The sequence below is a fragment of the Mesobacillus selenatarsenatis SF-1 genome (genome assembly GCF_000813125.1).
Classification (GTDB): domain Bacteria; phylum Bacillota; class Bacilli; order Bacillales; family Cytobacillaceae; genus Mesobacillus; species Mesobacillus selenatarsenatis.
The window spans coordinates 1-57,671 of the sequence record NZ_BASE01000083.1 but is presented as its reverse complement, the minus strand read 5'-3'; the positions used below and the strand labels follow the sequence as shown (position 1 = coordinate 57,671).

Sequence of the window (57,671 nt, the reverse complement as noted above, 5' to 3'; positions counted from 1 at the left end):
AAGCATTGCCGACCATTTTCGGGTCACCAAACAATATTTCACACAGTGCGATTTGTGCAGAAGCAGAGAAGTTGGGACCTTATGTTACGGAAGCATTCTGGGATTATCGTGATTATGATCTAGAGCACACAAGATATGTCATCATGTGGAGCACGGATCCAGTATCTTCTAATCGTCAAGTACCACATGCAATCAGCATGTTCGGAAAAGTCCTGGATCAGGCAAAAGTCGCTGTCATCGATCCTCGTCTTTCCGCAACAGCTTCCAAGGCCGATGAGTGGCTGCCAGTCATTCCAGGCCAGGACGGAGCATTGGTATCTGCCATTGCCCACGTAATTTTAAAAGAAGGAATCTGGAACCGTGAATTTGTCGGTGATTTCAAGGACGGCGAAAATCTATTCGCAAAAGGATCAGCCGTTGATGAAGCTGCTTTTGAAGAAAACAAGACGTACGGAATCGTAAAATGGTGGAATCTTGAACTGAAGGATCGTACACCTGAGTGGGCTGCTGAAATTTCTGGTGTACCGGCAGAGCAGATTTACCGTGTTGCCAGGGATTTCGCTGAGGCAGCACCGAGAGCCATTTCATGGCTTGCACCAGGTTCTGCGATGCAGATTCGCGGCGGCTATACTTCCATGGGCGCACATGCGTTAAATGCCCTTGTAGGATCTATCGAGAATATCGGCGGTACGAACCGCGGTGAAAAAGTTCCATTGGAGTCAATTCCTGAACTAGATTCTTATTTAGATGAAATAGCCAAGAAGGGTAAGAAGCACGAAAAAATAGACCAGCGGGGCCGGATTCAGTTCCCTGCATTCGCGAAAGGTGAACTGCACAAGGGTGTAGTCACAAATAATGTAGCTGATGGAATCCTGAATGAGGATCCATACGACATCAAAATGGCAATTGGATATTGGAATAACTTCGTCTTCTCTTGTACCGGAGCACAGCGATGGGAAAAGGCGATGGAAAAAATCCCGTTCTATGTACACATTACGGTAAACCCGGCGGAAATGACCCAGTATGCAGACATTGTTTTACCTGCCTGCCACCAGCTTTTCGAAAGATGGGGAGTTATAAAGAGCAAGCAAAACATGAATGCTTACGGTTCAATTCAACAGCCAGTAATTGAACCACTATGGGATTGCAAGGTGGATGAGACAGAAATTGGGTGGCTGATCGCAGAAAGCTTTGCGAAAAAAGGTTTCTCCAATTTATACGATTATTATCGAAATGAATTTACCGATCCGGAAACAGGTAAGAAGGCAACAAATGAAAAAGAGTTCAATTTAGTTGCTACGAAGTTTTTATCGAAAAAACTCTGGGATCCATCTGAAGAGAAGAAGGGCGACCAAATCAGCAGCTGGCAGGAATTTGTCGACGTGGGCGTCTGGAACGCGAAACGGACACCATATAAGAAGCACTGGGAAGAGGGCTTCGAAACGGCATCAACAAAATTCGAATTTTACAGTGAAACGTTGAAAGGCCTGTTAGATGAGCACGCGAAAGGCCATAACACCAGCATCGACAAAGTAATGGAAGCGATGAAGTATGAGGCAAGAGGCGATCTTGCTTTCGTTCCACACTATGAAGAACCGATTCGTTATGGTGATGAAAAGGAATTCCCGCTTATCTTCACTGAACATCGTTCACGACTCAATCGTGAAGGCCGCTCCGCCAATACAACCTGGTACCAGGAATTCAAGGATGCCGATCCGGGGGATGAAAAATGGGATGACGTAATCAAAATCAATCCGATAGATTGCAAGAAATATGGAGTCAAGTCAGGCGACAGAGTTAAGGTGACATCAGTACAGGGCTCCATAGAAGTAACAGTAAAAGAGTGGGAAGGAACAAGACCAGGAGTTGCGGTTAAGTGCTACGGCCAGGGGCACTGGGCGTATGGAAGAATCGCAACGATGGATTACCAGAAAAAAATCGCCCGCGGAGGCAATAATAACGAAATCCTGCCGAGCGATTATGAACATTTAAGCGGTTCAACTGCCCGTCATGGCGGCATAGCCCGAATCAAAATCGAAAAAATATAATCTGCTGGAGGTGTGAAAAATGACTAAATACGGAATGGTAATAGATTTGCATAAATGTGTAGGCTGTTCTGGATGTTCGATCGCCTGCAAAAATGAGAATAACGTAGATACTGGAATGTTTTGGGCTCATTACTTCCATGAAACGAAAGGGAGCTTTCCGAACGTAAACTACAAATATGTCCCGACTCTCTGCAATCACTGTGAAGATGCAGCTTGTGTAAGGGTTTGTCCGACACAGGCGATGTACAAGGATGAGAACGGACTGACCCTCCATGATCCGGATAAATGCATTGGCTGTAAAAGCTGTATGCAAGCTTGTCCTTACGGAGTTATCAATTTCAATAAAAACAAACCGCATCGCCGCTGGGAAGAAACGGCAGCTGCCATCAAGGGCGGCACAGCAACCAGTAAAGAACTGCAAGAAAGAACTGGTCAGGAACTGCCTTACTACAATGCGGATCGTGCCTTCACTTATGAAGGCATCAGAAGCAAGGGAATCGTTGAGAAATGTACTTTCTGTGACCATAGAATCAAAGATAATTTGAGACCTTACTGTGTTGAGTCCTGCCCGGCTGATGCGCGGACATTTGGGGATTTGGATGATCCAAGCAGTGACATCAACAAGGTGCTGGCCCAGTACAGCAGCCAAGTCTTGAAACCGGAAAAGGGTACGAAGCCAAGAGTATTCTATGTTCGGGGATAAAAGCAAGGGAGTGGTTTAAATGGTCACGATGCAGACTGATTCTTTGATTTCAAAGCGGGCGGAGATATACCGATTGCTGTCGTTAATGTATAAAGAACCTGGTGAAGACCTAAGTCTTTTTGTTCATCTTCTCAAAGAGACATTAAAGGAAATGGATGATGAAGCACTTTTAAAAATAAGTGATGAGATGAACGGCATAGTCGCGGATGAAAATCAGAGTCTTACAGATTACGAGATTGAATACGCCAGACTGTTTGTTGGACCATTTAAACTCCTGGCACCTCCTTACTCCTCTATTTATCTAGAGGATAAGTGGGAAGTCATGGGGAGGTCCACCCAAACCATCGAATCGTTTTATCAGCGCGGCGGACTTTGTGTCCAGTCGATGCATTCAAAACCAGCAGATCATATTAGCATCCAGTTTGAGTTCATTTATTATTTGAATTACAAACTGATTGAAACAGGCGATTTGGAGTATCTAGAACTACAGAAAGAGTTCTTGTATAGAATCCTGACCCATTGGATTCCAAAATTCAATGCCGCTATCCAGGAACATGCGGAACTGGCAATCTATAAACATCTCGGCAATCTCACCGAAAGGTTCATCCAGCTGGATTATTCATCGTTGTAAAAAATGGATTGGAGGGACAGGGCAATGTTATTAGTGGATCATCTTATGACAAAATGGCTTGAAGCAAAACGGCTGAAGGTTGACTCACAGCGCTGCGTGCGCACAAGGAACCGCTTCTCGACTTGCAGCAAATGCACTGATGCTTGTCCTGTTTCTGCCATTTCCCTAGAGAATGGGTTCAGCGTGCTGGAGGATGCATGCACAGAATGTATGGAATGCACATCCGTATGTCCATCCGAAGCCCTATATGATGAGAAATACCTTTCCTATTTCACCGAAATGCCCAGCAGGGAAGTTATCTCTTTTTCTTGCGATCATGATCGAAGCAATGAATCACATATCAGGCTAGCGTGCCTTGCTCAGCTCGACTCGAGCCTGCTGATGCACGCATTCCAAAACAGCAGCCACGTGAATGTGCAGTTCCGCGAAGAAAGGTGCAGACAGTGCAGCAAATATAATGAAAACCTTATGACTTCGATTAAAGAAACCATTGATAATTTCAACAGCATGCGCACTCAAGAAGTCGAGGTTACTTTTAACGACAAAAGCCAAAGCGATAAAATGGAAAGAAGCTATACCCGCAGGGACCTGATCACTTTTTTCTCGAAAAAGATGACGAATAAGGTTGTTTCGCCGCTGATTCCAGAGGAGGAAGAAATTCGAAGTTTGAGGGTTTCTCTAAAAAAAGGCCCAATGGCCACGGTCTATCATCGGATTCTTGATAAAAACAAAAACAATTTGCATTCCTATCAAACTCCTGACAACCTGAAGACCATGCAGCTTGCATTCACTGAAACGTGCAATGGCTGTGGAGCATGTTTCCGGGTTTGTGCAACAGGTGCTTTGCAATTCACTGATGATGACGAAACCGTCAAGGCTGTGTTTCAGCCGATGCTCTGCAATGGCTGTGGGTCATGTATCGATCTGTGCAGGATAAAAGGACTGGAAAGAATCGACGACGATTTAGATTTAAAACAATTCCTTGCGAATCAGGAGCAGACCATATTTTATCGAAAATATAAGGACTGCGGCCAATGTGGCGAGCAGCATCTGAGTTCCTCGGCGTATTGCGATGAATGTGAAGGAAACATCACTGTATAAAGGATGTGAATGCTTTCGAATATCGGTATCCCTGGGTTGATTATCATACTGGTATTAGCTCTGATGATTTTTGGGCCGAAAAAATTGCCGGAAATCGGCAGGGCAGTTGGCAACACGTTAAAGGAATTCAAGAAAGCGACGAAAGAACTGGCAGCAGATGAAATAGAAGAAGTGAAAAAAGAAGCTAAAACCGATCATGCATAAACTCCGGCAGCGCCATGATTTGGGGCTGTTTTTTTTGTCTATTTTGTGTTGTTTTCATGCGAAGCCTCTTTTTACAAGGTAGCCACGATATAATTTATACGAACGTATCCAACACGATTGATGGAGGGTAAAAACATGGTAATCAGGGCTTATATGATTCCTATTTTATTTATACTTTTGATCAGCGGCTGCCAACAAGGAGTACAGCAGTCAAATATCACTCTTTATACTGATAAAGCAGAAGCTTCTCCATCCAAAGAAATCGATCCCCACCAAGAAAAAATCACTGTTGCGCTTGCTTCGGTCATCTCTCCTAAAGCTTCCCTATCAAAATATGATTATCTGCTAGAGTACATCGAATCCCAAATCGGCAAGAAGGTTGAGATTGTCCAGCGACAGACATATCAGGAAGTAGATAGCATGCTGAGGAGGGGTGAAGTGAATTTCGCCTTCATATGTTCCCTTTCTTATGTCATCGGACTGGAAAAAGGATATATTTTGGATGTAGCAGCGCCGGTTGTGAACGGAAGGGCTTTATATCAGTCGTACACAATCGTCAATCAGAACAGTCCCTATCAGAACTTGGATGATTTGAAGGGCAAGAAATTTGCTTATACAGACCCCTATTCTTATACAGGCAGATTGAGTATGTTAAGCCAATTGGATAAGAAGGCAGAAACCTCAGAACATTTTTTTGGTAAAACTTATTTTACCTATAGCCATGACTATTCGGTAAAAGCGGTTGAATTGGGGATTGTCGATGGTGCAACCGTGGATGGTGCCATGTTTGACCAGATGCTAGCGACAGAACCTGAATTGAGTGCGCACATCAGGGTCATTGGAACGGGAGATGAAGCTGGAACTCCGCCGGTTGTCGCCTCAAAAAAAGTCGACCCAAAGAAAGTTGAAATCTTTTCTGAGATATTATTCAATCTGAGAAATCACCCTGAGGGCAGGCAATTGTTGAAGGAACTGGGTGTGGATCGGTATGTGCCAATCAAACAGCAGGACTATCAAGTAATCAGACAGGATTTATATCTGTTGGGTGAAAGCCTATGAAAAAGCTGAAGCAAAGGTTAATCGATTTTTTATCGAGTGTTTCGATTGAGCTTAAAATCTATGGAATGGTCTTGATTGTCGTCCTGATGGTGACAGTCATCAGTCTGATTGTCGTACGGATATCAATATCCAATACACTGACAATGCAAATTGAAGACCGTGCCAAATCGATTAGCAGCGATATTGCCTCAAGAAGTGTGGACCCTCTGCTGACCCACAATATTTTCGCATTGCAGAGCCTTATTAATGACACAATGAATAGCTATGAGGATATTGAATATATCTTCGTTTTGAATAAAGACGGTGAAGTGGTTGTCCACTCTAAAGAAAAAGGTTTTATCAGCCAGGATCTAGTAAAAGCAAATCAAGTGAAGTCTGAAGGTTCCATGCTTGAGACCAGCAGTAAGAAGCTTTCTACTGACAAGGGTGTGATCCTGGATTCCGCCTCACCGATATTCCCTGACTTAGGCGGCACGGTTAGGGCGGGGTTGACTGAACAATCTCTTGAAGAGGCGTTAATGAAGGTAACAAACCAGATGATTTTCACGATGATCGGAGTCATGTTATTATCTGGGATCATTGTCTTTGGACTGACAAGAATACTGACGATCCCGATTTCGAACCTTGTCCATTTGACCAATAAGGTCTATTCGGGAAACCTCACAGAAAGGATTCGCACCTATCCGAAAGATGAGATCGGAAAATTGACTGCTTCATTCAACAAAATGCTAGATTCTCTGCAGAAATCGGAAAGGGATAAAGAAGTATATATCGAAAAAATAAAAAATCGAAACAAGGAACTTACCTTGTTGAACAGTTTGTCCCAGAACCTCAAAGAGCACGTCCAGCTAGAAGAAACGCTTCAGTCATTTGTTCAGCAATTGGTCCATGAACTTGATTTGAAAAGTGCCTTCATCGAAATCGATTGGAAGGAAACGAAGGAGAGATACTTTAATCATTCCTCTTCATGTGCGATCCGTTGCACCCATCTCAATTCAGATCTTTATACATGCTCAAGGTCGGAGAAGGAAGTATATGCCTTTCCGTTGAAAACCGGAAAAGGAAATGACATCGGAAAAATCATCATCTGCAGCACTTCAAGGCTGGATGAAACATTTCTTAAAATTCTTACCTCACTGGCTTCTCAGTTATCTGTATCCATAGAGAACCTTGAGCTATGGAAAGAGGTCAAGAAAAAAGAAGAAATCCGCCTTATGCTATTGGAAAAAATCATTCATGTACAAGAAGATGAACGGAAGAGAATCGCAAGGGAACTTCATGATGAAACGAGTCACTCCCTGTCTTCAATGTTAGTGGAGTTGAAGCTGCTAGAAGAAGGCGATGAAAGGCAAAAACAAAGAACGATTGAAACACTAAGGTCGCTCGTCCGGCAAACGATTGAAGAAGTCCATCATATGGCGTGGCAGCTCAGGCCGAGCATTCTTGATAAATTTGGGCTCAAGGTAGCAATTGAACGATATGTAGAGGAATTCAGGAAGTCTACGAATATCGATGCTGATCTCGTGATAAACGGGAGCTTTAAATCCTTGAATCCAGGACTGGAAACTGCGATATTCAGGCTTGTACAGGAATCGCTCACAAATATTACCAAATATGCAAAAGCAGAAAACGTCAGCATCATTGTTCTTTCATCAGGCCAGCAGGTTTCGGTGGTCATTGAAGATGATGGTGTGGGTTTTGATACCCAATCGGTGCTGGGAAATGATCCTTCAAAAGAACACCTTGGCCTGCTTGGGATGCATGAAAGAATTGCGCTATTGAATGGAACGCTTCATATTGAATCTGCAATTGGCGAGGGAACGACGATTTTAGCAAAAGTTCCTCTCTTAACGGATAGGAGTGAAGTCAATGTCAGCTAAATTATTCATAGTCGACGACCATCCTGTGTTTCGCGCCGGCTTAAAAACAATCCTGATGAGCGAAAGTGACTTCGAAATTATCGGTGAGGCTCAATCCGGCGAAGAAGCATTGCAAAAACTAAAGGAAATAGAGCCGGATATCATCGTTATGGATATCAGCATGCCGGGGAAAGACGGGATTGAAACAACGAAAGAAATCCGGAAATCAAACACTAAAGTAAAAATCCTGCTGTTGACGATGTTTTCTGATGAAGCCTATCTGAAGGAAGGGCTTGCAGCCGGTGCCCAGGGCTATGTTTTAAAAAGAGCGGTTGATACGGAACTGATTAACGCGATCAGAATCGTGTTAAACGGAGAGCATTATATTTATCCGACCCTGATTCCTTATCTCTATAAGCAGGCAGATGAGAAGGTTGAAGCGTCAGAAAATGATAAACCTCACCTAAGCCAGCGTGAGACAGAGGTATTGAAACTAATTGCCCTGGGCTATACGCAGAGGGAAATCAGTGAAGAATTGTTCGTATCCATCAAAACGGTGGAAACCTATAAAACGAGGATCATGGAGAAGATTGGGGCAACGAAAAGATCCGCGCTTGTTAAATATGCTATCAAGCATAATTTAATTTCGTATGATTAAGACAATAACTTGGCCGGCAGTGAAAAATCGCTGCCGGCTTTTACATGTCATAAAGTGTTCAAAAACAAAACTACAAAACTAGAAAAATAGTTGTAAGCTGAAAGTGGGAGGTGCAGTTTATGACTTGCAGAACAGGATGGGAATTAAAATCGTCTGACAGCATGAAGAGAATTATTGATGGGGTTAAAGAAGAGTTCCCGCTCGTGAGTGCTGAAGAGGAGCTTGAAAAAACGGCAGCGTTTTTCAAGGCACTCGGTGATGAGACACGAATTAAAATCATGGGCTTGTTGTGGTTTGAGGATCTATGCATGTGCGAAATTGTCGATGGCCTGTCGGGAGCATCCTCAACAATCAGCCACCATTTGAAGATCATGGAAAAAGGGAAGCTCATCAAATCAAGAAAAGAAGGTAAGTTCACTGTCTTCAGTCTGGATAAAGAAAGGCTGGCACCTCTGATTCCGTATATAAAGAAGGCGATCTAAATGTTTAATGAACTGGCCAATTGGTTGGTCGTCGATGTCATGAACATGGAGCTGTCCTCAAGACTTGGCGGGGCACTGCATTTTTTCATCTATGACACGACGAAAATCTTGTTTTTGCTCGCGGTGATGATTTTCGCAATTTCATTCATCAGAAGCTTTTTCCCGCCTGAAAAAGTAAAGGAATGGCTTGAAGGCAGAAGGAAAGGCGCTGCCAGTGTGATGGCCGCTTTTCTTGGAGTGCTGTCGCCGTTCTGCTCCTGTTCGACGGTACCTTTATTTATCGGATTTGTTGAAGCAGGAATCCCTTTAGGCATCACATTTACGTTCCTGATTTCATCGCCAATCGTCAATGAAATCTCGTTGGTTATGCTATTTTCCATTTTCGGCTGGAAAGTAGCATTGATTTATGTGCTTGCCGGAATGACGCTGGCAATCGTGGCGGGTTCCATCATTGGCAGGCTGAAGATGGAAAAGCATGTGGAGTCATATGTATATGAAATCGCCGCAGGCCAGGAACGAACTCAAATGCCCAGTGGAGATTCCAAAACGTTTGCCGAAAAATTCAAGGCGTTATTCACTCGGGAGGAGCTTAAGGAAAGAACAACTTTCGCTGCCCGGAATGTAGTTGAAACGGTACAGAAGATTTGGCTCTATCTCTTGATCGGGATTGGCATCGGGGCGTTCATCCATGGATACGCCCCGCAGGATTTGCTTGTCAAATATGCTGGAGAAGACAATTTCTTCGCGGTACCGATTGCGACGATTTTAGGCGTGCCGCTTTACTCAAATGCCGTCGGTTCCCTGCCTATTGTCGAAGCATTATTGAACAAAGGTGTAGGAGCAGGTACAGCGCTTGCCTTCATGATGGCAATCACCGCCCTGTCGCTGCCGGAAATGATTTTGCTCAGGAAGGTAATCAAACCTAAGCTGATTGCTGTATTCGTCGGCGTTGTCGCCACAGGAATCATCCTGATTGGTTATGGTTTCAATGCAATTCTATAATTATGAGGAGGAAATCAAGATGAACATCAAAATATTAGGTACAGGATGCAAAAAATGCCAGGAGCTTGAAAAAAACACTCGCATGGCGGTTGAAGAACTGCAGCTGGACGCACAGGTAGAAAAGGTAGAAGACATAAGGGAAATCATGAAATATAAAGTAATGAGTACGCCCGCGCTTGTCGTCGATGAGAAGGTGGTTTCCACAGGCAAGCTGCTCACAGTCAATGAATTGAAGAGTGCATTGGCTTAATATCCGATATTGAGTTCGATTCCTTTAAGATACATTCGATTCTATATGCCCGAAACAAGGTGGGGTCTCTGGATTCCTTTTTATCCGCACATTACCGGACTTAATGTGACGCTTAGACGGACTCTATATGCCCAAAACAGGGATCACCCAAAAAGGTCACATAGAAATTCTATATTCCCGAAAATCTAATAAAGGTAATATTGGCGCTCCGAGGAAACCTCGGGGCGCTTCGTGATGCAGGTACGATAAATAATAACCAAAACAATTGCTTAAAATAAGTCGGATTAAGCAGCTTTACAATTTCTTAATAATTTTTACATACTATCACCCTTGAACATATAAGCAAATTATTATATGATGATACCGTAATTGGAGGTGGAGAGTAATTGATTAAGCAAAGTATTGAAATGGATCAGGCTGCAGCTGTGTTGAAGCTGCTTGGTGACAAGACGCGTTTGACGATGATGAGAATTCTCGCTGATCACGATTGCTGTGTCTGTGAGTTTGTAGCAATATTTGATGCCAGCCAGCCGGCGATCAGCCAGCATATCCGCAAGCTGAAGGACGCAGGAATGGTAAAAGAGAGCAGGAGGGGACAGTGGGTGTTTTATTCACTGAACCGGCAGTACGAGCATTTTGAATTTGTTCAATTGCTCATGGATGCACTTCCAAGCCAGGAAGAAAAGTTAACAGAACTTGAAAAGCAAGGAAAACGGATTTCTTGTGAATAACGGAGGTGTGTGGATTTGTCATTACCGATTATAGCTTCACTGATTTTCCTCGTGACGCTGACATTGGTCATCTGGCAGCCTAAGGGTCTTGGGATTGGCTGGTCAGCTGTGGGGGGAGCCATTCTAGCATTGATCTTCGGTGTTGTTGACTTCCAGGATGTAATCGATGTTACTGGAATTGTCTGGAACGCAACACTCGCGTTTATCGCCATCATTATCATTTCACTTATTTTAGATGAGATTGGATTTTTTGAATGGTCTGCCTTGCACATGGCGAGGTCTGCCAAGGGGAACGGCGTCAAGATGTTTGTGTACGTGACCCTGCTTGGAGCTGCTGTTGCTGCATTGTTCGCAAACGACGGAGCCGCACTGATTTTGACACCAATCGTTCTGGCGATGGTGCGTAACCTGAAATTTGAAGAAAAAATGGTATTTCCTTTTATCATCGCGAGTGGGTTCATTGCCGATACGACTTCATTGCCGCTGGTTGTCAGCAACCTGGTGAACATCGTATCTGCCGACTACTTTGATATTGGGTTTGTCGAATATGCATCCCGCATGATCGTGCCGAACTTCTTCTCATTAGGTGCAAGTATTTTAGTCTTGTATTTATTTTTCCGAAAGAGCATTCCGAAAAATTACAAGATGTCGGATTTGAAAAAGCCGGCTGAAGCAATTAAGGATGCGAAGATGTTCCGCTTATCATGGATTGTTTTAGGAGTCCTGCTTGTAGGCTACTTTGGAAGTGAATTCTTGAACATTCCAGTATCTTTCATTGCTGGTATCGTCGCGATTTTCTTCTTGATGATGGCCAGAAGGAGCCCGGCTGTCCAAACATCCACCGTCGTAAAAGGAGCACCATGGGCGATTGTATTCTTCTCAATTGGAATGTATGTAGTCGTTTACGGACTTCGTAACGCTGGATTGACGAACATTCTTGCCGATGTCATTCAGGCTGCGGCTGACCAGGGCTTGTTTGTCGCAACGATCAGCATGGGCCTCATTGCCGCGATTCTTTCTTCTGTCATGAACAATATGCCAACCGTCATGATTGACGCCCTGGCAATAGCAGATACTAATACAACAGGAGTGGTCCGTGAAGCACTGATTTATGCGAATGTCATTGGATCCGACCTCGGACCGAAAATCACCCCAATAGGTTCACTGGCAACATTGCTGTGGCTGCACGTTCTTTCACAGAAAGGCGTCAAGATTTCATGGGGCACTTATTTTAAAACAGGAATCATCCTAACCATTCCTACTCTGTTCATCACTTTGGTAGGTCTATATATTTGGTTACTCATTATTTAAACAAGGGAGCGAATCTAAATGTCAAACAAAAAAACAATCTACTTCTTATGTACAGGAAACTCTTGCAGAAGCCAAATGGCTGAAGGCTGGGCAAAAAAATACCTTGGAGACGAGTGGGAAGTGAAGAGTGCAGGTCTTGAAGCGCACGGCTTGAATCCTAATGCTGTAAAGGCAATGAATGAAGTTGGAATCGATATCACAGGCCATACATCAGATGTCATCGATCCAGAAATCCTGAACAATGCAGATTTGGTCGTTACACTTTGCGGTCATGCAGATGAACACTGCCCAATGACACCTCCACATGTAAAGCGCGAGCACTGGGGCTTTGACGACCCGGCAAAAGCCGAAGGAACAGACGAAGAAAAGTGGGCAGTATTCCAACGCGTACGTGACCAAATCAGCGACCCTATAAAGACATTTGCAGAGACAGGAAAATAAACAGGAACTAACAGCCAAGGGGAAACTCTTGGCTGTTGCTCTAAGGGAGGAGAAGAGAGATGAAGACAATTAAAATCTTTGACCCGGCATTATGCTGTCCTACAGGCGTCTGCGGACCCAATGTGGATCCGGAATTAACTAGGGTAGCTTCCGCCATTTTTATCCTGGAGAAAAAAGGCTTTCCAATCAGCCGCTTTAATCTTGCCAATGATCCAGCTGCATTTGTTGAACATAAAGAAGTGAATCAGGTATTGCATGAAAAAGGACCGGAGGCACTGCCACTTGTAATGGTGGACGGAAAGGTCGAAAAAGTAAGCAGCTATCCTTCTAATGAAGAATTTGCAAGCTGGCTTGGCGTGGAGGTCAAAGACCTGACCACTGAGAAACCGCGCAAAACGCTGCTTTAGGAAGGAGAATCGCCATGTTTCAAACTTTCCATCCGAAATATGTAGTCAACACACCATATCTCTTTTTTACCGGAAAAGGCGGAGTCGGAAAGACATCCACTGCCTGTGCCACAGCGGTTGCGTTGGCTGATAGAGGTAAAAAAGTATTGATTGTGAGCACAGATCCGGCATCAAACCTGCAGGATGTATTTGATATTGAAATCGGCAATCAGCCAATCGAAGTTCCGTATGTTCCGAATCTATCAGCCTGCAATATCGATCCAGAGGAATCGGCAAGGCAATATCGGGAAAAAGTGATTTCTCCTTATCGAAATGCATTGCCGGAAAGTGTCGTCGCGACGATGGAAGAACAGCTTTCAGGTGCGTGTACCGTAGAAATCGCTGCTTTCGATGAGTTCTCCAATTTGCTCACCAACCAGGATTTGATTAGTCAGTATGACCATATCTTGTTTGATACGGCTCCGACTGGCCATACTCTCAGGCTTCTGCAGCTGCCGACCGCGTGGAGCAGCTTTTTAGAAGAAAGCACCCACGGAGCATCCTGTCTCGGTCCGTTATCTGGACTTGGAGAAAAGAAGCAGCTGTATACTTCCACGGTAAAAGCGTTGTCAGATCCAAATATGACGACACTGATTCTTGTTGCACGGCCGGAACCATCATCCATGCTGGAAGCGGAAAGGGCTTCTGCTGAGCTGAAGGAAATAGGCATGGAAAATCAGGTTGTCATCATCAATGGACTTTTGCAGAGTCACGTAGAAGATGATCCTATTTCAAAAGCATTCTATGACCGACAACGGAAAGCGCTAGCAGACTTGCCACAAAGGCTTAAGCAGGTCGGAATGTTCTCAGTACCTTTTGTTCCTTTTTCATTGACCGGTGTGGACAATCTTCGTAAGATGTTCAAGTCTGCGACGTATTCTGCTGAGAGAAGCGAAGTGGAATTGTCTGAAGCAAAATTGAATTCATTGCAAGAACTCATTGATGATTTTGCCGAAAAGGATATGAGGATCATTTTTACGATGGGGAAGGGTGGAGTCGGCAAGACGACGATGGCATCCGCAATCGCTGTTGGACTGGCTGAAAAAGGCTTGAAGGTCCATTTGACGACAACCGACCCAGCCGCTCACCTTGAGTATACATTCCAGCAGAAGGATGCCTACAGAAACCTGACCATTAGCCGATTGGATCCCAAAAAGGAAGTCGAGGCATACAAAGAAACAGTCTTGTCTCAAAATAAGGATCAGTTAGACGAGGATGCCCTTGCTTACCTTGAGGAAGATCTGAATTCTCCTTGTACAGAAGAAATTGCCGTATTCCAGGCATTTGCCGATATCGTGGAGAAATCGAAGGATGAGATTGTTGTCATCGATACAGCTCCAACTGGGCATACATTATTGCTGCTGAACTCTGCTGAGTCATATCATAAAGAAATATCCCGCTCGAAGGGTACGGTCTCTGAAAGTGTCCAGAACTTATTGCCAAAATTGCGCAATCCTGAGGAAACAAGCGTGGTCATCGTTACTCTTCCAGAAGCCACGCCTGTTCTTGAAGCGACGCGGTTACGTGATGATTTAAAACGGGCGTCGATTGAGCCGGTATGGTGGGTGATCAATCAAAGCCTGTACGCGCAGCAAACGACTGATCCGATTTTGCAAAGTCGGGCGGATGCTGAAAAAGTATGGATCAAGAGAGTCAGTGAAGAGATCGCCGAGAGGACAAGCATTGTTCCATGGCAGCCTGAAGAAAAAATTGGGTACGATAAAATGAAAGACTTAATCAATCATTGAAAGGTGGTTTCATAGATGAGTGTATACCAGGAACTAATACCAAAGCGAATCTACATTGGCGGAGCAGACGCCATTCCTGAATTGTTGAAGAAGGAAAAAATTGATGTCGTGTATGATTTGCGTGCAGAAAACACCGATGGCGATTATGATTATAATCGAAAGCACCAACCAATTGTCGACAATGCTGAGAACCAGGATGAGTCTGTCAACCAGGCGATCGATGAGGTAATCAACGCATACAAATCAGGCAAGAATGTTTATTTCCACTGTTCTGGCGGGAAGAACAGGACAGGCACCGTTGCGATTGGAACATTGCTGAAACTTGGCGAAGCCAACAGCATTGAGGAAGCAGAAGCAAAATCAAAGGGAATTCGCAGCATCATCAATGTGAATCCCGAAATGAAAGCTGCGCTCGGAAGATTATTCCCTGGCGCTTAGGATAGGAGGAAGTATTTTTGAAAATTACCGATCAAGCTCGTGACAGCCTAAAGCAGCTGCTGCAGGAGCAAAATGCAACCGGCATTCGTGTTTTTTTGCCGGCATCAGTTGAGGTAGCCCCAAATTAGGCCTGGCTCTGGATGAGCCGGAATCAGATGATGAAGTTATTGAATCAAATGGAATCAGAGTAGCAATCGACCCATCGATCGAAATCGAAGCAAAGGAATCGACGCTCGATTTTGATGCGAATGCGAACGGATTCGTTTTATCTGGGAATGAAAGAGATTGCTGTTAGAAGACAGAGCCGGTGTATGAACTCATGCACCGGCTTTTTTTATAAACTATTTGACCTTGTGGTGCGCTACATAGTTTAAGATGTTTTTATAAGGGGGCCGAAATGTACAAGGTAAGCGAATTTTCCAAAATGACGGGGCTCAGCAAGGAGACGCTCAGGTATTATGCGGAGATCAAGCTGCTCGAGCCTGTATTCATCGACCCGAATAATAAGTACCGCTATTATGACAATGGTTCCTATTTGGTTGCGCTGTTATTGGTGCATCTGAGACGGTTCAATTTTACCATCCAGGAAATGCTGACCGTGGTGAACGATGAATCGTTTGAAAATCTCGAACAAATATTATTGAAAAAGAGACAGGGACTTGTGAATCAGGTACAGGAACTGAATAACCTCATTGAAGAAATGGATGATTTCTTCGAATTTGGGATGGAGGGTAAAGAAGATGATTAAGTGGCACGAAGAGCGAGTTATTCCGGTCAATATCGAGACAATCTGGACATTATTTGAGCTGGAGAACATCCAGAGAATCATGCCGAACGTGGTAGAGAACAAGGTAATCGAAAAGAAAGAAGGAGTCGTCGGCACGAAATACGAGCAGAAATATAAAGAAGGCAAGCGAATCGAAACCTATATCGTGGAAGACCTGGAGTACGAAAACACTTCTGATAAAAAACACAACAAAATCGGTTTTACCCTAGCCAAGGCATTTCAGGTCGAAGCGGCGTTCACGCTGGTCAAGGTCGGGGAGAATGAAACCAGGTTCATTTATCAAGGACAGAACACTGGGCTTAACTTCCTGGGCAAGACATTGCTGAAATTGGGCGGGGAAAAGAATAACAAAAAAGTCGTCACCGATTTTATGGATACAGTGGAAAGTGAATCGCTGAAGGAAGCGGAGAAATGATTAGAAGGCTGCCCTTAATAAATAGGCAGCCTTATTTTTAGATAATATGTTTGAATTCCACCGGTGAAGATAGATTGATTAAAGTCGATGGATGTCCATATGCCATTGATTCATCGATGAACTCCTCTAGGTTTTCCACTGAATCTGCAAGGATTTTTACTAGATAACTATATTGCCCAGCTAGCCTGTGGCATTCGACGACCATTGGATGCTGAATGCAGAATTCACGGAACTCCTTGCACCGCTTCGAATCGAACAGAATAAAAGCCAGTACTTGCTTGTCCACTTTTTTGGGATTGAGAATAGCACGATATCCAAGAATCGTTCCATTTTCCTCGAGTCGTTTTACTCGCTCCTTCACCGCTGGGACGGATAACCCCACTCGCCTGCCAAGTTCAGTCATCGAAATCCTGCCGTCTTCCTGAAGATGGTGAAGAATATTTTTATCCACCTGGTCCATACTGACACCCCGCTCATAATTTTAAAGGATGAAACTTCCTCGTTGTCCTTCTCTCATTGTTTCTAAGATTATCAGCTCGTATATTCAGCCGATTAAATAACTGATATTAATTTTTTAGGAAAGTCGTCTGAAATGCAGTAAATTTTAAAGGAAATGATTAGAAATAACGAAGAAACTTTATGTAAATTATATCCTTTTCTCATTAAAATTACCTTATAAATGATAAGGGGCTGATGGATATGAGATTAACGAAAAATGATCCGCTGATTGTGATTGATGTACAGAAGGCTTTTTTTAACCCGGCCTGGGGGAACAGGAACAACCCGAATGCGGAAGGAAACATTGATAAACTGATCCGTCATTGGCGGAAAATGGGGCGGCCGATTATCTTCGTGCAGCATATCTCTGAAAATAAGAATTCCTTCTTTTTTTGTGAAAAGAAAGAAGACATTGAATTCATGGACTTTATCCAGCCGCTAGAGAAGGAAATTGTAATCACCAAATCTGTGAACAGTGCTTTCATCGGGACTGATTTGCATCAAATCCTCGTGGATATGAAGAGTGAGCATATTGTCATTACGGGATTGACGACGAACCACTGTGTTGAAACGACAACACGAATGGCTGGCAATTACGGGTTTAATCCGATCCTTATTTCCGATGCGACAGCAACATTTGACCGGAAAGGGATAAATGGAGAAGTCTACGAAGCAGAATTGATCCATGCCATGACTATGGCAAACCTGAATGAGGAATTTGCGGTGGTAATGGATACTGAATCTCTATTAAACGAGTGTATCCAGGTAAAATAAGAAGGTCTTCGCACAGAAGTGGAAATGATTTAGGGGAAATTTGATTATATCGACCAGCTTTTAAATTTTATTGGCGAAAAATAAAATAATTCGACCAAATTTCTCGATATTTCGACCACATTTCAAATTAATTCGACTACATTTTGAAATAATTCGACCACATTTTCAATTATTTCGACCAAGTCAGTCATTCCACTAAAAAAGCCCGGGCAATACCGCCCGGGCTTCAACTTCCTCACCACAAATTCGGTTTCACGACCATGAACCAGAGCATCGACATCAATAAGATGATGTACGTCCAGATGGTGCGCTTCAATTTTGCGGAGAGTTCTATTTTATCCGCGCCTTCTTCGGCAAACTTCCGGAGTGTCGGCGAGAATGCCCTTGCGAGGAAAAAGAGGGAGGCAAATAGCAGCGCCAAAGTCCCGACAATCCACGGCGTTTTCCATGTCCATGGGCCGAGGATGACGAGCAGCACTCCAGTTCCAATCAGCACATGGCCGGCATGCTTTGACAGCCGCACGACTGACTTCAGCAGGGCCAAGTGAGCCTCCAATTCTTTCCCCACAGCATCAGGCAGTTTTTTTACAATGGGCATTAAAATGAAGAAAGGCCCAATTGATGCAATCACGCTTGCAACGTGAAGATAAATAATGGCTCGATAAGCTAAGTCCATTTTTTATTCTACAACAGGACTGAATTCGTGCACCCAGACTCTCATCTGTGGAAGCCATGGCATTCCTGGGTGGTATGATAAAATCGACTGCTTGTACTCCTCGACATTTTCAAAGCCCTCGCGCTGAGCATCTGCATCTGTCAATTCTCCAAGAGATTGGGAATAAACATTGTCCACGACGAATTTCTTTCCTTTTAACTCCATGACCTCGCCTACATCGGCATAGCGGCCGTTACGGCGAGTCGCTGTTTTCTTGCCTTCTAACACTTTATTGATGTCGTCTTCCATTGTGATCAGACGCTCAATTTCACACGTTTTTGGCGGCAATGCATTGTTTTGTTCAGTCATTGAAAAAACTCCCTTCCTTTAGTTCGTTCAAAAATAAGATAAGTATAAAATGCACTTCGAGAAATGTCCAGCTCCAGCGCCTAGCCCCTCGAGACGCTTCGGTCCGCCCATTGAAGTCAAAGAACGACTTCACCGGTCGGCCCTCCAGCGCTTGTCGGGGCTGACCAAGCCGCTTGCGCTTTTCTTCATATAATGTACCATACTTCGAAAAAAGAAAGCCAAGGCATTCAACGTGAAAATAGTGTTTTTGAAACTTTTTAACAAAACTTTTCATATAGAGTGTAACATTCTACATAGTTCATCGTTTTAGTTATGAGATTTTAAAAATGAGGGGCAGTAGTATGAATGACGGCAGAAGGAATGAACTCGACAATTTATATAGAAGGTACACGAAGCCCCTTTATTATTTTCTGCTGAAGCTTTCGGGGTCGCATCAGTTGGCCGAGGATTTGGTGCAGGAAACATTTGTCCGTGCGACGATTTCGCTTTCTTTTTACCAGAATGAGGATGTGAGGGCCTGGCTATTCAAGGTGGCCCGCAATGCGTATCTGGACGAATGGCGGAGACGTCAGCGTAGGAGGTGGGTGCCGTTTGCGGATTACTTGTTCTCGAAGGATGAGATGGCGAGTCCTTATGGTTTGCCGGAGGACGAAGCCATCCAGGCAGAGACCTCTGATGACCTGCAGCAGCTAATGACCTATTTGCCGGAACAGTACCGGTCGATCCTGTATTTGCGCGAGGTCGAGATGTTCAGCTATCAAGAAATTCAGGAAGCGCTTGAGCTGTCGGAAAATCAGGTGAAGGTGGCGCTTCACCGTGCACGCAAAAGGCTGGCGCAAATAGCAGAAAAACAAGGATGGAAGGACGATGAACATGGAATGGACTAAGGATAAGGAAAAGAAAATCCTTTTAAAATATCGATTCACGTTGACAGTGAAGATAATCAGGATTATAGCAGCCACGCTGTTTTTCTTCTGGCTGTATATGCTGGTTATATCAATCAGCTATCACTCTCTCGGCCTTGATAAAAAGCATATTTTTTACAGCCGGGTGGCGATGGATTGGTCGCAGCCGAATATGCAGGAGGACTTCGGCAGCATCGACTCAGCCGAGATCACACCTTTCTTTACGCAAAAAATTTCCTATCCTGTTTATAAAATGATAGGGAAAGAGACGGAACTTATAGGCACAAAACAGTTAGCCAAACGGTTGGCTCCAATGTATTCAACGAATCAGACGGATTATCTAAAACCTAAAAACGAGCAAGAATACACCTTTTACCTGCCAGAACATCCGAAGACCGGGACCAAGCTTGAAGCAAATGAGGATCCGGCGGTCTGGACGAAACTCGAGAAAGTCCACGAAGGCACGGTTGCCGAGCTTTCCTTCTCGACGAAATCGTATATGACACCTGAGGAAATGCTGGGATTTTTGAAGCCATACGACCTTGATGTTCTATGGATGCCTCTGTATGCTGGCGAGATGAAAGAGTTTGAAACAGGTTGGGGTGGCAGCGGAAATACATTGTCGGTGGATTCAATTGGTTTCACAGGCGGACGTGAAGCAGGGGATGACTACAATTCGCAGAGTAAGTATTCCCTCGAAGAGAAATTCAGTGAGCTAAATAAGAAATTAATGTTACAACAAATGAAAAACCTGCTGGATAACGAATCAACCAGCTACCGGGAGAATTTCCTGGGCCTTTCCCACCTTGAGGAGCGATACAACTATCTTATGAAAGAAGGGTTCCAGGTCTACGGCGCGGTCGTGACCGGTCCGGTGAAGGAATTGTTGAAGCTAAAGGAAAACGAACAAATCCAGGGTGCCAACCTTGGGGAAATGACTTACTGGAACTGGTCTGAGGAGTAGAAAACCTCTTTCAAAAAAATATATTGTGAATTTAAGAAGAAGCAGTTCATTTCCGGGACTTTCGCTTCTTCTTTTGCATTTAGAAATATACTAAAATAGAGTTTTCTAGTAAAATGGAAGTAGAGGATGCACAGCTGTTTTTTTACAGTGGATGTCCAATTCTAGACAGATTTACCTCAGTTTCAAAATAGTTACTTTAGAGAAAAAATTAAGATAGATTGAGCGATAGACGGCCAAATTGGGTTGGGTGCAGGAATGGATCACTCTGACACCTGAGGCGGGATCGCCGGGGAGGTGGGAAAGATGTTCGATAAATTCGATACAATCGCTGAGCTGAAAAGAAGCGTGTATATGTGGTTACTGCCAATCATCACGGTTGCACTCGTCATCAACAGCTTCCTAAACAATCAGAGTCAGTTTGATACAGTCATAAATACCACACTCATTTTCTGGTTTTCTGTCAGCTGGGTTCTGGCATTCTTAAATCGGGGAATCCGGTTTGGTGAGTACTCAAATCTATTATTAGTCAGCATATATCATGTCTCAACTTTGTTTGATGTTGTCCACAACGATCTGGCGACAACCGGGGGTTCGCTCGGGGATTTCATCGTCTGGATGCCGTTGATCATCATGTTTTTCTTTCTGGTGCTGGGCACAAGAAGAGGGATGTATTTTTCGATTTTCATCTTCTTGATCACACTGACCATCGCTGTAATCTACAGCGGGCAAATGACTCCAGAATCAATCGATTCCCTGACACAATTCCATGCAGCGAATATCGTTTATATTCTCGTACTCTTTTATGCTCAAAATATGTTCCGTGCTTTTACAGAGAGAGATATTTTTAAAAAGTACGCCTATATTGATTCCCTTACCCGCGTTGCCAACCGGCACCAGATTGATGTCTGGCTCGAGGAAAAGCTCGAGGCTGCGGAAGAAGAAGGGAAATCGTTTTCAATTATCTTTTTCGATATCGACCATTTTAAAAAGGTTAACGATGACTTTGGCCATAAAATCGGTGACTGTGTTTTGAAGGAGCTGTCCGCGATCGTCTCTGGAAATCTATCAGACGGAGACGATTTCGGCCGCTGGGGCGGAGAGGAATTCATCCTGATTACGGATAGTACCGGTGGACAGGTCTATGAAAAAGCAGAGCACTTTCGAAAGATGGTCGAGAATCATTGCTTCAAAGGAGCTGGCAGTTTGACGGCGAGCTTTGGGGTCACTGATTACCAGTCTGGCGATAACATTGACTCATTGCTGAACCGTGCGGATGAAGCATTGTATGTATCGAAAAACGGTGGCAGGAATAAGGTCAGCGTACATGAACCATCCTGATAGACCGGGATGGTTTTTAAATTCCCAATAAATTATGATTAAACTATATATATAATGTGGTAAGATAACTATGGTTAGGACTCTTTAAAAATGTTTATATATGAAATCGCTTTCAATAGAATGGTAAAAGGAGCAGTGCACCATGAAATATCGTTCTGCATTTGATATTATAGGTCCGGTGATGATCGGGCCATCGAGTTCGCATACAGCGGGCGCTGCAAGGATTGGCCGCGTGGCGCGCACTTTATTCGAGAAGCAGCCGACAAGGGCCGTCATCTCGCTGTACGGCTCTTTTGCAAAAACATATAAAGGACATGGAACCGATTTGGCACTTGTAGCCGGAATCATGGACTTTGATACATTTGATGAACGGATTCCCAATGCTTTGAAAATTGCAGAGGAATCAGGCATTGAAGTTGAATTTATCACGGAAGATGCTGTTATGGAGCATCCGAACACTGTAAAAATAAATTTATATGATGGGCAAGGCAAGGAGCTTGAGATCGTCGGAATTTCCATCGGCGGCGGAACGGTCGAGATTACGGAAATCAATTCGTTCAAATTGAAGCTCTCTGGCGCTAACCCAGCGATACTGGTCGTCCATCATGACCGATTCGGGCTGATTTCAGCCGTAACATCTGTTTTATCAAAATATCAAATTAACATCGGCCATATGGAAGTCTCCCGAAAAGATAAGGGAGACACAGCAGTTATGGTTATCGAAATGGATCACAAAATCGAAAACGGAGTTTATGCCGAGTTAACTGCCCTTGATGGCGTTGACCAGGTCATCCGTTTGGTTGACTAAATATGAGTATCATCAGGAGGGCAAGCCATGTTTCGTAATGTTGCGGAGCTTGTTGAATTAGCTGAAAAGAATAACGTGAAAATCGCCGAAATCATGATTCGGCAGGAAATAGAAGTATCAGGCCGTACCCGCGAAGAGATTATTGCCCAGATGGAAAATAATCTGCAGGTCATGGAGCGGGCTGTGGAAAGAGGTTTGAGTGGCGTCAAATCCCAGACCGGCTTGACCGGCGGGGATGCGGTATTGATGCAAAACTATATCGCAAGCGGAAAATCACTGGCAGGCAATCTATTATTGGATGCCGTCAGCAAGGCCGTTGCCACGAATGAAGTGAACGCGGCAATGGGTATCATTTGCGCCACACCAACTGCTGGATCAGCAGGCGTCGTTCCGGGGACGCTTTTTGCAGTAAAAGAAAAGCTGAACCCGACACGCATGGAAATGATCGAGTATCTGTTCACGACCGCGGCATTCGGTTTTGTCGTTGCCAACAACGCTTCGATTTCCGGAGCTGCCGGCGGATGCCAGGCAGAAGTCGGATCAGCTGCCGGAATGGCTGCTGCCGCAATCGTTGAAATGGCTGGCGGAACTCCGCAGCAATCATCAGATGCGTTCGCAATCACGCTGAAAAATATGCTTGGATTAGTCTGCGACCCAGTTGCAGGACTGGTGGAAGTTCCATGTGTAAAAAGAAATGCGATGGGTGCTTCGAACGCCATCACTGCTGCCGATATGGCACTGGCAGGCATCACAAGCCGAATCCCATGCGACGAAGTCATCGGCGCAATGTACGCCATCGGCCAGACAATGCCATCGGCACTGCGGGAAACAGCAGAAGGCGGACTCGCGGCAACACCAACCGGTCGGCGTTTGGAAGAAGAAATCTTTGGGAAGCCGAAGTCGAAGCTTGTGGATTATTTAATTCAAAAATAAGTTGGAAAAGCCACTTCATTGAAGTGGCTTTTCTAATGGCAAAACTTCCGGACGGGACTGATCTTTTTTACAATAAATGTATGTTCCTTTTCAGGCAATCTTCAATCGTTTCCTCATTCCACACAGATACCTGCACCTCACCAATATGGATTTTTTGCAGAAGAAACATGCATAGCCGTGATTGCCCGATTCCGCCGCCGATGGTGTAAGGGAGCTCCTTATTCAATAACGTCTGGTGATACTCCAATTGTGTGCGTTGTTCCTGGTCGGCCAGCTTCAGTTGTTCCAAGAGAGTTTTTTCATCAACCCTGATCCCCATTGAAGTGATCTCGATTGCCCGCTCCAAAGGTGGATACCAAAGCAACAAGTCACCATTGAGGTTCCAATCATCATAATCAGGTGAACGGGAATCATGCCTTTGTCCAGATCGAAGCTCATGCCCTATTTGAGTAATGAAAACTGCCCCGAATCTCTTTGTGATTTTATCCTCCCGCTCCTTTGGTGAAAGATCAGAATACAGATCCTCCAGTTCCTGTGAGGAAATAAAACTTATTTCTTTCGGCAAGGTGGGATTTAAAACAGGATAAAGTTTTGCCAAAAAGATTTCCGACTTTTTGATGACATCGTAAATTTTTTCAACAGTAACCCTCAAGGTATTCACGTTCCGCTGCTTTCGGGAGATCACTTTTTCCCAGTCCCATTGGTCCACATAAAGGGAATGAAGATTGTCGAGAGTCTCATCGCGGCGAATCGCGTTCATGTCGGTATACAGCCCCTCGCCTTGAGAAAAACCATATCGCTTCAACGCCATCCTTTTCCACTTGGCAAGGGATTGAACAATTTCAATCCTTTCGTTTTCCACATCAAGTGCGTCAAAGGAAACAATCCGTTCATTTCCCGCCAAGTCATCATTGATTCCCTTCCCGCCTTTTACAAAAATCGGGGCCGACACTCTAGTCAGATCCAATGCCTCCGCAAGATTGCTTTCAAAAAAATCCTTTGTCTTCTTGATTGCAACTTCCGTCTCCCTTAAGTCCAATTTCGACTCGTATTTCAAAGCAGCGTTGTTCAATTTCACTCATCCCCCCAGATTTGCTTAGCACTTTGGTGTAAATAGGCAAACATTAATCTACTTTATGAACGTCCAATGAAATTGTTGCAAAATTTTAAAGTGCCAACATCATTCTACACTCTTTTGAAAATATGACTTAAAAATGATTCAGAACATAGGAAAGGTGCTCCCGATTTTACAGCAGAATTCAAGCTTAGTTACTATACAATCGACATAGAAAAAAAGGGTTGGAATGAGACCATTCCAAACCCTTTTGATTTAATCTAGAACTGTGCGGTATATCTGCTATTTATCAACATTAATTCGGCAATCTCAAATCGTTTTCCTTAATCTTTCCGAACTTTTTAAGCATGAGGTAAATACCGTATGAGATGGCTGCCGGTACGAGGATATATGTGATCAGCATAGCCGGCAAAATGAAGCCTAGGTCATAAGAAGTCAACAGCTGCAATGGTGCTACGAAAGAACTCAATCCCATACCAGCAATCTCTTTTCCGGCTTCAATTTTAAAGACGAGTGCGGAAATTGGTCCGACAATGGCACTTGCAATCAAGGTAGGAACCAGAATATAAGGGTTTTTCGTTATGTTTGGCAGCTGGACCTTAGGTGTGCACATACCTTGTGCAAGAATGCCGCCAAGCTGGTTTTCTTTCCAAGAGATAATGGAGAAACCGATGAAATGCGCTGCGCAGCCAGCTAATGCCGCTCCCCCTGCAATGCCGCTTAAATCTAGAGCCATCGCCAATGCTACTGAAGAAGCTGGGGAGATAAGGAACAAGCCCCAAACCATCGCCAAAATAATTGATGAGAGTAATGGATTTCCAGCAGTAGACGTTTTAATCAATCCGCCGACAGTTGTTAAGATTGGTGCAATTACAGTTGATAGCCAAAGCCCAGCAAAACCAGCTATTAATATCGTTCCAAGAGGAATGACCATCATATCCAGAGGTGTTTTTCCGCTGATTCTCTTCCCTACAAAGGTAGCAATTGTTGCTGTTAGCAATGCCCCGATTGGTTCACCAGCTTTAATCAATACACCAGCTTCAGTGATTGATAGAGCACCAGCGCCCACCGCAGCAGCAATCATAGCGGAAAAGATGACGAGAGCATTGGCTCCCAGCATAAGAGCCACTCCGGCACCGACAGCTGGTGCCATCAAACTAATCGCAATTGTCCCGATTTGCACGAGAGAATCAATTTCAAAGCTTGTCCCGATATTTTTAATCAAAAGTCCTATTCCCAGTGTGACAAAAATTCCCTGTGCGATTCCAGTAGAAGCTTTGAATATTCTCGGCATTACATAATCTTTCATAATGATGCGCCTTCTTTCTTAGTAGTAGAATTATGCTTGAACAGTTGCTAAAACTTTTTCATCATAACCAATGCTGGACATGTAGTTGCGGAGTACAGCTGTTGAATTCCTGAATTTCCTTTGTTCCTCTTCAGTTAAACGAAGCTCGACGACCTCTTTGATTCCTTCTCTTGTGAGAATGGCAGGAACACCAGTGCAAAGCTCCGTTTCCCCGTATTCACCATTTAACATACATGATAGAGCAATGATCCGATGGTCATCGTTGAAAATTGATTTGGTAATGAAAGCAATTGCGTTTCCGATGCCATAGTATGTGGTGCCTTTTCTTTTCAGGATTTCAAAGCCGACTTTTTTGACATCTTCAACTATTTGATCTAAATCGATGTCCCCAAGCTGTCTTTTTTGTTCCTCTAAAATTTGCAATAGAGGCTTGCCGCCGACTGATATATGAGACCATGCCGCGAATTGGGAGTCTCCATGTTCACCCATTGTGTATCCGTAAATACTGCGCGGATCAACATCGAGTATTTCAGATAAATAGGTTTTCAGTCTTGAAGAATCAAGGGATGTACCCGTTCCGATGACACGGTTTCTCGGCAATCCTGACAGCTTCCAGACATGATAAGTGATGATGTCCACGGGATTGGATGCGATAAGGAAGATACCATTGAAGCCGCTCGCCATGATCTGCGGGATCATATCATTCATAATTTTTGCACCAATTTCCAGTGTGTCAAGCCGTGTCTGGCCGGGTTTTGGAGGCGGGCCCGCCGTGATGACTGCGATATCTGCATCGCCCAAATCTTGATAAGTGCCTGCACGGACTTTCGTTCTTGAATTGGTGAAATCAATACAATGCGACAGGTCAAGTGACTCTCCAATTGCTCTTTCTTGATTTATATCAACCATGATTAATTCGTCGCAGATTCCCTGGTTCAATATGGAGTAGGCTGCGCTAGATCCAACCAGTCCTGTTCCGATAATTGCTACTCTTCTAATATGCTGTTGCATGTTGGTCAACTCCTAGACGTTAATAGATTAGCATAATTATTTGTGAATTATTTCACAATTTAAATGAAAAAAAATAAAGAAAATCTTTTTGATTATTTTGTTTGTGATTTATTTCACATACTCATTGTACAGCGGATGTTTTCTTTATACAACTGTTGAAAACGTTGACAATATGTATAAAATGTGGCTGAAAAATGAAGGAGTTGTGTACGGAACTATTATATGTGAATAATGATTACTCGGCTTTCAACCTGATGGAAAGAAGCTGAAAAAAGATCGGAATTGGAATTACAAGAGTCGACAGGTTTAGCAGCTTCGAAGAGTTATACTAGTTGAAAGAATCTATCATAGGGGGCGTGAGATGAGGAAAAAAGCTTTTACAGTCGCAATAATAGCCGGACTAGTCATAACAGGCGTGCAACCTGCTGAATCTGCAAAACAATCGGAAATCCGCAAACAACGCCTCGATCTTAAGGAGAATTTCACTCAAAAAGAAAACCAAATCCAAAGGTTGGATAAGGCTGAGGAAAAATATCTTTCCGAACTTAAGACGCTGGATGATGAGATGTCAGAGCTGAATCAGAAAATCCTGGATCTCCAAAATAACCTGGATGCTTCGGAACAGATTGCAGATGAAATGAAAAAGGAAATCCAAAAGCTCAGTTCCAACATCGATTACAGGGAGCAATTAATCAAAAAACGGCTTCGTTCGATGCAGAATAACGATGGACTGGGAATCTATGTAGATTTGATTTTTGATTCGAACAGCGTGTCCCAGTTGTTTGATGCAGCAATCGCGGTGAGGACAATCATTAAGGCTGATAAGGATTTGCTGGCACAACACAAAGCTGATTTGGATTCACTGAAGGAACAGGAAGAAGCACTCCAGGACAATGTGATCCTGCTTGAAAAGGACCAACAGAAACTGCTTAAACTGAAATCTGACTTGGAGAAGAAGGTCGAGGAGAAGCAGCGACTGCTTGAAACTGTCCATGCCACTAAGGAGGAAAGCGAATCACAGCTGATGCATATGTACGAGATCTATGTCAACCTCGCATCCCAGGAGATTGCAATTTTAAAAGAAAAACAGAGAGTGGAGTTTAGTAGTGCTCAACCAGAAGAGGGATTCATCATGCCAGCTAGAGGAGAGCTGACTTCTGGCTACGGTCCAAGATGGGGGAGGCTGCACGCAGGCATCGATATTGCCGATGAAGCGGCCGAAACGGAAGTGGTCGCGGCGGCATCAGGAACAGTCATCCGGTCCTATTATTCCGCAACCTACGGGAACTGCGTCCTCATCACTCATAAAATTAACGGGAAGACTTTCACCACCCTATATGCCCACCTGGAAAAAAGCACAGTCAATACAGGTCAATCTATTAAAAAAGGCGAGTTGCTGGGCTATATGGGCAACACCGGCGACAGCAGGGGCAAACATCTACATTTTGAGATTCATGAAGGCCAGTGGAACTATGAAAAGTCAAACAGCGTCGATCCCCTTCAATATGTGAAAAAATAAGCCAGGTTCCCAATGGGAATCTGGCTTGCTCTTTACGTTAACGTGAATGGTATAATTAATTTACTGATTATTCTGTTAAAAAAGAGGTTTTGCTGATGTATACGATTTCTGACTTGGCGGAGCAGTTTGGAGTTACGCCCCGTACAATCCGCTATTACGAAGAGCTCGGATTGCTCACACCATCCAGGACTGAAGGCGGACGGCGGATTTACACTGCTAGTGATGTAACACGCTTGAAACTCGTATTCCGCGGGAAGCGATTTGGTTTTTCGCTTGATGAAATCAAGGAAATGGTATTGCTATTCGATGAGGATCGGACAGGTGAAAAACAGCTGAAGGTGACGATACAGTACGGGGAAGAAAAGCTCGCAGAAGTGAATGAACGGATTTGTGAACTGGTTGAGGTCAGGGAAGAAATCGAAAGGCTGTTGACTGAATTCAAAGGGAGGCTAAGTGAATGAATTTTTACAAGGAAGAACCACGGTTTCAAGCATTGCTGAAGGAATTATTGGATGAGGAATTTTTCAAGTACGCAGATGGGGAGCTGCTGGCATTCGGCGAAAAATGCGCAAACGAAATTGACCAGCGCGCCAGATTCACCGACCGCGAAGGCCAGCCAAAGTTGATTAAATTTGATGCTTATGGTGATGACATCTCTGAGGTTTGGGTGAATGATGGCTACCGGAAAACCGTCGAGGATTCTTATAATACCGGGATTGTCGGGTATGTTCATAAGAATATTCCGGAATTGGGACGCCGCGGGAATTATATCTATTCCTATGCTCAAGGTTACCTGCTGTCCCAGACCGAAGCCGGCTTTTACTGTCCAGTTACGTTAACGATGGCCACCGCTTATTTATTGGACCAGTATGCCTCACAAGAAGTAAAAGAGAAATTCCTGCCCCATGTTTTATCAACAGGAGAAACAACTCTATACGAAGGCGCCACCTTCCTGACCGAACGCCAGGGCGGATCCGACGTCGGCGCAAACGTGGTGAAGGCAGTCCAGCCGGCAGCCGGCTACAAGATTTACGGAGAAAAATACTTCGCCTCCAACGCAGGAATGTGCGGTGTCGCAATGGTTTTAGCAAGAAAAGAAGGAGCACCATCCGGCACAAAAGGCCTGACATTGTTCGCTGTCCCATGGCGCAAAGAAGACGGAAAACTGAACGGCATCAAAATCCGCAGGCTCAAAGATAAACTCGGAGTACGCGCAGTTCCATCTGCTGAAGTAGAATTTGAGGGAGCAGAAGCTTATGTAGTTGGCGATCCAACAAAAGGCTTCTATTACATGATGGAAGCATTGAACCTTTCCCGCGTCTGCAACACCGTCGCCTCCCTCGGCATCATGCGCCGAGCCTACCGCGAAGCACGAGAGTATGCCCTGAAACGTGACGCATTCGGTAAAAAACTCGCTGATTTCCCAATGATTAAAGACTCCCTGGTAAAAATGGCCGTCAAACTAGAAGTCCAAACCCGAACCGTATTCAAGTACCTGCCATTGTTCGAAAAAGTCATGCGGAATGAACCAGGAGTAACAGAAAAAGACATTGTATTGAATCGACTCTACATCGCCTTGTTGAAAAAAGAAACCGCAGAACAAGCCGTCCACTTCGCACACGAAGCCATTGAAATGCATGGTGGGAATGGGTATATCGAAGACTTTGTCACGCCTCGGTTATTGAGAGATGCGCAGGTGTTGACCGTTTGGGAAGGGACAGCTAACATTCTCGGACTTGAAGTGTTGAGGTTGATGGAGAAGTTTGGTGCAGGGGAATTGTTTTTACAGGAGATGAAGGAGCGGATTGCTGGAATGAACGGGAAGCATTTTCAGCCGGTGCGGGGTGGAATAGAACAGCTCGAAAAACTGCTGTCGTCTCTGCAGACGGCATCTCATGATCATAAAACTTTTCACTCCAAGCGGGTGGCTGAATTGATGGTGAGAATTTTTGAGAGTGTGAATGCGCTCGATTATGCTGTGAGTGGAGATGAACGGGCAGAGAAGGTGATGGAGGTTTATATAGAAGAGACTTGGAAATCAGGATATGAATTTAAGGATAAATTAAAACCAGTCGATTATTTTCATGAGATAGTGAACGAATCCATACCTCAAGAAAAATCTTTGGTAAAATAGCCATACAAATAGCGTCTCCTTATTAAGGAGGCGTTTTCTATATGTATATTGTTCTATATATAAAACAAAACGTTCTGTTTAAAATACTAAAAGTTAAGAAAACTAGAGATAAAAAGAGATAACGAACGATATTTGTGCGTTATTAAGAAAAAATGGCCGAATTTGGGGTTTTTCAAAGACAGCAGCTTAGAATATACTCACAATATAAAGTTCGTTAAAAAGAACAAAAATTGTTCGGTACAAGGGAAGTTGATAAAAGTGAAAAGAAAATTCACCAACTTCGTTCTCCAAATCATACATACATTGAGTAGTTCAAAACAAAAGGAAAACAGGGAGGGGAGAACTATTCGATACTCTAGATCGAGGAAGTTTAGAAAGCGTTATGACTTTTTCCGTAAATCTATGCAAGTACTTCTTGTATGGTACCTACTTATTTTTACCGTCATTCAACTTAATTCTTTTACTAATGCAGCATTTAATGATGTAGAGGAATTACAAGCTTCAATCCATGTGAAATGGCCGGTTGATGAATGGGATAAAAGTTCGTTAGACTTTGATGTTGCTGGACTTGAAAGAGGTGGCTCGTGTCAACCTCCGGAAGTATATGCAGAAATATATAACAATGGAGAAGATATGACCTTCTCTACATGGACATGGGAATTGTTTAAGGTTGGCACAGGGCAGGAAACAAAAACACCTATAAGTCCAGTACTGGAAAGTGGAGAAGTACCAATGATTAAGTCTGGTGAAAAAGAAAGGATTGTAACAACCAAACTTCAGGAGCTGCCAGGCGATGGTCATTATAGGTTTAAAGTAACGAAACCTGATCGACCAGGCCAGGAAGCAATTTGGAGTGAGCCAATTGAAATAGAGGGTTGTATTGCCGGGAAAGTAGAAACAGAGCAAACGGTCACAGAAGAGAAACCAACCGAATCCATTGAAAAAACTGATACCAATACAAGCCAAACTACTGAAGAAACAAAAGACCCACCTGAAGAAGGAAAAGAAAGTCCGGACTCTGAATCAGCAAATGAAGCATCCGAAGAAGAAAACACGGAATCGTCAAGTAGCAATGAAGAAGATGGAACAAATCAAGAATCATCTAGTGAAGATCAAACAGAAGAGCAGCAGCCGGCAGATTCGACTAACGGTTCTGATGAAAGTAATGGTAACTGATTATTATTCAAAATAGAAAGGAGAACACCATGAAGAGAACAACTAAAATTATTGGAAATGTTTTATATGGAATAGTGTTTGCCGCATTGCTTCTCATGATAGTAATGGTAATTTCCTCACGAGCTTCCGGTGGGGAACCACAATTGTTTGGATACCAATTTAAAACTGTTCTTTCAGGATCCATGGAACCAACTTTTAAAACTGGATCACTCATTGTAGTTAAAGAAGTTAAGGATGCCAAAATCTTAAAAGAAAACGATGTTATTACATTCAGGCAAGACGAGAAGAATGTTGTAACACATAGAATTGTAGAAGTCGTTAAGCAAGGGGATAACGTCTTCTATCGCACCAAAGGTGATAACAACGAAGAAGCAGACGTAAATCCAGTTATGACTCAAAACGTTGTCGCAAAATACTCAGGCATCACCATTCCGTTCATTGGATATTTCCTTAACTATGCTAGCACACCATTGGGAACTGGTCTACTTCTTATTATCCCAGGGCTACTCCTGCTAGGTTATGCAGCATGGACAATAAGATTAGCAATTAAAGAAATCGAAGAGAAAACTAAAGTTGCATCTGCACCAGATCAGAAACAAATAGTTTCCTAGGTTGTTACTCTTTTTAGAGTGCACATATACATACCCTTCAGGGGTGAGAAATTTTTGAGGAGGAATAATAAATGAGTATCAAAAAGAAAATGGGTATTGGGATTTTAACAGGTACATTAGGCCTATCCCTAATTGGTGGTGGAACATGGGCAGCATTCAATGATGTTGAAAACACAACTAATACTTTTGAAGCTGGAACATTGGACTTAACCACTGATAAATCTGTACTTTTCGAGCTAAGTAATTTAAAACCAGGGGATTACTTTACCAAAACATTGAAGCTTGGTAACAACGGGTCATTAGCAATTGATGACATCTTTTTGAAATCAACTGTAAGTGGTTGGGAAGATGTTAAACATTCTCACCTAAGTGATAATGGAGAGAACAACCAGGTTGATTTCCTTAAACAGTTCAAGGTAACTATCAAACGTGATAACGTATCTTTGGGAACAGTAACAGCAGACCAATTAATGTCTTACACTACAAATCCTCGTGAAATAACTGGAAGTGGAACAAATCCTGCACTCCTCTCGGGTGAGGATATGGATATTGAAATAAAAGTAGAATTTGTAAACGACCCTGCTACTTATCCAAATAGCAGACTGCATACTCAAAACAAATATCAAGGTGAGGGCGCCGAGATATCTTTAAAGTTTGAAGCAACACAAATGCCTGGCGAAGAAAGAAATAACGACGGCGAATAATTTATCATTACTGATCAAGTTCATTTTATAGGAGGAGTAGACAATGAGTTTAAAGAAAAAAATTACAATGGGTGCGCTATCAGCCACTCTTGGTCTTTCATTAGTTGCAGGAGGAACATGGGCAGCATTTAACGATGTTGAAACGGTTTCTGCTGGGATGGAAGCAGGTACATTAAAGCTGGATTTAAAAAAATATGAAAATAAACCTTTTAATTTCCAAATTTCAGATTTGAAACCTGGAGATAAAATGACAAGGAATATCAAATTAGTAAACAGCGGTACCCTTGCAATCAGAGATGTGTTGATGTCAATTGAGAGTGTCCAGTTTGCCGATTACGTACCAGCAGAGGGTGAAGCTGGTTATGAAGATGATGATACATGGGGAGATAATAACGTTGTTCAGTATTTGAACCAATTCAGAGTTACAGTTATGCAGGTAGGTGCTGAAGGTGGTTCTGGCGGATTCCCTCGTGAACTCATTCCTGCTGATAAGGATGTAAGGTTAGGAGATTTCTACTTAGCATCTGGTTCTTTAGCAGGTGATGATAGCAAACTAAATGATGGTGTTACGCAAGCTGATATTAATACTGCACTTTCTAATGTGTGGGGAGCAGTAGACCATACTTACATTGATGCAGCATCTCGTCGGATAAATGGAGCTACCATTAATCCTAATGAATGGACTGGGCTACCTGTTAATCCTAATGACGATGATGTAGTGGAAATTTCAATAGAGTTCGTCAAAGATAATACTTTAAATGATAAAGGTACCTATGTGCAAAATAAATATCAAGGCGATACTGCTACTGTAAACTTCCAGTTCGAAGCAAGACAATGGGGAGGTCAGGAAGTAACTGACAGCGATATTGGAGCTGGACTTAAAGGTGCTGACAAAGAAGGATACATTCAAACTAACGAACGTGCAAATAATGGTAACTAATCCTTATTAACATTTAATTGGAAGGCAGGGTCTACCTGCCTTTCCTTAAAAAAATGGAAAGGAAACATAATATGAGGAATTTCTTCATAACCATAATCATTACTTTCTTGTCCTTGATTTTACCTGCCACTTCTAATGCAGTATCAAACGAAAACGATACTGTTAATCAGGTTACACAAAAAGAAATAGACATTGCAACAAGTCCTCATAAAATATTTTTTAATCTCAGCAACCTCAAACCAGGAGATCGAATAACTAAAATTCTTACTGTCCATAATAATGGAAAACAGGACTTTAACTATTTGTTTTCTAATAACTTTGTTACAGGATCTGAAAAATTCTATAATGAATTACTCTTAAAAGTGAGTGATAGTAACAAGGTTCTATATGAAGGGAAGTTAAAGGACTTTCATAAGTTAGACGCCCGTGGCTTGAAAAATGGTACTCAGGAGAAATTAGTTTTTACGGTTGATATTCCTTTTGAGTTAGGAAACGATTTTCAAGGTCTGGGAGCTGAATTCCAATTTAAACTTTATGTAGAAGGTACAATGGGTGGGGTATTGCCAGTCGATGGTCCCAAACTTCCAAACACGGCTACTGGAATGTTCAACTTGATGGCGCTTGGTGCTGCATTAATAATTGGTGGTTTTATCTTGTATTCCGTATTGAATAGGAGGCGCCAGGATATTAATCCGACTTGAGACTGACCCTGACAGAAGAGTGTCATGGTCAGTTTTTATGTCCGATAAATTGAGGGTTGCCAGTTCTTATTCCTGAGTATAGGGGAAACAATGTGATATACATCGAAATTTTTTAAAAGACCAATGAGGTGAATTCCATTGACACTCCTTTTCTACTATCTAGCCATCCTGAACCTCCTCGACGGAGCCGTAACCTGGTTTGGCCTCAAGTATGCACTTATCTCCGAACTGAATCCGCTGATGCACGCAATATACGAGATTAACCCTTTAGTGTTCATATCGACAAAAGCTGCTCTCTCCATTTTCCTATTATTATTCATCTTACTTAAGAAAGTCCCTCGTTCATTTTTAATCAAAGGACTAACGGTATTCGCTTCTGTTTCTTATACGGCTGTTTTCTGCTTACATAGCTTCTGGCTAATTCAGCTTGCTTGATCAGTCAGATCACTTGTTTTAATTCTTCAAAATAACCTTCGAAATGTTCACTTCTTTTTACTATTTTCATATTCAGAATCCATTTTAACAGGCGTATAATTTTCTTATATTAATAAGAAAGAAGGCGTATCAAACATGTTTCAAACCCTGAAGCGTGAGTTGCTGGCCGGGATTACGGTTTCGGTTGTTGCGCTGCCGCTTGCGTTGGCTTTTGGGATGCAGGCGACGGGTAATTCGGATGGGGCCATTATTGGTTTGTATGGTGCCATTATTACTGGTTTTTTTGCTGCTTTGTTTGGCGGGACGAAGGGGCAGGTGACGGGTCCGACTGGTCCGATTACGATTATCTTTACTGGGATTGTGGCGACTCAGGGGCTGGAGTATGCGTTCATTGCCGCGTTTATGGGTGGGCTATTTCAGATTGTATTTGGGCTTCTGAAAGCAGGCAATTATTTAAAATTCATTCCATTACCGGTAGTTAGCGGTTTTATGAACGGGATTGCCATCATCATTATCATGGGGCAGCTGCAGTATGTAACGGGCAGCTTTTTAGTCGTGCTGTTGACGATTGTCTTTATGCTGGTTGCGATGAAGTGGATTAAGATTATCCCTCCAAGCTTGATGGCTCTGATTATAGGTACAGTGGCAGTAATTCTATTGGAAAAAGTACTGCCTGCTGTCCATTTCACACTGCCATTTATCAACGACTTTATTTTCTTTGACAGCGCGGAAAGGATTGGCGAGATTCCGAAAGGGCTGCCACAACTTCATCTGCCGATTGCAGACCTGGGTGTCATCATCCAATTGATCCCTGCAGCATTAAGCATCGCGGTGCTTGGATCAATTGACTCCCTTTTGACTTCTGTTGTCATGGATAATATGACAGGTACAAAGCACAAGAGCAATAAAGAGTTAATTGGCCAGGGGATCGGTAACACCCTCGCTGGATTATTCGGTGCAATGCCAGGTGCTGGGGCGACAGTCAGATCTGTAGTCAATTTAAGAAGTGGTGGACAGACTGCTTTATCAGCTATGGTCCATAGTGTTGCCTTACTGCTGTTCATGCTGGTATTCGGACCACTTGCAGAAGAAATTCCACTCGCAGTCCTAGCGGGGATTTTAATCATGACAGGTATTACAATGTTCGATTATGACAGCTTGAAAATCCTCAAGGATGAGCCGCGCACAGATGCAGGGGTCATGCTTGTGACGATGGTTTTAACAGTCGCAATTGATTTGATGGTTGCGGTTGGCGTCGGAATTGTCATGAGTGCGCTGATTTTCATGAAGCGGATGAGTGAGGAAGGTTTCAAGATTAATAGTAAAACGGAAAGCGGCTTAATGGTATACAGCCTGGAAGGACCGCTGTACTTTGGTGCCACAGAGCTAATAACCAAGACAATCAGTTCGGATTGCAATCCTGATATAGTTATAGATATAGAAAAAGTAACGATTGTTGATGCTTCCGGTGCACTGCTTCTGCTGCAGCTTAAGGACCAGTTGAAAGAGCGAGGACAGAACCTTTATCTTGTCGGTAACGACCTTGACCTTGGCGGAATCCTCAGAAAGATGAATATATTCCAGCAGTTTGGGGCAACAGGACACTTTGAAACCAAGGAAGAATTAATCACTTATTTAAAGTTTCATAACAAACTAGTTCACGGTGCCTGAGTAAAATCAGGCTCCGTATATTTTTTTATAATATCGTTGCCAAAATTTTCTTTAACAGGTACAATATGAAAGTATTCAAATAACCTAAGGAGGCAGTCGAAATGATTAACACAACTAATGGAACAGCAACAACAATTTCATATGTTTTACCTTCGGCCTGCCTGTATTGTGTGTAGTAGCGCTTATTTTTGTCATGTTAAAATAAATGCATAACCACGGACTGGGATGTCTGTGGTTTTTTTGTGTCTAAAAATCGAATGTATGTTCTTGGGAGTGATATAAGTGATTACAGTTGAGAATTTGAAAAAGGAATATAAATTGGTAAAGCGCGATCCTGGTCTAAAGGGAGCAATCAAGTCTCTTTTTAACAGAAAGTATGAAACGAAGCATGCGGTGAAGGGGATTAATTTTACGATTGAGCAGGGTGAGACGGTTGGTTATATCGGCGCGAATGGTGCTGGGAAGTCTACGACAATCAAGATGCTGACGGGAATCCTGACACCGACGTCTGGCAAGGTGACGGTGAACGGGCTGGTACCATATGAAAACCGGCAGAAGAACGCGGTGAACATTGGAGCGGTATTCGGGCAGCGGACGCAGCTGTTCTGGGATATCCCGGTGCGTGAATCTTATAATCTCTTGAAGCATATTTACGAGATTCCGGAGCAGGAGTATCAGGAAACGGTCGCCATGTTTACGGAGGTGTTAAACCTGGAGCCGTTGCTCGGCATTCCGGTCAGACAGCTTTCGCTTGGGCAAAAAATGCGCTGTGAACTGGCTGCTGCCTTCCTTCACAGGCCTAAGGTTGTTTACCTGGATGAGCCGACGATCGGTCTAGATATTGCCGTGAAAGTGAAAATCAGAAAGTTTATCAAAGAAATGAATCAGCGCTGGGGCACAACAGTGCTGCTGACTACACATGACATGCAGGACATCGAGGAAATTTGCGACCGGATCATCATAATTGATGGTGGTACGATTTTGTACGATGGTGGGCTTGAGCAAATTAAAAAGCAATTCGGACAGCAAAGGGTAATCCATTTTGAGCTGGCAGATAAGGAAAAGTTCGTACTGCCTGCAGCACTAATCGGTCAGGCAGCAGTTTTACCGAATGAGGAAGAAACGAAGGTCAGCCTTTCTTTTGACCATGAAAGTGTGAAAAGCTCGTTCGTCATTTCGGAAATGATGAGCATGTATGAAATTGGAGATTTGAATATTGCTGATCCTAAGATCGAGACGATTGTAGAGGAGCTCTACAACAAGCAGGAAAAGGGGGGAGAGCATGAGAAAGTATTGGCAAATAGCTAAAGGACGGATGCAGGAGAATACTGCCTATTCCGCCTGGTACTGGGCCGGGACTTTGGCTTCAGTGATGAGGCTGTTGATTATTTACTTCTTCTGGCAGGCGGTTTACGCGAACCAGACAACGATTCAAAATATCAATCTTGAAACGATGCTGACGTACATCGTGATTGCGATGCTGCTGCAGGGATTTGTTGGCGGTGTCGGCAATGAGCTTGCGGAGAATATCAAGGAGGGGCAGGTAGCGATTGAGCTGATGCGTCCTTACGATATGATTTTTAAAATGTTCGCAGTTGATGTGGGTGAGAAAGTCATGTATTTGATTCAGGGAACGATCCCGATGATATTGATTGCTTACTTCTTTATGGATTTGAGCTTTCCAAAATCCCCAGAGACGATTTTGCTATTCGTAGTGAGTGCGCTGGTGGGAATCTGGATCGGTACGTTCTTCGATTTTCTTGTCGGCGTACTCGCGTTCTGGACGGTCAATGTCTGGGGTGTCAGGGTACTGAAGGAAACGCTGATTACCTTTTTCTCAGGTGCACTTGTACCAATTACGCTTTTTCCGGATTGGCTCAGAACGATTACCGAGTTCCTGCCGTTCCAGGCGATGGTCTATCTGCCTGTATCAATTTATTCCGGCTTGATCACCGGAACGGAGGCTTACATGGCACTTGGAGTCCAGTTGTTCTGGCTCATTTCATTATATGTCTTGGTAAGGGGAATCTGGTCTCAGGCAATTAAACAGATTACGATTTTTGGAGGTTAGGAGGCGTTTCTATGCGTCGTTATACGAAATTATATTGGGAGTTTGCGAAGAGCCATATGAAGGTGATGATGGAGTATCGCATTGACTTTCTGATTGGTGTGGCCTCGGTCATGCTTGAGCAGTTTGCTTCGATCTTTTTTGTAAAAGTGGTGTTCGACCACATTGAGCAGATCAATGGCTGGTCGTTTTACGAGATTTTGTTCATCTATGGAATCGCGGCAACGGGCCGTTCGATTCACCAGATTTTCTTTGATAATTTATGGACGCTTGGCTGGCAATATATCAGGCCGGGAAAGCTCGACCGTTTGCTGATCAGGCCAGTCAATCCGTTGTTTCATGTTGTTGCGGACCGGCTGCATCAGGATGGCTTTGGCCAGCTGATTATCGGGTTGATTATCCTGGGAACAGCGATTCCACAGCTTGACCTCGTTTGGGGAGCAGCGGAAATTGCGATGCTGGTTATCATGATCATTTCATCCGGATTGATTTTCGTGGCGATTAACTTATTTTTCGCGACATTCAGCTTCTGGATGATCGACAGCCTGCCGATTGTATGGGCAGTCTTCAACTTGAGCGACTTTGCCAGATACCCGTTGACTATCTATCATAAGGGAATCCGCATGTTCCTGACATGGATTATTCCTTACGGGTTCACTGCATTCTATCCAGCGGCCTATTTTATCGACAAGTCCGGATATAAAGAATTTGCGCTCTGGACCCCGGTTGCAGCGATTGTCTGCTGCGTGCTTGCCTATGCATTTTGGAATAGAGGCTTGAAGGCTTTCGCAAGTACAGGCAGTTAAGCTAAAAGCAACCCGTAAAATACAGGGAATTATCAGAAAATACGTTCATTTTCGGATTGCTCAATAGGACTTCCGTCGGGTATGATGGAAATAAATAGGTTGATAGGGGTGGAGAAGATGTTGGAAAATAAGTCGGTCAGAGAAGTATGGCAGGAAATCGAAAGGGTCATGAAAGAAAGACCAAAGCCGATTCAAGGCATGAATGTTGTTTATCAATATGATATTACAGGTGACGACTCTGGAACATTCCAGCTCTTTCTTTCCGACGGAACAGCCCGAGTGGTCGAAGGAAATGAGGGCACTCCAGATTGCACCCTGAAGCTTTCAGATAAAAACTTCAAGAAGATGATCATGGGCAAGCTGAACGGAACAGCAGCCTTCATGACAGGGAAACTCAAAATCCAGGGCAGCATGGGACTCGCACTCAAACTCGAAGGAATCCTCAATGAATACAACCTAAGCGAAACCGCATAAAGAAATGGATCAGGCATCTAATCGCCTGGTCCATTTTTCAATCTATAAAAAATTCCTTACCATCCATAAAAAATATTTATTAAAAATCACCCGCGTGATGAGACAAAAAGTAACAAGATGTGACACATCCTGATATAATAAGGCTATCAATGTGCGAAATTTAAGGAGATTCCCTTTATGGACCAATTAAGAAAAAATACGGCTTTATTATACGAGGAAGTTAAAGCGGTTAAGTACTTTCTCACGATATTCTATCTCATTCTATTACCATATGATTTCATCTATTATTATTTAATTCCATATTTTAACAAAACAGATATTGGCCTTCCTGCTCAAGGCATGGGTTTTCTCTTTCACATTATTCTCTTTGCTATATTACCTTTAGCTATGTACCTGGTAAAAAAGGGTAATCCTGAAAAGGTAAAGTATCTTTATTTCTTTGTTTTTATGTTTGTGGACTTTATAAATAACTTCTTAATTTATTGGGGTACGGATCATGAGTTTAAAAGTGGGCATATACTAGAAATATACTTCATCCTTTTCTCTCCAATATTTGTAAGTAATAGATTCTTCTGGACTATGACACTTGGTTTCTTTGTTAAATACATGATTATGGGAGTAATCTTTCAATCACCTAAAGTACTCATTCCAATGGCCTTAATTATTTTTATTGCGATCATTGCATGGATATTGTTAACACGGTTTCAATCGTACTTAAATGCGATTAAATCTGTTTATGAAGATTTGAGGCGGAAAGAAAAACTGGCTGTCATAGGTCAGATGGCAACGGCTGTAGCACATGAAATTAAAAATCCATTATCAGCACTTAAAGGCTTTACCCAGCTTCAGCAGGAAAAGGATAAAGGGGACGATCAGTATTACCCGATAATGTTAAATGAAATTGATAGAATTAACGGTATTGTCAATGATCTTTTAATTTTAGGAAAACCTAATACAGCAATAAAGAAACCAAAAAAAATTGAAGAGATTATTCAATACGTAATATCCGTAATTGATCCACACGCCCAGAGAAAGGATATCGATATAATTCTTGATACGAAAGATTCTGCAGTCCTTTTATGTGATGAAAACCAACTAAAGCAAGTCTTTATCAATCTAATAAAAAATGCAATGGAAGCAATGCCCGAAGGTGGTACTGTTACCATTCGAACTAAAACAAAAGATAATATGGTTGAAGTCTCCGTCATCGATGAAGGGTGTGGGATTGAACCAGACAAACTGGCTAAGTTGGGAGAACCTTTCTATACAACTAAACAAAGTGGAAACGGCTTGGGGTTAATGGTTACTAAAAAAATTATTGAAGAACATGGAGGAGGTATAGTTATCGATAGTGCGCTTGGTAAAGGAACGCAGGTCACTATAAATATACCATCCTAATAAATTATGTCTATATAATGAAAATATATCCAATAAATAAACCAAAAGGACTATTTTAATAAATAGTCCTTTTGGTTTATAATAAAGAAAATTGTCGAAAGTTGACAAATTATAAAATAGGTAAAATGATTCATTTTTTTCTTATTTCAATAAAACTATTAAACTAGAAAAAAATGTTGGCGATATGAATGTAAACAATGATTCAATTAATTGACAGAAAACGCGGGGTACTCTCATGCATTCAACAGGGAAAAGTTCTAGCTTAAACCATGAAGAAAAAAGGGCTATTACTTGGTTTTTAGCGCTCTTCTACAGTATTTCAATTACATATGATTTTTTCTATTATTACATATATAAAAAGTTCATTGTTCATATTGAGCCTGGTTTACCGGGTGCTTTTGGCTATTGGTATTATATTTTTATGCTTGGTCTTATTCCAATTGCTCATTATTTAAATAAAAGAAACCGAACATCTTCGATAAAATACATTTTTATCATGTGTTTCGTCCTTCTTTCAATTGTAAATGACGGTGTTACATATTGGGGAAATTCAATGGAGTATGCGAGCGGGAATGTAGTTGAAGTCTTTTTAATCTTATTTTCGCCAATCTTTGTGAATAAACGATTTTTCATGGTTGTTTTTAACGGCATGCTTTTTAAATACCTTTTTATAGGCATTTTGCTTAGTACAAATGAGGTGCTTTTTCCATTAATTCTAATTTTAGTATTGTCTGGTATTGCTTACGTTGTATTGAAGAGATTTATGGGTTATGTTGATGCGATAAAAACATCATATGATACGCAACTCGAGGGTATCGTTAAAGGGGTTATTGCCACTATTGAACTAAAAGATCCATATACCAAAGGACATAGTGAGCGTGTTGCGCAATATGCTCATATGCTAGCTATCGCAACAGGTAAATACTCCAAGGAAGAATTGAACGCTTTTTATTATGCATGCTTGCTTCATGATATTGGTAAGGTGAATATCCCGGACCATATACTTATGAAACCTGGAAAGTTGACAAAGGAAGAGTATGAGATTATCAAAACCCATCCTGAGGTTGGGGCTGAGGCAATCATAAAAGTGAATGGTATAGGGGATGGCATCGATATTATAAAATCACATCATGAAAGATGGGATGGCAAAGGATATCCTGAGCAGTTAAGTGGTAAAGATATCCCTTATCTAGCAAGAGTTGTTTCTATTGCTGATGCCTTTGATGCAATGACTTCTTCAAGATCATATCGATCTGCGATGCCAGTAGGTGAGGCATATGACCGTATATTATCTGGAGCAGGGACTCAATTTGATCCTCATTTGGTTGAAGTTTTTAAAGAGATCTTTTCAACATGGGTTGAATTTCACGATAAATATCAAAGATCTATGGATTTACCAGCAAATTTATTTGATACGTCCGTAAAAAAGGGGGTGACAATATGAAGATCCGTAAATTAAATAAAGTGAAAACTACTTGCTGGTGGTGTAACTATCTTCCAATCATGCCATAATGGAAGGGATGCTTTTTTAAGCATCCTTATTTAATTGCATAAAATGTGCAGTAAGAGGTGGGGTAATTATGGGAATTACCTATAATAGCCAGCTTAAACTTCATCAATTAGTCTTTCGTGAAGAAAAGCAGAACTATATTGTAGAAGATACTATTACTAACGAATTCTATGAAATGCCAAAAGTATGTATTGAAGCTATTAAATTAATACAGGATAATGTACCTTTAAATGAGATTGAAATTAATCTGAAGAAACAATACGCAGATGAAGAGATCGATATAATTGAATTTGTTAATCAATTGGTAGAACTGGAAATTGTGTGCGAACTAGATGGTGAAAAAGTATCGATTAATATTGTAAATAAAAAAGATGCAGGTTTTCAGTGGGTTCCTGAAAGGCTGGGCCAAATACTCTTCAATGATACTACAACAAAAATATATGTCGGTATGCTTATTGCAAGTATAATGATGTTTATTTTTGATCCAGGTTTGATTCCACATTTTAAGGATATTTTTATTTTTGAATTAATGATTGAAAATGTTGCAGCCATAATTTTAATAACTTTGATTTTAGTCTTACTCCATGAGTTTGGACATATTATTGCGATCAGGGGAGAAGGCTTGAATGCTAAGCTTGAACTGGGTCATAGACTATTTTTTGCTGTACTTGAGACAGACCTGACTCAGGCTTGGAAGTTGCCGCCACAAAAAAGAAATAAGTTATTGTATGCTGGTATGTACATAGATATTGTGGTGATTTTCACCTCATTAATCCTGTTACTTGTAAGTACAGACGGACTTCTTTCAGGTGTTTTAGGTATTGTGGTTTTTAATACTCTAATAAGGCTTATCTATCAACTTTGCGTTTTTATGAAAACGGATTTTTATTATATTATTGAAAATATCACTGGTTGTTATAATTTAATGGAAAACGGCCAGCACTATCTGAGTAAAAGGATTCCATTTATAAAAACAAGCCATGCAACTGTGTCATTTTCTGGAGAAGAGAAGGTGATAAGAAGATATGCTTATTTCTATATAATAGGCATCCTGCTCACCCTAATCATCACCGCTTACTACTACATCCCACAATTGATTTTCGCTGTAAATGAAATCATGCTGCCGGGTTTCTTTGAACCAATTACGAGCATCCGTTTTTGGGATTCGGTTGTCTTTTTGCTGCAAATATTGTTAGTTTCGGGTTTATTGATTTACTCATGGACAAAGAAATATCGTTTAAGCAGTTAAAAAGACAGCCGGGTGGCTGTCTTTTCGTTTAGGCTTTAATATGTTTTAACGTAATCTATTAAAATATCTTTATACTTTTCAAGCGATTCCAACTCGACAAATTCGTCATCACCGTGCCAGTTCGCTCCACTTGGCCCGAACTCGATTGCTGGAATTCCGTGTGCTGCGAAAAACTGGGTATCAGCGGCCCCATGTTGACCAAAGATCACTGCTTCACCAGCAATATGTTTTTCCAAAACTGGTTTCAGCTGGCTGATGAATGGATCATCGTGCTTTGTCGCGACTGGGATTCCTTTCAGGCCGACTGTAACTGTTCCATCTGAAATACTTTTGATTTGTTGCACAATCGAATCGGCATCCTGCCCAGGAAGATACCTGATATCAAGGGACATAACGCAGTGATCAGGTACCTTGTTAAAAACTTCACCACCCGAGATGATGGCAAGATTAATAGATGGTGATTGATAAAACTCTGAGCTTTCTTTAGTAAAAGGCAATTCAAGTAGTTTCTCGTAAACTCGGTAGGCCTTAACAATCGCATTTTCGCCTTCCCATGGCCGGCTGCCATGAGCCGATTTTCCGGTGACTTCGACTTCAAGCCGCAAAACACCTTTTGCTTGCAGAGCTATCCCCAGCTGAGTCGGTTCAGAGGAGATGACAAAATCCCCACGGTATTCATTTTCCACAAGATAACCTGTACAATTTTTGCCGCCAATCTCTTCGTCCGAAACAATCTGAAGCTGGATTTTCACTCCGAGTTTTTGATTCTGCAATTCTTTCATCGCAACCATCATCGCTGCTACGCCAGCTTTCATATCCGCCGCGCCGCGGGCATATATTTTGCCATCCTTTTCAACAGGCACGAACTGCTCCTTTTTACCGCTGACTACATCAACATGGCCGTTGAATACAATCGTTTGATCTCCCTCGCCAATCTCGCAGACCAGCATTTTATATCCATTGTTTTCAATCAAATTAGGCTTTAATTCATGCTCAATAAGCCATTGTTTGCAAAACTCTACCGCCTGATTGGCACCTTCCTTCGTGGAGCTGTCAATCAGGATCAATTCCTTTAATAATTCCTTCATTGTTCAAACACTCCTTGAAAAAGGTTCTATAATACATTACCACAGGCAGTGGAATTCAATCTTTAATGTAAATAGTACCAATTAAATTAGAGTAATTCCTTAATTATTTTTGAGAAATCACTAATATGTTGCTAGTCCATTCGAATCAAATTTAGAGACACGAAGAAAATTTCCCAATATAAAACTTTATTAAAATAGTTTTATTTACACTTATATTTAAAATGAAAACAGGAGGAATGACGCAGTTTCATTTTAAAATTAAGTTTTTGAGACTGAAAACAGCTGACGTAATAGATAAATATTACTATATTTTAAAAATTTACAATATTTTAAAACCTTGCTACAATTTGAATCAGATTCTTCAGAAAATATGAAAAATCGAAACTTGGAAAATAGCAGGAGGTTATCTTTTGAAGAAGAAAAGTTCGTTGAAGGTTCTTTCAAGCGTGGCGGCAAGTGCTGTCTTCGCTTCTACTTTATTTGCGGGTTCATTTGCTGGACCAACTGCAGCTCCTAAAAGTGTGGCAGCTGCGACAGCTCCTGTATCTGCACCTATAGACTTGAATATCGTTGACCAAGATCGTCTGGCAAAAGCTTTGCAGGATCGCGGGTTGATCGCTAAAGGCGCTTCATCGGAAGAAGTCAACAAAGCGGTAACAGAATATATCAAGAAGAAGCAGGGCGCTAAAGCAGGCAAGACAGACAAGCACACTGCTGAAGATGAAATGACAAAGAAGTCCAAGGACTTTTTGACAAAGCAAAAAGACCAGCTGACTAAGCAGCTTGACAAAGGGCATGACAATTTTAAAAAGGGCAAGCCGACAGGATACGCTAAAGTGGATCCTGCAAAACAGGCTCCATACAATGGTGAAGTCAGAGAGGACAAGGTTCTTGTTCTTTTAGCGGAATTCGCAGACTTCAAGCACAATAGCATTGAGCAAGAAGAAGGCTATATGTATTCAGACGACTTCAGCCGCGAGCATTATGAAAAAATGCTGTTCGGTGACGAAGAGTTTACATTATTCAATGGTGAAAAGGTTCAGACGTTCAAGCAATACTATGAAGAGCAATCTGGCGGCAGCTACACAGTTGACGGACATGTAACTGACTGGGTGACTGTACCTGGCAATGCTGCTGACTATGGTGATGACAATCCTGAAGGCGGCCATGATAATAATGGTGAAACAGGACCTCGCGATTTTGTAAAAGATGCATTGAATGCAGCAGTTGAAGGCGGTCTTGATCTTTCTGAGTTTGACCAGTTCGATCTTTATGACCTAGACGGCGACGGAAACCAGAACGAGCCGGACGGCCTTGTTGACCACTTGATGGTCCTTCACGCTGGTGTCGGCCAGGAAGCTGGCGGCGGAGCACTTGGTGATGACGCAATTTGGTCACATCGCTGGGTATTGAATGGGGTTCATAGAGTTCCAGGAACTGAAGGAACTGCGCAAGTACCATACTGGGGCGGATCAATGGCGGCCTACGACTACACAATCGAACCTGAAGACGGAGCAGTTGGTGTATTCGCACACGAATTTGGACATGATTTAGGTCTTCCAGATGAGTATGACACACAATACACTGGACAAGGCGAGCCAGTTGCATCATGGTCAATCATGAGCGGCGGCAGCTGGAATGGAGCAGTAGCAGGGACAGAGCCTACAAGCTTCTCTCCACAGAACAAGGAATACTTCCAGAAAATCATGGGCGGCAACTGGGCTAACATTACGGAAGTAGATTATGAAGACATCGACGAAAATGGTTTGACAGCAGTCATCGATCAGAGCGTTACAAAGTCAAGGAATAACGGCATTGTAAAAGTCAACCTTCCTAAGAAAAAGGTAGAAGGCATCAAGCCGGCTTTCGGTGAGAAGTACTACTACAGCACAAAAGGTGATGACCTGCACACTGCATTGGAAACACCTGTATTTGACCTGACAGCTGCAACTTCAGCTACTTTCGACTACAAAGCATGGTACGAAGTAGAATTCGATTATGACTATGTATTTGTAAACGCAGTAACAGAAGATGGCACGGAAGTTGAGTTGGATGTAATCGGAGACGAAAACACTGCTGGCGGCATGGAAACAACTCAAGGGCAGTGGGAAGACAAGTCTTATGACTTAAGCCAGTTCGCAGGACAGAAAGTTAAATTGACTTTTGATTATGTAACAGACGGCGGTCTTGCTCCAGAAGGTTTCGCAATGGACAACCTGAGCCTGACTGTTGATGGAGAAGTTGCTTTCTCTGACGATGCAGAAGGCGCTGAACAAGTGACTCTTGATGGCTTTATCTCAACAAATGGTTTGTTCGATAAAGACCACTTCTACTACCTTGAGTGGAGGAACTACGCTGGGTCTGACAAAGGCTTGATTGCCGGCCGCGGCGTGAAGTACAACACTGGTATGGTTGTTTGGTACGGTGACGACAGCTTTACAGACAACTGGGTTGGCGTCCACCCTGGCGAAGGCTTCATCGGTGTAGTTGACTCACATCCTGAAGCAATCGTGGGTACACTTAATGGACAAGATTCTGTAAAGAGTAGCACGCGTTACCAAATCGCTGACGCAGCATTCTCACTGGACAAGGCACCTGCCTGGACAGTGGATTCTCCATCACGTGGAGTATTCGACTATGAAGGACTGCCTGGTGTGACAACATTTGATGACTCTAATAAGTACATCAATGAACTGATTCCGGATGCAGGTAAAAAGCTGCCTAACTACGGATTGAAGTTCCAGGTCATCGGTGAAGCGAAGGATAACTCTGCTGGTGCAGTTTGGATCCATAAATAAGAATAAATTTAAAGACATCGGGCGGTTTCTCGCTCGATGTCTTTTTGTAATTGGAAAAAATCAGTGTTTTTTTCCAAGTCGCCAATAAAATCGAATTTTCGCGAATAAATTCAAATTATCGCCAATAAAGTTGTGAAAACCGCCATTAAAATTAAATTATCACCAATAAAAAATAAAAATCGCCAATAAAACCAAATCAGGCAAAAAACAATCTATAATAAAAGGTGCAAAACTCCATTTTTCCGGGGAATACTGGACTTATAATCGTGTTTTAGCTAGTATCAATACTAGAATGTTTAACTGAAGGAGAAAATCATGTCAGAAACTCAACCAATTATCGCACAACTGAAACCGTTCCTGCAGCAGGCCTGGGAGAATGCTGGATTCGAGACTATGACTTCTGTCCAGACGACGGCGATTCCATTAATAATAGAAGGAAAAGATGTCGTAGGGGAATCCCCGACTGGTACGGGTAAAACTTTAGCGTACCTGCTTCCTGTTTTAAATAAAATCGACGCTAATATGCAGAATACACAGGCAGTCATCCTCGCTTCATCACAGGAGCTTGTCATGCAGATCCTGTCCGAAATCCAGAAGTGGGGAGAAGGCAGCGGTATCAAATCGGCAAGCCTGATCGGCGGCGCCAACCTAAAACGCCAGATTGACAAGCTGAAAAAGAGCCCGCATATCATTGTCGGAACTCCCGGCCGGACGAATGAACTGATCAAACAGAAAAAGCTGAAAATGCACAAAGTCCATACAGTCGTCCTTGATGAAGGGGACCAGCTTCTAACCCCCGAGCATAATGAAACGGTAAAAAGTATTGTAAAGTCGACACTTGCTGATCAAAGGCAGCTATTATTATTTTCAGCAACTCTTCCCGAGACTGTCGAAAAATCAATCAAGAGATTGGCGAATGATCCGGAGATCATCAATGTAAAAAAGGACGAAACGATCGATGCAGCAAAAGTAGAGCATATTTACTTTGTCAGCGAGCAGCGTGACAAAATCAAAGTCCTCGAAAAGATTGCCCGCCTGGATGGAACGAAGTCACTTGTTTTCATCAAGGATATCGCGAACCTGACCATCGCTGCTGAAAAACTGAAGTTCAAGGACATTCACGTCGGACAACTGCATAGTGATTTAAGCAAGCAGGACCGCCAGCGTCATTTGAATAAGTTCCGCGACGGCAAAAACGAAATGCTGCTTGTCACTGAAGTCGCAGCGCGTGGCTTGGATATTAAAGGTGTCACTCACGTTGTCCACTACGATTTCCCTAGAGAGCTGGATCAATACGTCCACCGCTCCGGACGCACAGGCCGTTTTGGCGCGGAGGGGACTGTCATCTCAATCGTCAACGAACGTGAAGAACGCGATTTGAAAAGATTCTGCAATGCACTTAATATTACCCCAGTGCAAAAAGAATTTTACGGTGGTAAAATTGTTGACCCAGAATAATTATTTCGAAGCTATAGGACTTTTTCCTATAGCTTTTTTTACTGTTTTTAAAGGTTTTTTTGTAAAACAATCAGAATATATATTCCGTAGTTTATTTTTTAAGGCTCTGTTAAAGCCGTTGGAAAATCAACAGCTGAAATGCCTCCTTGAAAGGAATGGTTGTACTTGAAAAATCCACGTTTAAATACATTGATGACAGAGTGGCTGCCAGAAGCGACGATTGATGAGATGCAGGAAAAAATGGGGAAAGGCGAGCTGTCTTCGCATGACCTTGTCCTGATGTACCAGGCTCGTATCGCTGCCTTCGATAAAATAACCAATTCAGTGCTTGAACTGAATCCTGATGCTCTTCAGATTGCGGCTGCACTGGATGGCGAAAGAAAGCAGAAAGGTCCAAGAGGCGATTTGCACGGCATTCCGGTACTGATAAAAGATAATATTGATACAAACGATAAAATGCATACCAGTGCTGGTTCGCTTGCATTGAAGGATTCGTTTGCCCGGAAAGATTCCTTTGTTGCTGCGAAGCTAAGGGAAGCAGGCGCAGTCATTCTTGGAAAAACGAATATGACTGAGTGGGCAAATTTCATGGCGAATGGCATGAAGAGCGGCTATAGCTCCCGCGGTGGCCAGGTGCTCAATCCGTACGGATCCGAGAAATTTGATGTCGGCGGCTCAAGTGCTGGTTCCGGCGCAGCAATCGCCGTCAACTTGGCCGCAGTAGCGGTAGGAACAGAAACAGATGGCTCAATTTTGAACCCAGCTTCGCAAAATTCACTGGTTGGCATCAAGCCGACAGTTGGGCTGGTCAGCCGCAGCGGCATCATTCCGATTGCGCACACGCAGGATACTGCCGGCCCGATGGCGAGAACTGTCAAGGACGCAGTTTATCTTTTAGAAGCGATTGCTGGCCAGGATCCTCAAGACCCGGCAACGATGGTGAGTTTACCTGAATTCAACCATGATTCTCTTTTCGATACTCAAGCACTAAAAGGAGCGAAAATTGCTGTTGTCAGGGAAGAGTATATTGGCAAATGGACTCAGGAACAGGAACAAATTTTGCAAAAAGCGGTTGAAAAAATGGAAGAGCTCGGCGCGGAGGTAATTGAAGCAGCAATCCCAGCGACGAAGGCTAAGTGGGGCTATAGGGTTCTGAGCTATGAATTCAAAGCAGATTTGAACGCTTATCTGAACGGGCTTGCACCGAGTGTTACAGTCAGGACGCTTGCTGACGTGATTGCTTTCAATTATGAGCATGGGGAGAAAATGCTGAAGTACGGACAGGAGGTGCTGTTGGAATCTGAAGCAACAAGCGGAACATTGACTGAGTGTGAATACCTCGAAGAACTGGAGTATAACCTTTATATGGCAAGGGAGCAGGGAATTGATTATGCACTGAAGGAATATGGTGCCGATGCAGTGCTTTTTCCAATGGATGGCTCCACGATTGGCTCAAAGGCAGGTTACCCGTCTGTTACCGTCCCTACTGCTTTTACTGAAGAAGGAGAGCCGGTCGGCATCACCTTCACGGGTACTGCTTTCAGCGAACCATTGCTAATCAAGCTTGCCTATGCATATGAGCAGGCAACCTTGGTGCGCCGTGCTCCTGAGCTTAGAATAAACGACGAGGGAAAAATCCATACTACTTCATGAATCCATCAAAAGGAGCGAGGAAGAATGGGTAAACAAAAGCTCGGCAACGGAAACGCCCAGCGCAACAACAACAAGAAAAAAGGCAACAACACACCCGAAGAATTAGTCGAATTCACAACCGGCCAGAAAGAAAAGAAATTCAACAATCCGATTGATTAATTAAAAGCAAAGTGCCCCAGCGATTTGTTCGCCAGGGCACTTTTTATAGCTGCTTTATATCGAAAATAAGATAAATCAGCAATATTCGGATGCAAACTTGATAACAGGCACGAAAAACTGGTCACATTCGTTAATACATTTGTGGAAAGCAGTCCTGGATAGAGCTCATTCAAGATTTTATTGGCGAAAAAATGAATTTATCGACCACATTTCTCGATATATCGACCACATTTGAAGTTATTTCGACCACATTTAGAAATATATTGGCGAATTTTTGATTTTTTTGACCACATTCAATAATTATTCGACCAACTGCTAAATCAACAAGTTTCTACCGGCTAATTAATGCCCGCCACTCTTATCAAAGTTACTGCCCGAAACGTCGGCGACATTCTCAATCGCGACCAACGCATTTGGATCGATATCATCGACAACTGAGCGGACGGTGGATAATTCGATACGGCTGACGATAGTATAGATGATTTTCTTTGGTTCGTTTGAAAAAACACCCTGGCCCTGAATATAGGTCATGCCGCGGCCTAATTGCTTGAGCAATGCTTCAGCGATTTCTTCAGGGACGTCTGAAATGATCGTAACTGATTTGAGCTCTTCCATCCCTTCGACGACGACGTCAATCATCTTGAAGGCGATGAAATAGGTGATGATTGAGTACATTGCTGTTTCCCAGCTGAACACGAGCAAAGCTGCCAGGACGAATATGAACAAGTTCATGACCATGACGATCTGCCCGACAGAAACGGTGCGCTTTTTGCTGACAAGGATGGCAATGATCTCGGTTCCATCCAGTGCGCCGCCTGCCCGGATGACCAAACCGACACCCGTTCCAAGGATAACCGCGCCGATGATGGTTGCTAAAAATAAATCATCCGTCACAGGTTCAAAGTGGTGTAAATAGGCAGTCGCGCCGGATAAAATAATGACTCCATATAAAGTGCGAAGCGTGAATTTCAAGCCCATCCTCTTATACCCGATATAAAGGAAAGGAAGGTTGAACAAAATCAGGTAAATACTCATCGAGATGTTAGTCAATTCTGCTGCGATAATCGAAAGTCCGATGACCCCTCCGTCAAGGATCGCGTTAGGAACAAGGAACATATCAAGCCCGAATGCTGCGATAATTGCCCCGATTGTTATCGTCACAAGCTGTGTAACCTCTTTAATCACTCTTTTTTTCTTCGTTGCTGCCACTGAATATCCAACCCTTTTCTATTAAAAATAACTTCTGGGAATTAGTCATGTATGTACTATACTTATTGTATCAAACTTAAAGTTTATCTGGTATTTTTACATTATATATCCATGATTAGTAAAACCATAAAATGGGGTAATGAGAAGGGGAAGTTAATTGAAATTACGGAGGGGCTATTTTGGCTAACAATACTCAGGTTAAACATAAATCCAATAATCAGTCTGGTTCAAAAAATAAGAAGAATCATCAGACTGGTAACAATAAAAGAAAGTCATATATGAGAACTAATCCTAAGCCGCAGGAGATGGAGGAAAACAGATTGAAGCGGGTTGATGAAAATAACCTAAAGCAGGATGGCAATAATGGAACTGGAAACGGAAAGCCATCCAATCCATCAAAAAAAGAAAAAGGTAATTCTCATTCCAAAAACGATAAAAGCAAGTCATCATCTCAACAGAACGCCAATGGAAATGGTAACCCATCCAAAAACGGTAACGGGAACGACAAATCAGCATCCAATCAATCCAATAACGGTAACGGGAACAACAAATCAGCTTCGAATCAACCGAAAAACGGTAACGGGAACGACAAATCAGCATCCAATCAATCCAATAACGGTAACGGGAACGACAAATCAGCTTCGAATCAACCGAAAAACGGTAACAGCAATAACATACAATCTTCCAACCAAACAAAAAACGGCAACGGAAAAAATCGTAAGAATGAAGGCTGGAAGAATTCATCAAATCAGAATCCCGATTTCGGCGCTAAAACTTCAGAAGACCACGACGTAAAGCATAAGGAGCAGTCCGGAAAGTTCGAGACAGCATTTAACAGGATTCACAAACAGTTGAAGGAGATGGTGAAGGGGACGGACAGCGATGCGTTTGTCGAGCTGCTGTATTCCGGCTATAAAAACCATTCATTGGTGCGTAAATATAAAAGTGAGCTGCACCAGTTTGCGAAGCTTCGGAATGCGATTGTCCATGAGCGTGTGAATGCAGATTATTATATTGCTGAGCCTCACATTGAGGTGGTCGAACGGATTGAGGAGATATGCAAGGAGTTTGAGAAGCCGCAGACGGCATTGTCAATCGCAACAAGTCCGGTGTTCTACTATTATGAGGATGCCTATCTTAAAGATGTTCTAAAGGTCATCAATAAGTTTGATTTTACAAGATTCCCTGTCTATGACAAGGATGATAAGTATGTTGCCTTGCTGACTTCAACAGAGATCATCCAGTGGATGGCGAAGCATTTTTCCGACAGTGTGGTCCATTTCGAGGATGTCCGTGTCAAAGAGCTGTTAACGAAAGGGAAAAATTACTTTGTGACCTTTGTTGATGAAGATGCGTCTCTGTATCATATTGAAGAATTGTTTGAGCGCTACCATACTAGAGGCAAGAAACTGCAGGCGGTCATCATCACGGAAACTGGGGACCGCCATGGAAAGCCGATTGGCGTCATTACGCCATGGGATCTGCTGGACAGCGATCCTGAAGATTGACATACAGGCACTTGAACAGTTTCTTCACGAATAGTTCATTGACGATATCATGGCTAAATTGATATACTGCAGCTATTAAAACTATTTTCAAAACCGAAATAACTCTTATCAAGAGCGGCGGAGGGACAGGCCCTTTGAAGCCCGGCAGCCTTCATGTTTTCAGAATTAAAGGTGCTAAGTCCTGAAGATTGCAGACTGAAGATAAGAGAGGCTATGCGGATAGAAACCTCTCCTGATTTGGAGAGGTTTTTTACTATACTAAAAATTCTTAAAGCAGGTGACAAAATGGCTAACAAATTTGAAACAGAAGTACTTCATTCCATACATACGGAGCAAAAAGGAATCAAAAGCAAGGCGACACCGATTTATCAGACCTCTGCTTTTACTTTTAATGATCTTGATGAGCTTGAGGGCTTTTATCAAGGAGAAGGAAGTTATTTGTATTCAAGGGTTGGGAACCCGAATACAGATGAACTCGGTCAATCTGTAGCGGCGCTTGAACATGCGGAAGACGGGGTAGCTGCTTCCTCTGGTTTGGCTGCCATTTTAGCGGGGGTACTGGCAGTAGTGAAGAATGGCGATCATATCGTTGCAGCCGACGATGTGTATGGCGGAAGCTTCCATATGCTGAAAGCTGAGCTTGAACGCTTTGGAGTTGAGACGACATTTGTATCGTTTTCTGACCTGGATAAAGTCGAACAGGCAATCAAACACAATACGAAGCTTCTTTACACGGAGTCCATCACGAATCCGCTCCTTCGTGTTGAAAAGTTAGAGGAAGTTATCGCGCTGGCGAAAAAAAGGAACCTCACCGTTTTGGTGGATAATACATTCGCTACTCCGCTTCATGTCCGCCCGTTTTTACTAGGAGCTGACCTGGTCGTCCACAGTGCGACGAAATACATCGGCGGGCACAGTGATGTCACTTCAGGTGTCGTCGTTGGAAAAAAGGAACTGATTGCTGAAGCGCGGGCTCGAATTGTGAATTTGGGTGCGAACCTTAGTCCATTTGAAGCGTGGCTGACTTGCAGAGGGTTGAAGACTCTGGCGTTAAGAATGAAAGCTCAATCGAAAAATGCCATGTTGCTGGCTGATAGTCTGAGTGGACATCAGAATGTAGCAAAGGTATATTACCCGTTTTCTGAGGGGGAAGAGGGTTTCGGCGCGATTGTTACGATTGAATTGGCAGAACACGTGGATACCGATCTACTTTTCAAATCGCTAGGCTGGGTAAAAATTGTACCAACACTTGCGGGAGTTGAAACGACTGTCTCCCATCCGCTAAAAACCTCCCATCGTGCACTGCCGCCAGAGGCGCAGGCGGAGCTTGGCATTACGTATCGTTTAGTCAGGATTTCGGTTGGAATTGAAAATAGCGATGACATTATCGAGCAATTTGAAGCTGCACTTGCAGCGGCAGGGAAATAATTTGGATGCTATCTCTGATTTGAAAAAGGCTGTCTCCGGTCACCACAACAGCCAATAATCGTTCGACATAAGGTTTACACCTCCTATATGCGGGTATTTTTAAAAGGACTACTCGTCTAAAGGAGGCTTTTATTATGTTTGAACATGAAAAACATCTTGTTGGAGTATATGATAATGAGCAAGACGCAATCCAGGCTGTTGAGGACCTGAAAAGACAGGGATACGCAACCGATGATATTTCGGTTATCAGTAAGAACGAAGATGAGGTTCACGATGTTAACGAAGCTACCGGTACAAAGACTGAGGAAGGTCTTGCTGCAGGTGCGGCAACAGGCGGCGTATTAGGCGGCCTTACTGGATTATTGGCAGGCATCGGAGCACTAGCGATTCCTGGAATAGGACCAATCGTCGCTGCAGGCCCAATCGCTGCGACACTTACTGGCGCGGCAGTAGGCGCAGGTGCTGGCGGTTTAGCTGGAGCACTGATCGGAATGGGTATTCCGGAAGATGAAGCTGAACGCTACGAAGGCTATGTAAAAGAGGGCAAGATTCTAGTTGTTGTCGAGCGCGACGAAAACAGAGTTGGCCTGAATAATGATGCCACAACTGTTGATGCCTTAGATGGCACAAGGACTCGCAATCCAGTTGATGCACCGCTTACTTCGGACAACCCTGCCAACACTCGTTTTGATAACACACGCGACTTTTAATAACCATGTCATATAAAAAGGCTGCCAGAAAAATCTGGCAGCCTTTTGGCATTTATGTGGAATTCATATCAATCAACCATGAATATTACTGCAGCAAAGGTATCCACCTATACATGGAAAAACACCTTGCATAGTTTAGTAATGAGGAGATTTTGTCCTTATTCTACTATAAAGGATGAGAGGCATGAATTTTAAAGGCAAGAAACAAAAGCAAGGATTCGGCGGCAGTCACTGCCCGCCAGACCCACAGCCAGTCGATTGTACAGCTCCTTCTTCATATACTGTGCTGGATTCGATGGCAAATCCATTGTATGTGGTAACGTTCTTGGGAGTGGCCCCTGTTGCAGACGGGTTTCGCTGGGATTACCAAATTACTAACATCAATGCTCAGAATGCACTGAGCAACTGGGTGTTGGAACTTGAAGGATGTTTCAGTGATTTTGAATGTTTTGTAGGGGATATCTTTCCGGCAGATGAAATGAATATTCCTGTTCCAACGACACCTGGAGACTGTTTGTTCCCTTCTTCAAACCCCAATTTCCCGTGTCCAATAACTGACCCTTGCACAAATGTAGTAGGGCTGAAATTTGATAATTTGAATCCACAGGGTGAGCCAGAACTAGAGCCAGGGACAACACAAAGATTTTCGTTCATAATCCCTGAGAATCTCCCGGCAGAAGTAGCGTGTTTTCAATTGAAGTTTGGAACCATGTCCCGCTGCGGAGAAATTTGTGCACCAGCATGTGTTTGTGATAATCCGTGTATTTGTGAAGAAGACAATAATTTCACCTGCGATGTCCTGTTCCCTGATTGCTTCACATTAGGAGGCACGGAAGAAGATGTGAGAGTCGCCTATTGTATTGGTGACGTCAGTGACTGTGTTATGGATGGAACATGCGAGGTGCTGGAGACGATTAATGTTTGCAATACCAACTTGCAATGTTGTGTGCCTGTACAGCGCTGGAGGCAGGAATTTGACTTCCAGGTCATCTTCAATGTCCCGATGATTCCATTGCTGGGTTCAGGTGCCTGTGTAGAGGAACCAGTTTTTGCGTGTTGCCAGGATGAGGGAACGGCGATTCAAAACTGCTTCACCTGTATAGGCGATACTTCTGTTGAGCCGCCTTGTGTTGAACCAGATTGTGAAAATACTGAAGTTGTCGTTACGGGCTTGACTCCAATAGAAGATCGATCCGGAACGATTATCGGTGTTACGATTGAATATTCTTTTGTCACCCCTCCATGTGCCAATGAAGTGATCGATGGTTAAAAAGAGAATGTAAAAAAGCTGGCTGCATTATTTAATCTTGC

59 protein-coding genes and 1 riboswitch (1 of these 60 running past the window's edge) are annotated in these 57,671 nt (G+C 42.9%); of the genes, 50 read left to right on the top strand and 9 right to left on the bottom strand.

Annotation, left to right across the window (positions count from 1 at the left end):
- From TY49_RS17155 to TY49_RS17065, 19 genes are all read left to right on the top strand, one after another.
- Positions 1-2,048: the 3' portion of a molybdopterin-dependent oxidoreductase gene (locus TY49_RS17155; protein ID WP_041967128.1), read on the top strand. Its footprint begins 496 nt before the window's first position; only the last 2,048 of its 2,544 coding nucleotides appear in the window; the start codon falls outside the window, past its left edge; its stop codon occupies positions 2,046-2,048.
- Between the two features lie 19 nt (positions 2,049-2,067).
- Entirely contained in the window at positions 2,068-2,751 is a 684-nt protein-coding gene (locus tag TY49_RS17150) for a 4Fe-4S dicluster domain-containing protein (RefSeq protein WP_041967127.1), read from the top strand.
- Positions 2,752-2,770: 19 nt separating this feature from the next.
- Complete coding sequence (locus tag TY49_RS17145; protein WP_041967126.1) at positions 2,771-3,382, top strand: TorD/DmsD family molecular chaperone; 612 nt, start codon at positions 2,771-2,773, stop codon at positions 3,380-3,382.
- A 24-nt stretch (positions 3,383-3,406) separates the two neighbouring features.
- The gene (locus TY49_RS17140) at positions 3,407-4,483 is read left to right on the top strand and encodes a 4Fe-4S dicluster domain-containing protein (protein ID WP_041967125.1); all 1,077 of its coding nucleotides are present in this window, start codon (positions 3,407-3,409) and stop codon (positions 4,481-4,483) included.
- 9 nt (positions 4,484-4,492) lie between these two features.
- Complete coding sequence (locus TY49_RS17135) at positions 4,493-4,687, top strand: twin-arginine translocase TatA/TatE family subunit (protein WP_023625864.1); 195 nt, start codon at positions 4,493-4,495, stop codon at positions 4,685-4,687.
- A gap of 135 nt (positions 4,688-4,822) precedes the next feature.
- Positions 4,823-5,746 carry a substrate-binding domain-containing protein gene (locus tag TY49_RS17130; protein WP_052442222.1) on the top strand — a complete coding sequence of 308 codons (924 nt, stop codon included), beginning with the start codon at positions 4,823-4,825 and terminating at the stop codon, positions 5,744-5,746.
- Positions 5,743-7,626 (top strand): histidine kinase, encoded by a 1,884-nt coding sequence (locus tag TY49_RS23985; RefSeq protein WP_052442221.1) that lies wholly within the window; start codon positions 5,743-5,745, stop codon positions 7,624-7,626. The genes TY49_RS17130 and TY49_RS23985 overlap by 4 nt, the downstream gene beginning before the upstream one ends.
- Positions 7,616-8,263 carry a response regulator transcription factor gene (locus tag TY49_RS17120; RefSeq protein ID WP_041967124.1) on the top strand — a complete coding sequence of 216 codons (648 nt, stop codon included), beginning with the start codon at positions 7,616-7,618 and terminating at the stop codon, positions 8,261-8,263. The genes TY49_RS23985 and TY49_RS17120 overlap by 11 nt, the downstream gene beginning before the upstream one ends.
- Positions 8,264-8,382: 119 nt before the next feature.
- Positions 8,383-8,745, top strand: coding sequence for an ArsR/SmtB family transcription factor (locus tag TY49_RS17115; RefSeq protein ID WP_041967123.1), 363 nt, complete (start codon positions 8,383-8,385; stop codon positions 8,743-8,745).
- Positions 8,746-9,747 (top strand): permease, encoded by a 1,002-nt coding sequence (locus tag TY49_RS17110; RefSeq protein WP_041967122.1) that lies wholly within the window; start codon positions 8,746-8,748, stop codon positions 9,745-9,747. It begins immediately after the preceding gene.
- Positions 9,748-9,766: 19 nt separating this feature from the next.
- The gene (locus TY49_RS17105; protein WP_041967121.1) at positions 9,767-9,997 is read left to right on the top strand and encodes a thioredoxin family protein; all 231 of its coding nucleotides are present in this window, start codon (positions 9,767-9,769) and stop codon (positions 9,995-9,997) included.
- 386 nt (positions 9,998-10,383) lie between these two features.
- Positions 10,384-10,728 carry an ArsR/SmtB family transcription factor gene (locus tag TY49_RS17100; protein ID WP_198135643.1) on the top strand — a complete coding sequence of 115 codons (345 nt, stop codon included), beginning with the start codon at positions 10,384-10,386 and terminating at the stop codon, positions 10,726-10,728.
- A 15-nt stretch (positions 10,729-10,743) separates the two neighbouring features.
- On the top strand, positions 10,744-12,039 hold the full coding sequence (locus tag TY49_RS17095) for an arsenical efflux pump membrane protein ArsB (protein ID WP_041967120.1): 1,296 nt from the start codon (positions 10,744-10,746) through the stop codon (positions 12,037-12,039).
- 18 nt (positions 12,040-12,057) lie between these two features.
- Positions 12,058-12,480 (top strand): arsenate reductase (thioredoxin), encoded by a 423-nt coding sequence (gene arsC / locus TY49_RS17090; protein ID WP_041967119.1) that lies wholly within the window; start codon positions 12,058-12,060, stop codon positions 12,478-12,480.
- 59 nt (positions 12,481-12,539) lie between these two features.
- Positions 12,540-12,887: an arsenite efflux transporter metallochaperone ArsD gene (gene arsD, locus TY49_RS17085; RefSeq protein WP_041967118.1), complete on the top strand. Its 348-nt coding sequence runs from the start codon at positions 12,540-12,542 to the stop codon at positions 12,885-12,887.
- Positions 12,888-12,901: 14 nt separating this feature from the next.
- Complete coding sequence (gene arsA, locus TY49_RS17080; RefSeq protein WP_041967117.1) at positions 12,902-14,674, top strand: arsenical pump-driving ATPase; 1,773 nt, start codon at positions 12,902-12,904, stop codon at positions 14,672-14,674.
- A gap of 15 nt (positions 14,675-14,689) precedes the next feature.
- Positions 14,690-15,112: a protein-tyrosine phosphatase family protein gene (locus TY49_RS17075; RefSeq protein WP_041967116.1), complete on the top strand. Its 423-nt coding sequence runs from the start codon at positions 14,690-14,692 to the stop codon at positions 15,110-15,112.
- A gap of 397 nt (positions 15,113-15,509) precedes the next feature.
- Positions 15,510-15,860, top strand: coding sequence for a MerR family DNA-binding transcriptional regulator (locus TY49_RS17070; protein ID WP_041967115.1), 351 nt, complete (start codon positions 15,510-15,512; stop codon positions 15,858-15,860).
- Positions 15,853-16,314: a hypothetical protein gene (locus TY49_RS17065; protein WP_041967114.1), complete on the top strand. Its 462-nt coding sequence runs from the start codon at positions 15,853-15,855 to the stop codon at positions 16,312-16,314. The genes TY49_RS17070 and TY49_RS17065 overlap by 8 nt, the downstream gene beginning before the upstream one ends.
- A 37-nt stretch (positions 16,315-16,351) precedes the next feature.
- On the opposite strand, the gene TY49_RS17060 is transcribed toward TY49_RS17065, so the two are convergent.
- A complete protein-coding gene (locus tag TY49_RS17060) occupies positions 16,352-16,774 on the bottom strand; it encodes an Lrp/AsnC family transcriptional regulator (RefSeq protein ID WP_041967113.1) in 423 nt (140 codons plus the stop codon).
- Positions 16,775-17,013: 239 nt separating this feature from the next.
- Here TY49_RS17060 and TY49_RS17055 point away from each other — a divergent pair, with 239 nt between their 5' ends.
- A complete protein-coding gene (locus tag TY49_RS17055; RefSeq protein ID WP_041967112.1) occupies positions 17,014-17,586 on the top strand; it encodes a cysteine hydrolase family protein in 573 nt (190 codons plus the stop codon).
- 235 nt (positions 17,587-17,821) lie between these two features.
- Here TY49_RS17055 and TY49_RS17050 read toward each other — a convergent pair whose 3' ends face one another.
- The 3 genes from TY49_RS17050 to TY49_RS24755 are packed head-to-tail and all read right to left on the bottom strand — an operon-like array spanning position 17,822 to position 18,743.
- Positions 17,822-18,262: a hypothetical protein gene (locus TY49_RS17050; protein WP_041967111.1), complete on the bottom strand. Its 441-nt coding sequence runs from the start codon at positions 18,260-18,262 to the stop codon at positions 17,822-17,824.
- 3 nt (positions 18,263-18,265) lie between these two features.
- A complete protein-coding gene (locus TY49_RS17045; RefSeq protein ID WP_041967110.1) occupies positions 18,266-18,610 on the bottom strand; it encodes an ASCH domain-containing protein in 345 nt (114 codons plus the stop codon).
- The gene (locus TY49_RS24755) at positions 18,603-18,743 is read right to left on the bottom strand and encodes a hypothetical protein (RefSeq protein ID WP_156972715.1); all 141 of its coding nucleotides are present in this window, start codon (positions 18,741-18,743) and stop codon (positions 18,603-18,605) included. The genes TY49_RS17045 and TY49_RS24755 overlap by 8 nt, the downstream gene beginning before the upstream one ends.
- A 208-nt stretch (positions 18,744-18,951) precedes the next feature.
- Between TY49_RS24755 and TY49_RS17035 the strand changes: the two genes are divergently transcribed.
- From TY49_RS17035 to sdaAA, 5 genes are all read left to right on the top strand, one after another.
- On the top strand, positions 18,952-19,497 hold the full coding sequence (locus tag TY49_RS17035; RefSeq protein ID WP_041967108.1) for a sigma-70 family RNA polymerase sigma factor: 546 nt from the start codon (positions 18,952-18,954) through the stop codon (positions 19,495-19,497).
- Positions 19,478-20,479, top strand: coding sequence for an anti-sigma factor (locus TY49_RS17030; protein WP_084135528.1), 1,002 nt, complete (start codon positions 19,478-19,480; stop codon positions 20,477-20,479). The genes TY49_RS17035 and TY49_RS17030 overlap by 20 nt, the downstream gene beginning before the upstream one ends.
- Positions 20,480-20,782: 303 nt before the next feature.
- A complete protein-coding gene (locus TY49_RS23980; protein WP_052442220.1) occupies positions 20,783-21,817 on the top strand; it encodes a GGDEF domain-containing protein in 1,035 nt (344 codons plus the stop codon).
- Between the two features lie 142 nt (positions 21,818-21,959).
- Positions 21,960-22,625 carry an L-serine ammonia-lyase, iron-sulfur-dependent subunit beta gene (gene sdaAB / locus TY49_RS17020; protein WP_041967107.1) on the top strand — a complete coding sequence of 222 codons (666 nt, stop codon included), beginning with the start codon at positions 21,960-21,962 and terminating at the stop codon, positions 22,623-22,625.
- Between the two features lie 27 nt (positions 22,626-22,652).
- A complete protein-coding gene (gene sdaAA / locus TY49_RS17015; protein ID WP_041967106.1) occupies positions 22,653-23,558 on the top strand; it encodes an L-serine ammonia-lyase, iron-sulfur-dependent, subunit alpha in 906 nt (301 codons plus the stop codon).
- Positions 23,559-23,625: 67 nt separating this feature from the next.
- Here the strand turns inward: sdaAA and asnA are convergent, their stop codons facing one another.
- From asnA to TY49_RS17000, 3 genes are all read right to left on the bottom strand, one after another.
- The gene (asnA, locus tag TY49_RS17010) at positions 23,626-24,615 is read right to left on the bottom strand and encodes an aspartate--ammonia ligase (RefSeq protein ID WP_232310477.1); all 990 of its coding nucleotides are present in this window, start codon (positions 24,613-24,615) and stop codon (positions 23,626-23,628) included.
- A 313-nt stretch (positions 24,616-24,928) separates the two neighbouring features.
- A complete protein-coding gene (locus TY49_RS17005) occupies positions 24,929-25,942 on the bottom strand; it encodes a PTS sugar transporter subunit IIC (RefSeq protein WP_041967104.1) in 1,014 nt (337 codons plus the stop codon).
- A 30-nt stretch (positions 25,943-25,972) separates the two neighbouring features.
- Complete coding sequence (locus TY49_RS17000; RefSeq protein ID WP_041967103.1) at positions 25,973-26,953, bottom strand: L-lactate dehydrogenase; 981 nt, start codon at positions 26,951-26,953, stop codon at positions 25,973-25,975.
- A gap of 361 nt (positions 26,954-27,314) precedes the next feature.
- On the opposite strand from TY49_RS17000, the gene TY49_RS23975 reads away from it, so the two are divergent.
- From TY49_RS23975 to TY49_RS16915, 17 genes are all read left to right on the top strand, one after another.
- A complete protein-coding gene (locus TY49_RS23975; RefSeq protein ID WP_052442219.1) occupies positions 27,315-28,472 on the top strand; it encodes a murein hydrolase activator EnvC family protein in 1,158 nt (385 codons plus the stop codon).
- A 95-nt stretch (positions 28,473-28,567) separates the two neighbouring features.
- On the top strand, positions 28,568-28,933 hold the full coding sequence (locus tag TY49_RS16990) for a MerR family transcriptional regulator (protein ID WP_041967102.1): 366 nt from the start codon (positions 28,568-28,570) through the stop codon (positions 28,931-28,933).
- Positions 28,930-30,606, top strand: a complete 1,677-nt coding sequence (locus TY49_RS16985; RefSeq protein ID WP_041967101.1) for an acyl-CoA dehydrogenase family protein — start codon at positions 28,930-28,932, stop codon at positions 30,604-30,606. The genes TY49_RS16990 and TY49_RS16985 overlap by 4 nt, the downstream gene beginning before the upstream one ends.
- Positions 30,607-30,864: 258 nt before the next feature.
- Complete coding sequence (tapA, locus tag TY49_RS16980) at positions 30,865-31,782, top strand: amyloid fiber anchoring/assembly protein TapA (RefSeq protein WP_198135642.1); 918 nt, start codon at positions 30,865-30,867, stop codon at positions 31,780-31,782.
- Positions 31,783-31,811: 29 nt separating this feature from the next.
- Positions 31,812-32,393, top strand: coding sequence for a signal peptidase I SipW (gene sipW / locus TY49_RS16975; RefSeq protein WP_041967099.1), 582 nt, complete (start codon positions 31,812-31,814; stop codon positions 32,391-32,393).
- 71 nt (positions 32,394-32,464) lie between these two features.
- Positions 32,465-33,097, top strand: coding sequence for a TasA family protein (locus tag TY49_RS16970; protein ID WP_041967098.1), 633 nt, complete (start codon positions 32,465-32,467; stop codon positions 33,095-33,097).
- A gap of 43 nt (positions 33,098-33,140) precedes the next feature.
- The gene (locus TY49_RS16965) at positions 33,141-34,037 is read left to right on the top strand and encodes a TasA family protein (RefSeq protein WP_041967097.1); all 897 of its coding nucleotides are present in this window, start codon (positions 33,141-33,143) and stop codon (positions 34,035-34,037) included.
- A 71-nt stretch (positions 34,038-34,108) separates the two neighbouring features.
- The gene (locus TY49_RS16960) at positions 34,109-34,738 is read left to right on the top strand and encodes a TasA family protein (RefSeq protein WP_041967096.1); all 630 of its coding nucleotides are present in this window, start codon (positions 34,109-34,111) and stop codon (positions 34,736-34,738) included.
- 138 nt (positions 34,739-34,876) lie between these two features.
- A complete protein-coding gene (locus tag TY49_RS16955) occupies positions 34,877-35,173 on the top strand; it encodes a DUF5658 family protein (RefSeq protein WP_041967095.1) in 297 nt (98 codons plus the stop codon).
- A gap of 135 nt (positions 35,174-35,308) precedes the next feature.
- On the top strand, positions 35,309-36,844 hold the full coding sequence (locus tag TY49_RS16950) for a SulP family inorganic anion transporter (RefSeq protein ID WP_052442218.1): 1,536 nt from the start codon (positions 35,309-35,311) through the stop codon (positions 36,842-36,844).
- Positions 36,845-37,126: 282 nt separating this feature from the next.
- Complete coding sequence (locus TY49_RS16945; protein WP_041967094.1) at positions 37,127-38,152, top strand: ABC transporter ATP-binding protein; 1,026 nt, start codon at positions 37,127-37,129, stop codon at positions 38,150-38,152.
- Positions 38,127-38,915 (top strand): ABC transporter permease, encoded by a 789-nt coding sequence (locus tag TY49_RS16940; protein WP_041967093.1) that lies wholly within the window; start codon positions 38,127-38,129, stop codon positions 38,913-38,915. The genes TY49_RS16945 and TY49_RS16940 overlap by 26 nt, the downstream gene beginning before the upstream one ends.
- Positions 38,916-38,926: 11 nt before the next feature.
- Positions 38,927-39,718: an ABC transporter permease gene (locus TY49_RS16935; protein ID WP_041967092.1), complete on the top strand. Its 792-nt coding sequence runs from the start codon at positions 38,927-38,929 to the stop codon at positions 39,716-39,718.
- Between the two features lie 117 nt (positions 39,719-39,835).
- On the top strand, positions 39,836-40,192 hold the full coding sequence (locus tag TY49_RS16930; RefSeq protein ID WP_041967091.1) for an SCP2 sterol-binding domain-containing protein: 357 nt from the start codon (positions 39,836-39,838) through the stop codon (positions 40,190-40,192).
- Between the two features lie 177 nt (positions 40,193-40,369).
- On the top strand, positions 40,370-41,590 hold the full coding sequence (locus TY49_RS16925) for an ATP-binding protein (RefSeq protein WP_041967090.1): 1,221 nt from the start codon (positions 40,370-40,372) through the stop codon (positions 41,588-41,590).
- Between the two features lie 235 nt (positions 41,591-41,825).
- A complete protein-coding gene (locus TY49_RS16920) occupies positions 41,826-43,034 on the top strand; it encodes an HD-GYP domain-containing protein (protein ID WP_041967089.1) in 1,209 nt (402 codons plus the stop codon).
- Between the two features lie 136 nt (positions 43,035-43,170).
- Complete coding sequence (locus TY49_RS16915; RefSeq protein ID WP_041967088.1) at positions 43,171-44,349, top strand: hypothetical protein; 1,179 nt, start codon at positions 43,171-43,173, stop codon at positions 44,347-44,349.
- A 35-nt stretch (positions 44,350-44,384) separates the two neighbouring features.
- Here TY49_RS16915 and TY49_RS16910 read toward each other — a convergent pair whose 3' ends face one another.
- Positions 44,385-45,437 (bottom strand): M20 family metallopeptidase, encoded by a 1,053-nt coding sequence (locus TY49_RS16910; protein WP_041967087.1) that lies wholly within the window; start codon positions 45,435-45,437, stop codon positions 44,385-44,387.
- Positions 45,438-45,847: 410 nt separating this feature from the next.
- On the opposite strand from TY49_RS16910, the gene TY49_RS16905 reads away from it, so the two are divergent.
- From TY49_RS16905 to TY49_RS25440, 4 genes are all read left to right on the top strand, one after another.
- Positions 45,848-48,235 carry an immune inhibitor A domain-containing protein gene (locus TY49_RS16905; RefSeq protein WP_041967086.1) on the top strand — a complete coding sequence of 796 codons (2,388 nt, stop codon included), beginning with the start codon at positions 45,848-45,850 and terminating at the stop codon, positions 48,233-48,235.
- Between the two features lie 315 nt (positions 48,236-48,550).
- Entirely contained in the window at positions 48,551-49,693 is a 1,143-nt protein-coding gene (locus TY49_RS16900) for a DEAD/DEAH box helicase (RefSeq protein WP_041967085.1), read from the top strand.
- A 165-nt stretch (positions 49,694-49,858) separates the two neighbouring features.
- Positions 49,859-51,346: an amidase family protein gene (locus TY49_RS16890; protein WP_041967083.1), complete on the top strand. Its 1,488-nt coding sequence runs from the start codon at positions 49,859-49,861 to the stop codon at positions 51,344-51,346.
- 24 nt (positions 51,347-51,370) lie between these two features.
- Positions 51,371-51,505 (top strand): hypothetical protein, encoded by a 135-nt coding sequence (locus tag TY49_RS25440; RefSeq protein ID WP_260983522.1) that lies wholly within the window; start codon positions 51,371-51,373, stop codon positions 51,503-51,505.
- A 342-nt stretch (positions 51,506-51,847) separates the two neighbouring features.
- Here the strand turns inward: TY49_RS25440 and TY49_RS16885 are convergent, their stop codons facing one another.
- Positions 51,848-52,714 carry a YitT family protein gene (locus tag TY49_RS16885; RefSeq protein WP_041967082.1) on the bottom strand — a complete coding sequence of 289 codons (867 nt, stop codon included), beginning with the start codon at positions 52,712-52,714 and terminating at the stop codon, positions 51,848-51,850.
- Positions 52,715-52,893: 179 nt separating this feature from the next.
- Between TY49_RS16885 and TY49_RS25295 the strand changes: the two genes are divergently transcribed.
- From TY49_RS25295 to TY49_RS16865, 4 genes are all read left to right on the top strand, one after another.
- Positions 52,894-54,222: a CBS domain-containing protein gene (locus TY49_RS25295; RefSeq protein WP_232310475.1), complete on the top strand. Its 1,329-nt coding sequence runs from the start codon at positions 52,894-52,896 to the stop codon at positions 54,220-54,222.
- A gap of 102 nt (positions 54,223-54,324) precedes the next feature.
- Positions 54,325-54,430: riboswitch (SAM riboswitch) on the top strand.
- A gap of 77 nt (positions 54,431-54,507) precedes the next feature.
- Positions 54,508-55,650 (top strand): trans-sulfuration enzyme family protein, encoded by a 1,143-nt coding sequence (locus TY49_RS16875; RefSeq protein WP_041967134.1) that lies wholly within the window; start codon positions 54,508-54,510, stop codon positions 55,648-55,650.
- 134 nt (positions 55,651-55,784) lie between these two features.
- Entirely contained in the window at positions 55,785-56,360 is a 576-nt protein-coding gene (locus TY49_RS16870; protein WP_041967081.1) for a YflT domain-containing protein, read from the top strand.
- A gap of 184 nt (positions 56,361-56,544) precedes the next feature.
- Positions 56,545-57,630, top strand: a complete 1,086-nt coding sequence (locus TY49_RS16865; protein WP_041967080.1) for a hypothetical protein — start codon at positions 56,545-56,547, stop codon at positions 57,628-57,630.
- The last annotated feature ends 41 nt before the right edge of the window (positions 57,631-57,671 follow it).

Excerpts from the sequence above, each read along its gene's own strand:
- TY49_RS23980 (WP_052442220.1), top strand. The coding sequence starts at position 20,783 with ATGTTCGATAAATTCGATACAATCGCTGAGCTGAAAAGAAGCGTGTAT.
- TY49_RS16965 (WP_041967097.1), top strand. The coding sequence starts at position 33,141 with ATGAGTTTAAAGAAAAAAATTACAATGGGTGCGCTATCAGCCACTCTT.
- sdaAA (WP_041967106.1), top strand. The coding sequence starts at position 22,653 with ATGTTTCGTAATGTTGCGGAGCTTGTTGAATTAGCTGAAAAGAATAAC.
- TY49_RS17130 (WP_052442222.1), top strand. The coding sequence starts at position 4,823 with ATGGTAATCAGGGCTTATATGATTCCTATTTTATTTATACTTTTGATC.
- TY49_RS17065 (WP_041967114.1), top strand. The coding sequence starts at position 15,853 with ATGATTAAGTGGCACGAAGAGCGAGTTATTCCGGTCAATATCGAGACA.
- TY49_RS16940 (WP_041967093.1), top strand. The coding sequence starts at position 38,127 with ATGAGAAAGTATTGGCAAATAGCTAAAGGACGGATGCAGGAGAATACT.
- TY49_RS16990 (WP_041967102.1), top strand. The coding sequence starts at position 28,568 with ATGTATACGATTTCTGACTTGGCGGAGCAGTTTGGAGTTACGCCCCGT.
- TY49_RS17140 (WP_041967125.1), top strand. The coding sequence starts at position 3,407 with ATGTTATTAGTGGATCATCTTATGACAAAATGGCTTGAAGCAAAACGG.
- TY49_RS17030 (WP_084135528.1), top strand. The coding sequence starts at position 19,478 with ATGAACATGGAATGGACTAAGGATAAGGAAAAGAAAATCCTTTTAAAA.
- TY49_RS16935 (WP_041967092.1), top strand. The coding sequence starts at position 38,927 with ATGCGTCGTTATACGAAATTATATTGGGAGTTTGCGAAGAGCCATATG.
- TY49_RS16950 (WP_052442218.1), top strand. The coding sequence starts at position 35,309 with ATGTTTCAAACCCTGAAGCGTGAGTTGCTGGCCGGGATTACGGTTTCG.
- TY49_RS17060 (WP_041967113.1), bottom strand. The coding sequence starts at position 16,774 with ATGGACCAGGTGGATAAAAATATTCTTCACCATCTTCAGGAAGACGGC.
- TY49_RS17005 (WP_041967104.1), bottom strand. The coding sequence starts at position 25,942 with ATGAAAGATTATGTAATGCCGAGAATATTCAAAGCTTCTACTGGAATC.
- TY49_RS16865 (WP_041967080.1), top strand. The coding sequence starts at position 56,545 with ATGAATTTTAAAGGCAAGAAACAAAAGCAAGGATTCGGCGGCAGTCAC.
- TY49_RS17035 (WP_041967108.1), top strand. The coding sequence starts at position 18,952 with ATGAATGACGGCAGAAGGAATGAACTCGACAATTTATATAGAAGGTAC.
- TY49_RS16985 (WP_041967101.1), top strand. The coding sequence starts at position 28,930 with ATGAATTTTTACAAGGAAGAACCACGGTTTCAAGCATTGCTGAAGGAA.
- TY49_RS16925 (WP_041967090.1), top strand. The coding sequence starts at position 40,370 with ATGGACCAATTAAGAAAAAATACGGCTTTATTATACGAGGAAGTTAAA.
- TY49_RS17070 (WP_041967115.1), top strand. The coding sequence starts at position 15,510 with ATGTACAAGGTAAGCGAATTTTCCAAAATGACGGGGCTCAGCAAGGAG.
- TY49_RS16910 (WP_041967087.1), bottom strand. The coding sequence starts at position 45,437 with ATGAAGGAATTATTAAAGGAATTGATCCTGATTGACAGCTCCACGAAG.
- TY49_RS17105 (WP_041967121.1), top strand. The coding sequence starts at position 9,767 with ATGAACATCAAAATATTAGGTACAGGATGCAAAAAATGCCAGGAGCTT.
- TY49_RS16960 (WP_041967096.1), top strand. The coding sequence starts at position 34,109 with ATGAGGAATTTCTTCATAACCATAATCATTACTTTCTTGTCCTTGATT.
- TY49_RS23975 (WP_052442219.1), top strand. The coding sequence starts at position 27,315 with ATGAGGAAAAAAGCTTTTACAGTCGCAATAATAGCCGGACTAGTCATA.
- TY49_RS16915 (WP_041967088.1), top strand. The coding sequence starts at position 43,171 with ATGGGAATTACCTATAATAGCCAGCTTAAACTTCATCAATTAGTCTTT.
- arsA (WP_041967117.1), top strand. The coding sequence starts at position 12,902 with ATGTTTCAAACTTTCCATCCGAAATATGTAGTCAACACACCATATCTC.
- TY49_RS17055 (WP_041967112.1), top strand. The coding sequence starts at position 17,014 with ATGAGATTAACGAAAAATGATCCGCTGATTGTGATTGATGTACAGAAG.
- sdaAB (WP_041967107.1), top strand. The coding sequence starts at position 21,960 with ATGAAATATCGTTCTGCATTTGATATTATAGGTCCGGTGATGATCGGG.
- TY49_RS17120 (WP_041967124.1), top strand. The coding sequence starts at position 7,616 with ATGTCAGCTAAATTATTCATAGTCGACGACCATCCTGTGTTTCGCGCC.
- TY49_RS25440 (WP_260983522.1), top strand. The coding sequence starts at position 51,371 with ATGGGTAAACAAAAGCTCGGCAACGGAAACGCCCAGCGCAACAACAAC.
- TY49_RS17075 (WP_041967116.1), top strand. The coding sequence starts at position 14,690 with ATGAGTGTATACCAGGAACTAATACCAAAGCGAATCTACATTGGCGGA.
- TY49_RS17110 (WP_041967122.1), top strand. The coding sequence starts at position 8,746 with ATGTTTAATGAACTGGCCAATTGGTTGGTCGTCGATGTCATGAACATG.
- TY49_RS17115 (WP_041967123.1), top strand. The coding sequence starts at position 8,383 with ATGACTTGCAGAACAGGATGGGAATTAAAATCGTCTGACAGCATGAAG.
- TY49_RS16875 (WP_041967134.1), top strand. The coding sequence starts at position 54,508 with ATGGCTAACAAATTTGAAACAGAAGTACTTCATTCCATACATACGGAG.
- arsD (WP_041967118.1), top strand. The coding sequence starts at position 12,540 with ATGAAGACAATTAAAATCTTTGACCCGGCATTATGCTGTCCTACAGGC.
- TY49_RS16900 (WP_041967085.1), top strand. The coding sequence starts at position 48,551 with ATGTCAGAAACTCAACCAATTATCGCACAACTGAAACCGTTCCTGCAG.
- TY49_RS23985 (WP_052442221.1), top strand. The coding sequence starts at position 5,743 with ATGAAAAAGCTGAAGCAAAGGTTAATCGATTTTTTATCGAGTGTTTCG.
- TY49_RS17150 (WP_041967127.1), top strand. The coding sequence starts at position 2,068 with ATGACTAAATACGGAATGGTAATAGATTTGCATAAATGTGTAGGCTGT.
- TY49_RS17045 (WP_041967110.1), bottom strand. The coding sequence starts at position 18,610 with ATGACTGAACAAAACAATGCATTGCCGCCAAAAACGTGTGAAATTGAG.
- sipW (WP_041967099.1), top strand. The coding sequence starts at position 31,812 with ATGAAGAGAACAACTAAAATTATTGGAAATGTTTTATATGGAATAGTG.
- TY49_RS16970 (WP_041967098.1), top strand. The coding sequence starts at position 32,465 with ATGAGTATCAAAAAGAAAATGGGTATTGGGATTTTAACAGGTACATTA.
- arsC (WP_041967119.1), top strand. The coding sequence starts at position 12,058 with ATGTCAAACAAAAAAACAATCTACTTCTTATGTACAGGAAACTCTTGC.
- TY49_RS16930 (WP_041967091.1), top strand. The coding sequence starts at position 39,836 with ATGTTGGAAAATAAGTCGGTCAGAGAAGTATGGCAGGAAATCGAAAGG.
- TY49_RS17145 (WP_041967126.1), top strand. The coding sequence starts at position 2,771 with ATGGTCACGATGCAGACTGATTCTTTGATTTCAAAGCGGGCGGAGATA.
- TY49_RS17000 (WP_041967103.1), bottom strand. The coding sequence starts at position 26,953 with ATGCAACAGCATATTAGAAGAGTAGCAATTATCGGAACAGGACTGGTT.
- TY49_RS16920 (WP_041967089.1), top strand. The coding sequence starts at position 41,826 with ATGCATTCAACAGGGAAAAGTTCTAGCTTAAACCATGAAGAAAAAAGG.
- TY49_RS16870 (WP_041967081.1), top strand. The coding sequence starts at position 55,785 with ATGTTTGAACATGAAAAACATCTTGTTGGAGTATATGATAATGAGCAA.
- TY49_RS17135 (WP_023625864.1), top strand. The coding sequence starts at position 4,493 with ATGCTTTCGAATATCGGTATCCCTGGGTTGATTATCATACTGGTATTA.
- TY49_RS17050 (WP_041967111.1), bottom strand. The coding sequence starts at position 18,262 with ATGGACTTAGCTTATCGAGCCATTATTTATCTTCACGTTGCAAGCGTG.